The organism is Streptomyces sp. NPDC001843 (assembly GCF_042891955.1).
GTDB lineage: Bacteria > Actinomycetota > Actinomycetes > Streptomycetales > Streptomycetaceae > Streptomyces.
Window position 1 is genome coordinate 280240 of sequence record NZ_JBIATQ010000003.1, and the last position, 55528, is coordinate 335767.

Here is a 55528-nt window from a genome sequence, read left to right on the forward strand (position 1 = left end):
TCCGGCACGACACACGGCACGCTGCTCACGCTGGCGGGCGCCCGGGGCTGGAGCGCGTGGTACGCGACCCTCCCAACCGAACGGGTGAAGCGGGAGTTCGAGAAGTTGCGGGTGACGGTGTACGACGCGCGGGGCGTGGCGCTGGCGAGGAGCGGATGGAACGCGTGACCGACATGACGGACGTACCGGAACTGGCCGGGACCACGGGCCCCAGGACCACGGCCTCCGAGGACCCGGATCCGACCACAGCCCAGGAACCCGGTGCGGGTCCGAATCCGGATCCGGACCCGGACCTGGACCCGCCGAAGCCCGCACGCCGACGGCGGCGGCTGCCCCGGCGCGTCCGCAGCCGACGGCGCCGGGGCCGTTGGATCCGGCGGGCCCTGATCGCCCTGCTCACCCTCGTCCTGGCGCTGTGCGGTGCGGTCGTCGTCGCCTACCGCCTGACCGCCATCCCCGATCCGCATCCGGAGACGGTGGTCCAGAGCACCGTGTTCGTCGACGCGAGCGGCGAGTACCTGGGCCGGCGAGGCCCCGTGGACCGGCAGGACGTGAAGCTCTCCCAGGTTCCCCGGCAAGTGCAGGACGCGGTGATCGCCGCCGAGAACCGCTCGTTCCGCACGGACTCGGGTGTCTCACCGACCGCCGTCGTGCGGGCGGCGGTGTCCACGCTGAGCGGCGGTGAGCGGCAGGGCGGTTCGACGATCACGCAGCAGTACGTGAAGAACGCGCTGCTCAGCCCCGAGCAGTCGCTCACCCGGAAGGCCCGCGAGGCACTGATCGCCGTCAAGCTGGACCGCACCCGCTCCAAGGAGTCGATCCTCGAGGGTTACCTCAACACCGTGTACTTCGGCCGGGGCGCGGCCGGCATCCAGTCGGCGGCCCGCAACTACTTCGGCGTGGACGCGAAGGACCTGACGCTGTCGCAGGGCGCGGCCCTGGCGGCCATCATCAACCTGCCGTCGTACTACGAGCGGGCCGGCGCGGACGCCAAGGTGACGGCGACCCTGCACAAGCGGTGGGAGTGGGTCCTCGGCGGGATGCTCGGCGCGGGCACGATCACCGCGAAGGACCGTGCGCAGGCGGCCTTCCCGGCCTTCCGCTTCTACCCGCCGGGCGCCACGGACGGCCAGCGGCAGTACCTCATCGACGTGGCGGCGGCCGAAGCGGCGAAGCGACTGGGCATCTCCCAGGACGAGTTGGCCCGGGGCGGGTACACGGTGCGTACGACGTTCGACGTGGGGGCGCAGGACGCGACGGCGGACCGGGTGGGCGACGCGCCGCCGGCCGCCAAGGGGACACGTCTGCACACCGCCGTGGTGGCGATGGTCCCCGGGGACGGCGCGGTCCGGGTGCTGTACGGGGGTGCGGAGTACGCGAAGCAGCCGTTCAACGACGCGGTGTCCGGTGCGGTGGAGGCGGGCACGGCACTGACGGCGCTCAAGAAGTCGGGCCTCGACGCCCCGGCGGCATCCCTCATCCGTACGGCCACGCCGTCCCCGCTGCGGCTGGCGTCGGCGTACGCGGCGGTCGCGGCGGGGGCCACGTACGCGAAGCCGTACACGGTCGCGAAGATCACCCGTGCCGGCCACACCCTCTACACGGCCCGCCCCGACACCCGCCGGCTCCTGCCCGCGGGGGTGGCCGAACCCGTGGCGAAGGCCCCGGCCGGAACCTTCCTGCGCTCCTTCACCGGCGGCGCGGGCAGCGGCCCCGGCACCCGCACGGTCTGGCACACGGAGTCCGACGACCACCTCTCCGTCACGGTCGCCCTGTTCGCCGAACACCCGGCGAAGGGCAAACACCCGGCGACCCCCGCACGGCTCTCGGGCAGCCCGGAGGAGTTCGCGCAGGCGGTCGCGGGGACGGCCAGGACGGGCCGGGCGGGCGGCTGAGGGGTCGGGAGGGCGGGCCGGAGTGGACTGTGAGAGGGGCGAGTTGATCGTCAGAAGCCGCCCCGACCGGTCAGTCCGGCATGTACAGTTCCGGTCTGGTCCGTGCCGGCATGCAGGACACGCCCGCCGGATCTCGCAGGCATGTGGCAACGGGGAGGCAATGTCATGTTCGCGGTGATCTACCGGTGGCGGTTGCACGAAGGCAAGGAGCAGCAGTTCGCGGCTGGCTGGCACCGCGTGACACAGGCGATGCACAAGCACTGCGGCAGCTACGGATCACGCCTGCATCAGGCCGATGACGGTACCTGGGTGGCGTACGCACGGTGGCCGGATGCCGCTACTCGCGAGGGGTGCCCGGACGTCGACCCCGAAGGGGAAGCCATGATGAGTGAGGCCATCGCTGAGCACCTCCCGACAGTGCGCTGTCATGTGGTGGACGACCTTCTCGCAGAACCCCATGACTAGGGCCTGTCCGCAGGACGTCGCCCAACGGGCCAACGTTATGACCGGTACCAACTGGCCGCGGACCCCGCGAATTGGGGGAACCCGGTGGGGGAAACCACAGGGTGCAGAGGCCTGTTGGCCGGATGTCGGTGAAGGACGGGACGGACGAAGCTCGTCCGTATGACGAAGATCAAGCGAACCGCAGCCCTGTTCGCCGCCTCCGCCGCCGTCCTGAGCCTCGCCTCACCCCTCGCTACCGCGTCCGCGTCGACGGCCGACGACGCCAGGCCACCGCGTCTCCACTGGACGCAGTGCGAGGGAAGAGGCCTCGACCCGCGGCAGCGGTGCGCGACCATCGAGGTGCCGATGGACTACGCCGACCCGCACGGCGAGCAGATCACCCTCGCGTTCTCCCGCATCCCCGCCGAGAACCCGAAGACGCGCCGCGGAGCCCTGTTCATCATCCCCGGCGGGCCCGGCGGCGGCAGCCTCGACCAGCCCTCGAGCAAGGGGCAGAAGCTGCCGCAGGCGGTACGGAACGCCTACGACCTGATCGGGTTCGATCCCCGGGGGTACGGCCGCTCGACCCCGGTGAGCTGCGGCATGGACCGGGGTGACCTCGCCCGGACCAAGCTCCTTCCCTGGCCCGCCCCCGACGGCTCCATCAAGGCGAACATGGCCACCGCGCGCCGGATGTCGGAGGCCTGCGCACGCAACGGCGGCCGGTTGACACGGCACATCAGCAGCGCCGACGAGGCCCGCGACCTGGACCGCATCCGGGCGGCGCTCGGCGAGCGGAAGATCTCCGCCTGGGGTGTGTCGTACGGGACGTACATCGGCGCCGTCTACAACGAACTGTTCCCGGACCGCACCGACCGCCTCGTGCTGGACAGCAACGACAGCCCCGACGCGCGGGTGGAGCGGGCCTGGTTCGCCGCGTACGAGCTGGGCGCCGAGGACAACTTCGCCGAGTTCGCCGAGTGGGCGTCCCGGCCGGGCAACCCCGAGCGGGTGGCCGGGGCCCCGGCCGAGGTGCGCCGCCTCTTCCTCCGCCTCGCCGCACGCCTCGACCGTGACCCCCTCCCGTGGCCCGGTGCCAACCCGGAGGAGCTCAACGGCAACGTGCTCCGGCAGACGATGCTGGACAGCCTCTACGACCCCGACGACTATCCCGCCCTGGCCAAGCTGATCCTGGCCGCCCGGAAGGGCACCGTGCCGCCAGCGCCGCAGGCACCGCCCGAGCCGGTCGTGCAGAACGTCACCGCGGTCATTGCCGCCACCGTCTGCAACGACGTCGCCTGGCCCAGGTCCGCGGCCGCGTACGAGAAGGATGTCGCCGAGAGCCGCGCCAAGTTCCCGCTGACCGCGGGGATGCCGAGGAACGCGGCGATGTGCGCCGCCTGGCCGTACCCGCCGAAGGAGCCCGCGGTGCGGATCACCGACCGCGGCCCCTCCACCGTCCTCATGGTCCAGAACCGGCACGACGTGGCCACCCCCCTCAGCGGAGCCCTCGAACTCCGCCGGGCCCTCGGCCGGCGCGCCGTCATGGTGACCGTGGACTCCACCGGCCACGAGGCCTACCTCGCCAACGGCAACGCCTGCGGCGACCGGACGGTCTCCCGCTTCCTGGCGACGGGCGAGCGGCCGGGGCGGGACATCGTCTGCGACTAGGCGAGACCGCTCATCCCGACGCCCCCATGGCTCTCAGGACATGGGGGCGTCCCCGTTTCCCGTCGCTGCGGCCTACGCGCCCTTCGGGCCCGCGTGCTGCACCACCTCGAAGGACCAGAGGGTGGAGCCGGAGGCCGCCGGCTTGGGCCGCTCCCCGCCTTCCCCGCCGCCCTGGTGCGCGGACTTCATCGGGCCCTCCATCCACGCCTGGAAGGACTCCTCGTCCCGCCAGCGCGTGTACACGAGGTACTGGTCGGTGCCCTCGACGGGGCGCAGCAGCTCGAACCACTCGAAGCCGTCGGAGCTCTCCACGGCGTGCGCCCGCGAGGCGAACCGCTTCTCCAGGGTCTCCCGCTGCTCCGCCGGCACGGTCAGTACGTTGATCTTGACTACGCTCATGGGCCCATCCTGCCGCACGGCTGATCAGGAGGGCGTGAGCGACCGGGACCTGTCCGCGCGGCGAGGTCTGCGGCGGTCGCCCTCTCGCCGGTGCCGGTGGCGAGCAGGCGTTGCCCGGCACCGGCGTCATTTCCCCGGAGGTGACGAACGGCACGACCTTGGAGCACCAGTGCGACAAACGCCCACGCTCTTCACCCGTCCCCGTCGGGCCGCCGCACCGTATCGGCTCCCTCACCGCGCTCCCGGGCCCGCTCGTGCCGTCCGCGGCCGGGTTCGTCGTACCGGTGTCGCGACTCCGCCCGGGCGCGCTCGTCGCCGTGTCCGGTGGCCGGGCCGGTTCGGTCGCAGAAGTCGAGCAGCCGGCTCATGGCGGACAGCGGGTCCGGGTCGGCCGGGTGCTCCGCCGGGGTGGTGGGGTCACGCGGACCGGGCGGTCCGGACTGGGCGGCGGCCACCTGGCCGGGCGGCTCGGGCTCGCCGGACGGGCGGACCGCTCGCGCGTGCTCCTCCCAGCCCGTGCGGTACCACTGGAGGTTGGCCCGCTGCACCTCCTCGTCAGTGAGGATGCGGACCCCTTCCGGTCCCGCCTCCCGGACCTTCTCGCCCAGTGCGATCAGCAGGCCGCCCAGCAGCCCGGTAACCCGGTCCGCCTCGGCGGACGGCGCCTCGCCGCCAGTACCACCCGTGTCATCTTCCCGGCTTCCCCCGTCACCCATGTGCGCACTCCTTGCACTCCGGTACGCCCCCGTCCCGCGTCTCTTTCCCTAAGGTCCCTCCGTCAGAAACTGCCGGGCGACCTTCACGAACAGAGCGCGCAGTTCCTCCGGTACGCCCATGCGCCGCGCCGCTTCCTCCGGGCTCAGCCGCCGGCCCGCGCCCGGGTCCGTGCCGGGGCCGGGTTCGAGCGGCAGGTCGTCCTCGGACAGCCGCCCAGAGCGGATCAGCATGTCCCGCAGCGGCACACCGAGCACCACGGCCAGACGCCGCATGGTTTCGAGGTCCGGCATGCTCTGCCGTTGCAGCAGCCGGGTCACCGCGGCCCGGTGGACGCCGGAGTCGTCGGCCAGTCGCGACTTGCCACCGCCGCGCGGGCCGTCGATCACATAGCCTCGGTTCCGCATCAGGCCCTCGACCCAGGCGGCGAACTCCTCCAGCGCGTCGGTGCGTTCCGTTCGCTCTGTCCGTTCCGTGCTCGCGGCACGTTGGCTGGGCCCCATGTTCCCGCTCTCCCCTCGTGTCGGGAGCAGCGTACCGATCGCGCACGCACCGCAAGTGTGCGCGCACGCGCGTAAGGGAACGCACTCTTACCCACCTCGCTACGGACGACTTCTCAACGGTCTTCGAACTAATGTTCGCATGCGGAGTCGTCGATCGCATCCGACTCACACCACCCCACCGCCTCTCAAGTCGCTTGCGCTCGCGCTCGCACGATGTCACGCTGACTGTCGCCCGCATATATCGAACACATATTCAAATGCCTAGGGAGGAGTTCCCCTTGACCAGTGAAATCGACTGGCGCAGGGCCGCAGCCTGCATCAACCTTCCACAACGCTACGTGTTCACCCGTAAGCGTGCCGAGGCCAAGCATACGTTGCGTGCGTGCAACCAATGCCCGATCCGACGTCAGTGCGAGGCCGTCGTGGACCCTTCGCACACGTGGTTCGACGGCGTCAGCGGCGGCCGACTGTGGCGCAACGGACGCGAGGTCGCCGTATGAGCCCCGCCGTCTGGATCTCCTCCCTGCTGCGCCAGTACCCCGAACTCGTCGCCGAGCTGGCGCCCGCCGCCCACGGGGGGCTGCGGGAACGGCGCGGCGGCGGGCCCGTCGGAGGCACCGTCCTGCCCGTACGGCTGCACGTCTCCGACGCCCTGCGCGACATCACCGACGGCGTCGTCGAACTGGAGGAGGCCGTACGCGAACGGCTCGGCCTGCGCCCCGTACCCTCCGCCCCCGTACCGGTGCGGCTGCGCCGGATCGCCGGGCTGCTGGAGCGGACCGCCGCCGACCCGGTGCTGGCCGCGCACGTCGAGGACGAGACCCGGCGCATGGCCGCGCGCTGCGCCCGCGCGCTCGGCGACCCGGAGCAGATGGTCCGCCTGCCCGGCCGTTGCCCGGCCTGCGACTCGGTGTCGCTGCGGGCGTTCCCGGAGCGGGCCGAGGTGCGGTGCGTGAACCCGCCCTGCGGGCACGGGGTCGATCCGGCAGACGAGGAGGCCTCATGAACTCGGCGAACTCGCCCATGATCACGTCCGAGCTGGCCGCCACCGAGGCCGGCGTCACTCCCGCCACCATCCGCAAGTGGGTGCAGCGCGGACATCTGCGGCCCGCCGGCACGCAGGGCCGCCGGCAGCTGTACCGACTGGAGGACGTGTTCGCCGCCGAGCGCGCGACGAACCGCTTACGCGGCAACCGCTGATCCGCACCCGCACCACCGGGGCCCCTCGCTCACCGCGACGGGCCCCTTCGGGCTTTCCGCCCCCCCAACTCCCCTCGAAACAAGCTCAGTTGCGAGAAACCCGGGTCGGCGTCACACTCGAAGCAGCGGCAGAGCTGCGCCCAGATCCCGGGCGGCGGGCCTGCCGCTTTCTGCTGCCCGGAAACCGGGCCCCTTCTTCGCCTCCTCTCCCGAAGGGAGCGTCCATGTGGCGATCCTGAACTTCCCCGACGTGGAGCGGCTCGTCGTCGACTTCCTGAAGAACCGGACCGAGCTGGCCGGGACCACGGTCGACAACCGCCCGCCCGCCGGGTTCGACGGCACCCAGCAGGTCGTCCTCGTCTCCCGCGCCGGCGGCGCCTGGATCGACGACCTCAACCTCGACCGGCCGCTGGTCGACCTCGAGGTGTACGGCCCGGACAAGACCACCGCACTCGTCACCGCCAACGCGGCCCGCGCCTGCGCCCTGGAACTGCAAGGCACCCGGTACGGCACCGCGCTGGTCACCGACGTCGACGAGGCGGACGGGCCCCGCTGGCTGCCGGACTACAACCGCCCGGCCGGCAACCGCTACCTGGCCACCCTGCGGCTGTCGATCCGCCCGGCGTAGGCCACTTCATCACTCTCCTGAGGAGCACACATGGCAGGCTTCAAGAACACCGAGATCCGCATCGCCGGCGCCGGCAACGTCTGGTGGGCCCCGGCCGGTACCACCGCCAAGGACACCACCGCGCTGGCCGCCCCGTGGGTCAACCTCGGCTTCACCTCCTCCGACGGTGTCAAGTTCAACAAGAAGGACAAGAACGACCCGGTCGACACCTGGCAGTCGATGGCACCGGCGCGCTTCATGCTCTCCGACCGGGACCTGACCCTGAAGTTCCAGCTGTTGCAGACCAACAAGGACACGTTCCCGTTCTACCTGGGGCTGCCGTCAACCTCGATCGTCTCGGCCGGTTCCCAGGCCGAGACCACCGCGCAGAAGATCGACATCGGCGGCACGCCGGGCGGCCAGGACCAGCGGGCCCTCGCCATCGACTTCGCGGACAACAACGGCACCAAGGACCTGCGTTACCGGCTGGTGGTCCCGTACGGCGCCGTCTCCGAGGTGGAGGAGCTGTCGCTGTCCCGCACCGGTGCGGTCAAGCTCGGCGTCACGTTCACCGCGCTGTCCGGCGACGACCCGACCAAGCCGATGGCGACCTGGCTGGTCAACGACCCGGCCGCGCTGGCCTGATCCCTCTCCCTCCCCCATCGGGCCCGGCGTGCGCGCGCACGCCGGGCCCGGCACCGACTCACCGGAACCGGAGCCTCGTATGACCACCTTCGACGTCAACGCCGCCCGCGCCCAGCGCCTGGAGGCCCTCGGCCGCGACTGGACCTTCGCACTGGACGGCGACACCTTCGCCCTGCCGACCGAGCTGACCCGCAGCACCGCGCGCAAACTGCGCGACCTCGACGACAACGACGTGGACGGACTGCTCCGACTCCTCCTCGGCGAGCAGCAGTTCGCGCGCTTCGAGCAGCACGATGTCACCATGCAGGACATCGCCGCGATCCTGGAGGCCTACGGCAAGGAGACGGGGCTGGGCCTGGGGGAAGACTGAGCCTCGGCGAGCTCGTCGAAGAGCACGCCGAGGCCCTGGAGGCTGACCTGCTCCGCCACTACGGCGTCGACCTCCTGGACTGGCACCGCGGCCGGCTCTCCTCGCGCCGGCTCGCGGTGCTGGTCCGGCATCTGCCGCGGGACAGCGCGCTGCTGCGGGAAGTGCAGGGGGAGGCCGCGGAGTGGTCCGTGACCGATCACCTGCTCGCCGCCGTGGTAGATCAACTCGCCCAGGCCAACTGGATGTTCGCCACCGTCAACCGGGACGAGGACACGGAGCCCCTGGATCCTCCGGAGCCACTGCCGCGCCCTGGTTCGGCTCAGGAGGCGGACACCCTGCCGAGTCCGCAGGAGATGGCCCGGTTCTTCGCCTGACCTGCGACGGTTTGCCCCTGATCGACTCCATACGGTCGTCCGCGAGTGACGTCGTAGGCGTCAGAACAATGCCTTGATCATGCCAACTATCGCAAGAATCGTCGCGCCCGCGAAGAAGACGTACATCGCGGCGCGATATCCCCGACCGGCTCCGCACGGTCCTCCACCAGGACCGCATGGGTCGGCTGGTCCGGATCGTAGAGAACCTGCGCCACCTCCCCCACCTCGAACATCGGGGCACCAGGGCGTATTGAGGACCGCACCCTGATCCGTCTTCCGTCGTCGAGTTTGAAGTAGCAGAAGGACTCTGCTACTTCGCCCGTCCAGCTGACCCATTCGCGAACCGCCTCGCCCAGCACGCCGTGCTCATTGAGCCAGAAGACGCACCGGACCCTGCTCCAGGCCCGCAAAGCCCCCAGAGGCAAACCGCAAATGATGCCCAGATCCCCTCCACATCCGTCCCCGTCCGACACGCACCGCTCTTCGGCCCCTCACGGAGGGATCAGAACACCTGGAACAGCACCACGGTGGGCAGTTCCAGGATCGCCTGGGTGACGAGGCAGACGACCAGCACACCGATCTCGATGGCCCGGGCGTCGAGTTCACCCGTGATGCGGCCCCGCGCCGGCTTCTTCGGGTCGTAGGTCACCGACACGCTTTCTCCAGGAGCAGCGAACATCCAGCCGTAACCGCGGGTTTCTCTTGAGTAGGAGCCGTGCCCTGGGACCTCGTAGAGGTAACTGGTGAATACGGATTCCTCCGACCGCCGAATGCTCGTGCAATGGCCGTCGATGACCACTCCACGGCGTCGTAGCACCAGTTTCGAATAAAGATGTGCGCCGCTCCACACGGCAAAGACGAGCGGCAGGTGCAACAGACAGACGGTCAGCCAGACGCCCCAATGCATACCTCTCCCCCTTCAGCGCCGCGCACGGGGATCATCCAGGAAAGGCAGTCGATATGTCCAGTGCAAGTGACGTTCCGTACGGCCTCACCCGCTGGCTGCAGGAAAAATTCGATGCCAGCGACAAGAACACACACGAGTTGAAATCGGCCATAACCGGCATTTCTCGCGGCGTGACCGTGCTGAAAGGGGACCTGGAGGGTGCCAAAGCCGCCGCGACCGCTGTCGCCGTCGGGCTCACCCTCATCAAGGCGGACATCACAGCGTTCAAGATCGACGAAAAGGGAATCCACTTTTTCGGGAACCAGCTCAAGTCATGGCCCTGGGTCGACTGGAGCAAGCGATGGGAGCGTCGCTTCAACGAGCAGTCCCAAAGGGTCTCGAATCAACTCACCCGTCTGCAGGACGACGTTCGGGATCTCGACCGGCTGAAGTCGGAGCGCGACACGACCCAGCGCCGACGCACGAACGGTTCCCCGAACGATCCTGGCAATGCCTGGCTTCTGGAACGTGAACGGCAACTGAACCGAGAGATCCGTGATCTCGAACGCGGAATTCGCGAGAAGCAACGCTCGATCAAAGCTTCCGTCCGGGAGATCGAGCAGAGCAAGGCCAAGAAGAAGTTCGAGGAGCTCGCTGCGGCGGCAAAGACAGCCGAGCGGAACAAGACGGCAGTGGACCGCAACTACAGGGCACTGGCCCAAATTCTCGACCAGGCCGACAGCGAGGTGGGGTCCCTGGCCCGAAGTCTCTCCACCTCGGCCTGAAAGAGCCGACCGAGAACCGACAGGAGAAACACATGAGTCTGAAACGATCCGTGGACCAGGTGGCCGCGAGTCTCAACCGGTTCAGGACGTCGGTGAGCCAGGGCTCGAACGCCGTGCGGACGATGCGCTCCGCTGTCAACCAGACGGACGACGGCGTACGCCGGTCCAAGGGCTCCACCGACAAGTTCAAGACCTCCCTCGACCACCTCAAGACCTCCTCCGGCGGCGCCAGGAACGCCCTCCGCGACGTCAAGCGCCAGTCCGACGCCGTCGAGAAGTCCGTCGGCAACGCCGGCAAGAGGGCGACGGCGAGCGGGACCTCCATGAAGGGGTTCGGGTCGGGGCTGAAGGGGGCGACGCTCGCGCAGAAGGGGCTCAACACCGCCATGAAGGCCAACGCCTTCGGGCTGGTCATGGCCCTGCTCGCCCCGCTCATCTCGCAGTTCGTCAACATGGACAAGGTCTCCGCCGCCCTCGCCAAGGGCGTGAAGTGGGCCTGGAATGCCATCTACAGCGCGATCAAGAACCACGCGGAGCCCATCAAGTCGGTGCTGAAGGGCATCATCAACGCCTTCACCGCCCTGCCCCGCGCCTACATCGGCGGTCTCAACGCCATGATCGGCGCCCTGAACCGCATCCACGTCAAGATCCCCGACTGGGTGCCCCACTTCGGCGGCCGGGAGTTCGGCATCCACCTGCCGATGCTCCCCAACATCCCCACCCTCGCCCAGGGCGGTGTCGTGCCCGCCCGCCGCGGCGGCACCCTCGCGCTGCTCGCCGAGGCCGGCGAACCCGAGGCCGTGATCCCGCTGTCGAAGCTGGAACGGGTGCTCGGCTCGGGCGGCGGGATGCACCGGCTCGCCGCCGCCGTCGAGAAGCTCGCCGAGCGGCCCGTGCACGTCGAGGTGGACTCGCAAGTCATCGCCCGCGCCGTCCTCGTCGGACAGCGCCAGCTCGCCCGGAGGTGAGAGGAGCAACCATGGCCAGGAACCTGTGGATCGGACGGCCCGGATTCATGCGGGAGATCGCCCAGGCCGCGAAGAGCTGGGACCGCACCGCCGATCTGAACGTCACCGAGTTCAAGTCCCTCGAGGGGAACATCACCACTGTCTCGACGGCACGCACCGTGCGCCGGATCAAACTGTCCTGGGACGCCCTGCCCCCGGACGACGCCCAGCACCTCATCCGCCTGGCCCGCCGGGTCAACGAGCCCGGCTTCCAGGCCGGTCCGCAGCCGCCGTACGGGCCGATCGCGCTGCTCGACCCGGCGTCCGTGAACCTGCTCGACCCGTACCAGGCGACCGCCCAGAGCAGCCGGCCCAGCGGAACCGACCACTGGTTCACCGTGCAGGGCAGCGTTGTCATCAGCCCGTCCGTCTCGGACACCGTCCTCGCCGAATTCCAGGACGCGACCAGCCGCCTGGGCTGGCGGCACGGCGTGTGGACCGGGTGGCCGGTGATGCCCGGCATGCAGGTGTCGTGGCTGCTGCCGCCCGACTGGAATCCGGCGACCGCCACCGCCCAGCTGGACTGGAAGGCCGTGGACGGGTCGTACCTCGCCTCCGCCTCGGCGAACGACACCGGCGTCACCGGGACCGCCCCGGCCGACGCCGCCTTCGTCACCCCGCTCGGCGGACCGGGCGCCACCGGCCTCTTCGGGCTCGCCGGCGCCTGCCTCACCATCGGCGAGCCGACGACCGCGTTCTCGCTCGGCGACGGCTGCCCGGCGATGAGCGTCACCGCCTGCACCGACGTGCCCGCCGCCCCGCTGCCCTACCGGAACGTCAGCCTCGACCTGGTGGAGGTGCGCGGTGCTCAGCTCTGACCCGGCACTGGACGACGCACTCGCCGCCCCGGACCGCACCCCGGCGCACACCACCCGGTGCGGCGGCCGGGAGCTCGGCCCCCAGGTGCAGTCGTGGAAGGCCGAACGCGCCTACAGCACCGACCTGCCCGAGGCGATGCGGGCCTTCTCCGGCAGCGCCTCCGCCCAGCTTGAGATGCAGCTCGGTGGCGCGAGCGGGGTGCCCGCGCCCCAGCTGTACTCGGCGTGGGCCGGGCGGTACACGGGCGACGCCGTACGCCCCGGCCAGTCCGTCGTACATGAGACCGGCCTGCTCGGCGCCACCCTGCCCGCCTTCCGCGGCACGGTCCGCTCCCGCAGCGCGGTCTCCGGCACCGACACCGTCACGGTCCAGGCCCTGGACGGCGCCGAGCGGCTGCGCGGACCGGCCCTGCTGCCCCGGCCGTACCACGGCCTGCTGTACGCCCGGCCGGTGGCGAGCGCCACCTGGTGCGTCGACGAGCTGCTGCGCCAGGGCGGCATCCACACCTGCCCGCCGCCCCGCGCAGCCGCGGCGAGCACCGACGTCACCGCGCCCTTCACCGCGCTGTACGCCTCCCTGCACGGCGGGTTCAACGCCACCCACGGCCAGCCGGAGACGCTGCCCGACCCGGCGTCGTACTCCTGGATCCGGGACGGCGCGCCGCACGAGATGGCCCTGATGCCGGCCGCACCGGGGCTGGCGGTGTCCTGGATGCCACGGTCCCGGTTCGTCGTGGCCGGCAAGGTGTTCATGGCCGAGCTGCATGTGAACACGGCCCGTGCCGTGGGCAGCACGCTGGAGCTGAAGCTGGTCTTCGACCGCAGCGCGGGCGCCTACGGCAACTACATCCTGAACCTGGACTTCGCGGCAGGCACCGTGAAGATCACCTCCGCGACGGTCGGCGGCAGCGGCCAGGTCATCACCTGGACCGTGCCGAAGCTGGCGTCCCTCAAGGGCGCCTGGCACCTGGGCTTCACCGTGGACACCCGGGCCGGCACCACGTCCGCCGCCACACCGGCGACCGTGTACCCGCGACTGACCGCACCAGACGGCGAGTACGTCATCCCCTCCGCCGGGTACGGCACGTTCCTCGACACCTCCTCCATGCAGCCGCCGTCCGAGCTGTACCGCGTCGATTTGAAGACCGACGTGGCCGTGGAGTGCCTCCAGGTCACCGACCAGGCCTGGCCCGACCTCGACTCCTACACCGCCGACGAGTGGGAGCAGCGGGGCCGCTGGACCAAGGCCGCCGAACTGGACGACGTCACGGTCCCCCTGTTCGACGTGCCGAAGGTCTCCGGCTCCCAGTGGGAGGCCATCACCGAGATCGCCCGGGCCACGATGTCCACAGCCGAGTTCGACGAGCAGGGCGTCTTCCACTGGCGCGGCCCGGGGCGGTTCCAGAAGGTGCCCGCACAGCCGGACGTGACCGTCACGGCCCTGCGGGACATCGCCGCGCTCACCGTCTCCGAGGAGATCGACGCCTGCCGCAACCACTGCGAACAGCCCTACCTGGACTACACCGCGGTACGCATCACCTACGGTGACACGAGCACCGACACCGCCGTACGGGAGATCAAACCGGGTGCGGCGGTGGAGGTGGCGTACGCCATGGCCCAGGACGAACTGGACATCGGCCCCCTGAAGATCGAGGATGACGCCTCGACGATGACCGGGCACAAGGTTCGCTTCGGCAGCGCGGCCACGGGCGGCACCTCGGTCAAGGGAAGCGTCACGGTCAGCTCGCGGCGCGACGGGCCGAACTACGTCGTCCGCTTCGTCAACCAGGGGCCCGCGAGTGTGTGGACGGTCACCAAGGACGGCAAGCCGTCCGTGCAGATTCTGCCGCAGAGACGGACGGCGGATCCCACGCAGCGAACTTACGCCTTGAGCAACGCCGACAGCCAGTACTACTACGGCAGGCAGGTGTACCAGGCGCCCGCGACCGACTGGGTGCAGCAACGCCAGGTGGCCTCCGACCTCTCCCAAGCCATGCTCGACGCCGGCCGCTACCCGGTCCCCGTGCTGGGCGAGGTGGACGTCCTGCACGACCCGCGCATCCAACTCGGCGACGTCGTACGGGTGGTGGACACCACCGGTGCCGCACTGGACACTCTCGCCTGGGTCGTCGGCATCCGCACCACCTGCCAGGCGGGCTCGGTACCCCAGCAGACGTTGACCCTGCGCGGCACGTCCTACAACGGCGTCCCCCTGGACACCGGCCTCACGCCCGACCCGCCGGTGGACCCGAAGTACGGCACCCGGCGCAGTTACGCCCTGGTCGCCGCTCAGTTCCCGACCCTCGACGACCTCACGCAGAGCAGGCTCAGCTACCGCGAGCTGCTCCAGCCGCCGGGTGGTGCCGCATGAGCGACCAGCTCCCGGCAGATGTCTCCGCACAGGACGACCCCGCCGGGGACGACCACGCTCAGGACGGCAACGTCGCCACACCCGTGCCCGTGGACAGCGCCGCCGCACGCTCGGGCGACAACGGCAGCCCGTTCGACACGCTCCCGCCCGCCTTCGGCAGCTGACCACCCGCCCGCACCCCACAAGGAGGAAGCCGTCATGGCCCTGCTCACCCCGCTCGGCAGTCTCCCCTACCCGCAGCCGGCCGACGCCGCGAACGTCCCGCAGCACATCCAGTCCCTCGCCGAGGCAGTCGACGGCCGCACCGTGCTGCGGTTCGCCGACGCCGCCACGCGTGACACGAAGGTGACGTCCCCGGTGGCCGGCATGCTCGTCTGGCTCAGCACGCCCAAGCAGTTCTGGTACCACACGGGCACCACCTGGGCGCGTCTGGCCCCCGGCCCGGTCCACAAGGCCAACACCACCACCGGCACGACCACCTCCACGTCGTATGTGGAGACCCTCACGGGCTCCACCGGCGACCCGACCGCGGTCACGTTCACCGCCCCGGCCTCCGGTGCCGTCCTGGTCACGGTGGGCGCCCGGATCAACAGCAGTGCGGCGACGGCCTGTTACGTCTCCGCGGTCGTCCGCCTGGGCACGACCGTCACCTCCGCCGCCGCGGACGCCCGGGCGGCGGTCTCCTACGGCACCAACCTGTGCTCCGCCAGCACCCAGTTCCAGGTGACCGGCCTGACGGTGAACAGCTCGTACACCGCCACCCTCGCCTACAAGTCCGCCGCCACCAGCTCCACCGCGACCTTCACCAACCGTTTCGTGACCGTCACCCCCGTCACCTGAGGACGCCATGGCCACTCCCCTCACTCCGGACGCCTTCGTGCGCGCCCTGCGCGCCGAGGGCGTCGTCGTCCGCGAGCACGGTGACTGGCGGACGCACAACCGCAACCACAAGGGCCCCTGGGGCCCCGTCAACGGCGTGATGCTCCACCACACCGCCGGCTCCGACAGCCTCCGCCTGTGCCTCGACGGCACCCCGGCCCTTCCCGGCCCGCTCTGCATCGGCCTGGTCACCAAGGACGGCACCGTGCACCTGGTGGGCTACGGCCGTACCAACCACGCGGGTTCCGGCTCCACGGCCGTGCTGTCCGCCGTGGTCGCCGAGAAGACCCCGCCGCCCGCACCGGGCCCGGACGCCGTGGACGGCAACGCCCACTTCTACGGCTTCGAGATCGAGAACCTCGGCACCGGCCGCGACCCGTACCCGACGCCCCAACTCGACGCCGTGGAACGCCTGTCGGCCGCCCTGTGCCGCGCCCACGGCTGGCACGCGGCCAGCGTGATAGGCCACAAGGAATGGACGCGCCGCAAGATCGACCCGTCCTTCTCGATGCCGGGCATGCGCACCAGGATCGACGCCCGCCTCGGCCTGCGGCCGGTCCCCGGCCCGACGTCGTACGAACCCTTCCCCGGCGCCGCCTACTTCGTCACCGGCCGCCGCAGCTCCCTGATCACGGCAGTCGGCCGGCGCCTCGTGGCCGAGGGCTGCGGCCGGTACACCGTCGGCCCCGGCCCGGTGTGGGGCGAGGCGGACGTCCGTTCGTACGCCGCCTGGCAGCGCAGGCTCGGTTACAGCGGCCCGGCCGCCGACGGCATCCCCGGGCGCACCAGCTGGGACCTGCTGCGCGTGCCGCGCGGCAGCTGAGGAGGCCCGCCCGATGAGTGACACCGCGCGCCTGAGTGATGCCACGCGCCGCACCCTGCGGACGACCCTGCAGACCCTGGTCGCCCTCCTCCCGCTGCTCGCCGGGGAGCCCTCGGCCAGGAACGCACCCGCCGTCGCGGGTGTGGTGGCGGTCGCCGCCGCGCTCACCCGCGTCATGGCCCTGCCGGAGGTGGAACGCCTCCTGCCCTCCTGGCTGCGCAAGGAGGGCTCACCGTGACGACCCGCGAAGCGGAAGGAGTCGCCCTGGAACTGGAGCGCCTGCGCCGCTCGGTGGACGTCGGCTTCGCCACCACCCGGGGAGACCTGGCCCTTCTCCTCCAGCGCGCCGACCAGACCGACAAGACGCTCGGCGAGCACGAGGACCGCCTCGACGCCCTGGAACGCGGCCGCTGGCCGCTGCCGTCCCTGGCGGCGGTGACCTCCTGCACCGCACTCGCGGTGACCTTGTGGGAGGCGGCCCGCAGGTGACGGGCCGGACGGCGGGCGGATTGCTGTGGGGAGCGGGCGCTCCCCACAGCAACCTCGGTAGAACCAGCCCCAGAAATTAACCGAACTCACGTACAACCCTTACCCCCCGCCACAGGTCTCCTGATCGCCGACCGCTCCCGTGCGCAGCACGCATCGCCGCACCGCGGAACGGTCGCACCCCATCGACTGCGGATGCCCCGCCAGGCATCCCCCGCATGCAGCAGGAGACCCCGCATGCACAGACCCCTGCGACTCGCCCTCGCGACGGCCACCGCGGCCGCGCTGACGGGCGGTCTGCTCACCTTCGCGGCCACGACCGCCTCGGCCGCGGACTCCACCACGGTCGCCAAGGCCGACTTCAACGGCGACGGCATCGGCGACGTGGTGACCTCCGCCGCCACCGCCTACGTCAGCGGCCACAAGGGCGCCGGCCAGGTCGTCGCGCTGTACGGCTCCGCCTCCGGCGTGACCGCCGCCAAGCGCACCACTCTCAGCCAGAACACCGCCGGCGTCCCCGGCACCGCCGAGGCCGGCGACGGCTTCGGCGCGGAGCTGGCGTACGCCGACTTCAACGGCGACGGCTACGACGACCTCGCCGTCGGCTCCCCCTACGAGAAGGTAGGGACCGACACCGACGGCGGCGCCCTCGCCATCCTCTGGGGTTCCGCGAGCGGCCTCACCGGCAAGAGCATCGACGTGCCCGACCCGGCCACCGGCTCCCACGACTACTGGGGCAAGGACCTCGCCGCGGGCGACTTCGACGGCGACGGCAAGGCCGACTTGGCCGTCGGCAGCTCCTCCAGCACGCTCTACGTCTACAAGGGCGGCTTCAGCACCTCCGGCACACCGGGCGGCCGTACGACCGTCAAGCCGCCCATCGAGAACGGCAGCAACGACTCGCCCTACGGTCCGATGAGCCTGACCGCCGGTGACGTCAACGGCGACGGCCGCACCGACCTGATCGTCGACGGGTACGAGACCAGGACCTCGTCCCACTGGAACACCAACTACTGGCTGCCCGGCACCGCGAACGGCCTGAGCGTGTCCGGCGCCAAGGCCCTCAAGTCCGGCATCATCACGGCCGTCGGCGACATCAACGGCGACGGCTTCGGCGACATCGTCAGCGGCGCCTCCTGGGACACGAAGGCCAGCGACGGCACCACCATCCCGGACAGTGCCAAGGGCGGCCGGGTCGCCATCACCTACGGCACCGCGAACGGCCCGGGCACCGTCAAGTCCGTCAACCAGGACACCGGCAACGTGCCCGGCACCGCGGAGACCGGCGACGGCTTCGGCTGGGACCTCGACCTCGGTGACGTCAACGGCGACCACTACCAGGACCTGGTCGTCAGCTCCCCGAACGAGGACATCGACGGCGTCGGCAACACCGGCCAGGTCACCGTCCTGTACGGCTCCGCCACCGGCATCAACACCGCCACCGGCGCCCAGGCCTTCTCCCAGAACACCGCGGGCGTCCCCGACGGCGACGAGAAGAACGACCTCTTCGGCGCCGACGTCAAGCTCGACGACGTCACCGGCGACGGCAAGGCCGACCTGGTCGTGGGCTCGTACGAGAACGGCGGCGACGGCGCGCTGACCTACCTGCCGTCCAACGGCACGAAGATCACCGCGACCGGCTCCCGTGCCGTCTCGGCGAGCGCCGCGGGCGTCTCGACGACGGGCAGCCCGCAGTTCGGCGCCCTCTTCGCCGACTGAGCCGCCGTACCCCGGTTCTCCCCCCTCGGGAACGGGTCCGCGGCCACCCGCCCGGGCCCGTCCCCGCATGCCCCGCATCCCCGTACGAAAGTCCTCGCCTTGCGCAAGTCCACCCTCCTGCCGGCCGCAGCCCTCACCGCCGGCCTGCTCACCGCTCTCCCCGCCACCCCGGCCACCGCCGCCCCCTCCGGGCTGTCCGGCGACTTCAACGGCGACGGCTACCGGGACGTCGCCATCGGCGCGGCCGGCACCCAGGTCGGCTCGGAGCAGCTGGCCGGCGCCGTCGTCGTGCTCTACGGCTCGTCCTCCGGCGTCTCGGCCACCCGCCGAACCGTGATCACCCAGAACTCCACCGGCGTCCCCGGCACGGCCGAGGAACTCGACGGCTTCGGCACCAGCCTGGCCGCCGGCGACCTGGACCGCGACGGCTACTCCGACCTCGTCGTCGGCGCCCCCCGGGAGAGCATCGGCGACCGGGACGGAGTCGGCACCGTCACCGTCCTGTGGGGCGGCAAGTCCGGCCTGTCCGGGGGTGCCACGCTGCCCCAGCCGTCCACGCTCGCCGAGTGGGGCGGCTTCGGCTCCGGCCTAGCGGTCGGCGACTTCGACGGCGACGGCAGATACGACGTCACCGCCACCGGCCAGAGCCACACCCGCGTGTGGCGGGGCCCCTTCACCCGCACCGGCACCCCGGCGAGCCAGTCCTCGGTCCCCGAGGTCGGCTCCACCTACGAGGTCAACGCCGGCGACCTGAACGGGGACCGCACCGCCGAGCGCGTGTACCCGTACACCCTGGACAGCGACGAGGGCGGGGTCATCGGCTACCTCACCTGGACCGGCGCCAAGTACGCACTGAAGGACCTGCCGGACGCCGACGGCTTCGCGGGCTCGGTCGCGGACATCAACGGCGACGGCTACGGCGACCTCGTCCTCGGCGACCACCAGGACCCGTCCCAGTACAAGGCCTCCGGTCACAAGGGCGGACAGATCAGCGTCTGGTACGGCGGACCGAGCGGCCCCGACCCCGCGCAGAAACCCACGGTGATCAACCAGGACACCTCCGGCGTCCCCGGCTCCGGCGAGGCCGACGATCTCTTCGGCGCGGCCCTGAGCACCGGCGACGTCAACGGTGACGGCTACGCCGACGTCGTGGTCGGCGCCCCGGGTGAGGACACCGGCTCCGCGAGGGACGCCGGCTCCGTGACCATCCTGTTCGGTTCCGCGTCCGGCCTGAAGACGTCCGGCTCGACGTCCTACACCCAGAACACCGCGGGCGTCCCCGGCACCGCCGAGTACGGGGACGACTTCGGTCAGGCCGTCCGCCTCGTCGACCTCGACAAGAACGGCAAGGCCGACCTCGTCGCGGGCGCCGGCGGCGAGAACGGCCACGGCGCCGTCACCGTCCTGCGCGGCTCCGCCTCCGGCCTTACCACCAGCGGCGCCAAGTCCGTCACGGCCGCCGACGTCGCCCTCAAGGGCAACGGGGACTTCGGCTGGGCCATCGCCCAGTGACACACCGACCGCTCCGCTCCGGGAAAGGGAACCCCATGCGCCTGCGCGCCACCGCCGCCGTCCTCGCCGCGGCCCTGGCCCCGCTCGTCCTGACCGCACCGGCCGCGCACGCCGCCGGCACCGCCGCCCCGTACGACTTCAACGGCGACGGCCGCGTCGACCTCGCCGTCGGCGCGCCCGGCGCCACCGTCGGCGGCCACGCGCAGGCGGGCGCCGTCTCCGTCGTCTACGGCGGCTCCACCGGTCTGAAGACCTCCACCCGCACCCTGCTCACCCAGAACACGGCCGGCATACCCGGCACCGCCGAGGCGGGCGACGCCTTCGGCGCCGCCGTGGCCTCGGCCGACCTGGACAAGGACGGCTACGCCGACCTCCTGGTCGGCGCCCCCGGCGAGGACACCGACGGCGACACCAACGACGGCACGGTGGTCATCGTCTGGGGCTCCGCATCCGGCCTGTCCGGCGGCCGGACCCTCATGAACTACTGGCACCAGGACGTCGACCGCTACGGGCAGGCGCTGGCCGCGGGCGACCTCGACGGCGACGGCGACACGGACGTGGCGGCCGGTTCCACCGGCCCGGTCAACCTCTCCTTCGTCAACGGCCCGCTCACCAGGACCGGCGCTTTCGGCGGCGGCTCGGGCGCGCACCTCGACGCCTACTCGGACGCGTACGGCGTCACCTCCCTGTCCCTCGGACCCGGGTCGGCCTCGTGGCACGCCAGCATGGTGATGCACGGACGCGCGTCCGGTGGCGACAAGGCGATCACCCACCTGGCCGACCCGTCCATCGCCAACTACGCCGACTGGATGCAGAGCCTCCCCGCCGGCTACGTCTCCGCGATCGGCGACATCGACCACGACGGATACCCGGACATCGCCGTCGGTAACGACCGCGAGCCCTCCGCCGACCCGGCGGGCGCCAAGGGCGGCAAGGTCACGATCGTCTACGGCGGGCCCGACGGCCGCGACACCTCCCGCAGCCCGTTCGTCGTCACCCAGGACACCGTCGGCGTCCCCGGCGCCGCCGAGACCGGCGACGCCTTCGGCAGCAGCGTCTTCCTGGGCGACCTCAACGGCGACGGCTACGCCGACCTGGCCGTCGGCGCGTCCGGCGAGGACGCGGGTGCCGGCGCCGTCACCGTCTTGTACGGCTCGGCCTCCGGCCTGAAGACCTCGGGCGCCAGGAGCTTCACCCAGAACACCGCGGGCGTTCCGGGCACGGCCGAGAAGGGCGACCGCTTCGGCGCCCGCGTCGTGATCGCCGACCATTCCGGCGACCACCGGCCGGAACTCACCGTCGGCGGCCCGGGCGAGAACTCCGGCGACGGCACGGTCTGGTCCCTGCGCGGCACGGCCACCGGTCCGACCACGACCGGCGCGCTGAGCTTCGGCCCGGCCGCCACCGGCGTGTCCACGGCGGGCACACCGGCCTACGGCTCGGTACTGAACGGCTGACCCCCTCACCGGCCACGAGGCCACCCTGACGACTCCCCGAAACCGCCCTGACGACCCCTTAGGGGATGTCACAGCTCGGCAGCAAAGCCGGGCCCGGACGCCGGGTCCGGCACGTCACTCTGCGGGACCGGGTACGTTCGAAGACGTGGCTGGATTCAGGATCGGACGCGGGGGCCGGGACGGCCGTGCCCCGCAAGGACAGCAGGCCCCGCAGGGACCGTCGCACGGCCGGCAGGCCCCGCAGGGACCGTCGCACGGCCGGCAGGCGCCGCAGGGACCGTCGCACGGCCGGCAGGCGCCGCAGGGACCGTCGTACGGTTACCCGCCGGCGCCGCAGCCGTACCCGCAGCAGCGGCCGCAGTACGGCGGTGGCGCGGGCGGACGCGGCCAGTGGCCGCAGGCGGGCGGCGGTTACGGGGGCCAGGGCGGCGACGGGCCGGAGTACTTCGGCGACGGCGGCGGCTACCCCGGTCCGGGCGGCGCCCCGGACCCGTACGCGGCCGACAGGCCGGGCCACACCCAGGCCTTCTCGATCGACGAGGCCGCCTCCTACACGCAGGGTGAGACCTACCACGCGGGCGCGGCGGCCCCGTCCGGCCCGATAGGCCCGCCCCTGCACTGGAAGGAACTGCTGCGGGGAATCGTCCTCTCCCCCAACCAGACCTTCCTCCGGATGCGCGACTACACGATGTGGGGCCCGGCCCTCATCGTGACCTTCCTCTACGGTCTCCTCGCCGTCTTCGGCTTCGACGGCGCCCGTGCGGACGCGATCAACGCCACCCTCTCCAACGCGGTGCCGATCGTCCTGACGACGGCCGTGGCGATGGTGCTGTCGGCCTTCATCCTGGGCGTGGTCACCCACACCCTGGCCCGTCAGCTCGGCGGCGACGGCGCCTGGCAGCCCACGGTCGGCCTCTCCATGCTGATCATGTCCATCACGGACGCGCCCCGTCTGGCCCTCGCCATGTTCTTCGGCGGCGACGCGGGCTTCGTCCAGCTGCTGGGCTGGGCCACGTGGATCGCCGCGGGCGCCCTGCTGACCCTGATGGTCAGCCGCTCCCACGACCTGCCCTGGCCGAAGGCCCTCGGCGCGTCGGCGATCCAGCTGATCGCCCTGCTGTCGATCGTGAAGCTCGGCACGTTCTAGCCCACCCGTCGGCACCACACGAGAAGGGCCCCGGCTGGACGACAGCCGGAGCCCTTCTCCGCTGTTCGGGTCAGGTGCCGTGGAACGCGTCGTCCTCCTCGGACGGTTCCAGCGGGGCGTACTGCTGCAGCTCCCCGTCTCGGATCATCCACAGGCGAAAGAACCACTCCTCCTGATCCATGATCAGGAGCTGTACGGCACTGGGAACCCGCCAGGGCGTCCCGGCGAACCGTTTCCGGAGCGCGTCGAGGTCGGCATGGTTGAGAGCACCGGCCCAAACCTCACATTCAGGATTCTTTCCGCCACCCCATCCGGCATCCGGCCCCGTGATCAGCCGCAGGGAACCGACGCCGACAACGCCCGGTTGCCGCCGCCGCGGCGCCTCGTCCCGAAGCCAGTCGCTCAGCGCCTCGACGTTCTTCCAGTCCGCGGCGTCGGCGGAGACCATCACATTGGCCACCCAGCTCACCGACCAACCCCCCACCCAGCCGTCACGGGCAGCTCAAAGCGCTTCCCTGTTCTCCTTGGGAGCCTCCCCCGACTTGCTCACCGGAGGCAGGACACTCCACGGGAAGTTGATCCAGTCATCGGTCCGCTTCCACACGTACTCGCACTTCACGAGGGAGTGGGACTTCTCATAGATCACGGCGGACCGCACCTCGGCGACGGTGTCGACACAGAAGTCGCGCACCAGCCTCAGCGTCTTCCCCGTGTCGGCGACGTCGTCGGTGATGAGCACCTTCTTGTCGGAGAAGTCGATGGCGTTCGGAACGGGAGCGAGCATGACCGGCATGGGGAGCGTGGTCCCCACACCGGTGTAGAACTCGACGTTGACGAGGTGGATGTTCTTGCAGTCGAGGGCATAGGCGAGCCCGCCGGCGACGAAGACCCCGCCGCGCGCGATGCTCAGCACTATGTCGGGTTCGAAGCCGTCGTCGGCGATGGTCTGCGCGAGCTCGCGCACGGCCGTGCCGAACCGCTCGTAGCTCAGGTTCTCCCGCACCTCACTCATGGCGCGGCCCTCACACCTGCGTCCGGTGGAAGTTCTGCCAGGACCGCGAGGCCGTGGGCCCGCGCTGCCCCTGGTAGCGGGATCCGTACCGCTCGCTGCCGTAGGGGAACTCGGCCGGCGAGCTGAGCCGGAACATGCACAGCTGCCCGATCTTCATGCCCGGCCAGAGCTTGATGGGGAGCGTGGCGAGGTTGGACAGCTCCAGGGTCACGTGCCCGCTGAACCCGGGGTCGATGAACCCGGCGGTGGAGTGCGTGACGAGCCCGAGCCGCCCGAGGGAGCTCTTCCCCTCGAGCCGCGAGGCGAGATCGTCGGGCAGCGTGATGACCTCGTACGTCGAGGCGAGGACGAACTCCCCGGGGTGGAGGATGAACGGCTCGTCGCCCTCGGGCTCCACGAGCCGGGTGAGATCCGCCTGCTCGATGGAGGGGTCGATGTGCGGGTACCGGTGATTCTCGAACACCCGGAAGTACCGGTCCAGCCGCACGTCGATGCTCGACGGCTGCACCATGGATTCGTCGTAGGGATCGATCCGCACCCGTCCGGCGTCGATCTCGGCCCGGATGTCCTTGTCTGAGAGAAGCACGTCCCGAGGATACGCAAGGCGCGCGGAGCCGTGACAATCGTGACGGTTCCACGCGCCGAGGTACTGCTGTCCGCTGCCGCGGCTACCGCTTCTCGAGAGCCACCGGTACGGCACTGCGCAACCGGGCACACCGTGGACACCGGACGAGCCGACCGGGGCCGAGTCGCTCGGCCTGCTGCATCGGGAACGAAGCGGTGCTGAACACGTGCCCATCGGCACAGCGGAGGACGGTGCGTTCCATCAAGTCCAAGAGTCCCTTCCCCAAGAGCCTCGTCTGGCTGACTGCCCTGACGACAAAAGCCACATTAGGGCATCAAAGAGACGACCCTCCAGGCGGCACTCCGCCCCCGTCCGGCCCCTCGGCCGCGCCACCACGGTACGCCCCAACTCAGTTCCCCCGCAGCCGGATCCCATGCCGAGGGACATACCCGAAACACCTGCGGCTCCAGCACGCAGGTCTGCAATGAGGTACAGTGAGCGAGCGTTCGGACACGGCCCCGATCCGGGTCCGTCTGTCTTACGCGGGTGTAGTTTAATGGTAGAACATCAGCTTCCCAAGCTGAGAGCGCGAGTTCGATTCTCGTCACCCGCTCCAGTAGAAACCCCCAGGTCAGAGACCCGGGGGTTTTCTTGTTGTCTAGTCCAATTTGGGGACGGTGTGCCCTTCGCGTGCCCAAGCCGCGCATGACCGATCTGGTTGACCGGTTGGTGCCGGACGACTTGTGGGTGCTGTCCAGACGGGTGGTGCCGCCGACGGAGGTGATACGTCCGCAGGGCGGTGGCCGGCGTCGGACGGGTGACCGTGAGGCTCTGGCAGCGATCATCTTCGTGGCGACGTCGGGTTGCACCTGGCGGCAGCTGCCGCCGGTGTTCGGCCCTGCCTGGCCCACGGTCTACCGCCGATTCGCCCAGTGGAGCCGGGACCGGGTCTGGGCGAAGCTCTACCGTGTGATCCTTGACGAACTCGGAGCGCGGGGTGAGCTGGACTGGTCGCGGTGCGCGATCGACTCGGTCAGTCTGCGGGCGGCAAAAGGCGGCCACTGACCGGACCGAATCCGACCGACCGCGGCAAGCTGGGATCGAAGATCCACCTGATTACCGACCGGAACGGACTGCCTCTGTCCCTGGGCATCTCCGGTGCGAACATGCACGACAGTCAGGGCTTGGAGCCGCTCGTGTGCGGCATCCCACCCATCCGCTCCCGCCGCGGGCCTCGGCGCCGGAAGCCGGCGAAATTGCACGCGGACAAGGGCTACGACTACGGCCACCTGCGCCGATGGCTCCGCGCGCGGGGAATCCGCCAACGCATCGCCCGCAAGGGCATCGAGTCCGCGCAGCGGTTGGGCCGACATCGTTGGGTGGTCGAGAGAACCGTGTCCTGGCTGGCCGGCTGCCGTCGCCTCCATCGCCGCTACGAGCGCAAGGCCGAGCACTTCCTTGCCTTCGTCGGCATAGCCGAAAGCCCCATCGGCTACCGCCGGCTGGCGGCTCTCCTCATGGCCTGAGCCGGTTCTGCTGCACGTCGAAACAGACCAGCCCCATGGACTCCGCCACGGCTGCCGCGTAGGCCGATGCCTCCTCGGCCATGCTCCACCGCATGGGGAAGTAGATCAGCGGGCCACGGGCCTCGCCGATCAACGGCCCGGTTGACCAGGGCGAGGTGTCCTCCTCGTCCTCTGTGAGGTCACACCACCGCTCAAGCAGCGCGGCAACGTAGGCCGCTATGCGTTCGGACGGAGGCTCTTCCACCTCGCCGTCGATGCAGCGGTCGTACATGTCGTTGAAGACCCGGGCGGCGGTCTTGTCATCCGCCGGCCTCTCGCCCTCCCAGACAGCCAGGTCGTAACTCATGCCCGGAGATTCTCACACCGCACCGACACCCACCTGCCCGTCACCGGCACAACCCTCAGCCAAAGGAAACGAGCACTAAGTGCAGCTGGAGCGCCCACTCCGGTGCGACTCGGGCGCCGCTCCAGCAACCCGGTTCTCTACGACGCCCCGACGAACGCCTCTACTACGCGATCCGGACCGGTACCGCCGACCACTGGGACGACCTTCCGGTACGGCACCAGTGGGTTCTGCGCCAGGGTCTCGGCCAGCTCGGACAGCACCAGGGCCGGAGTGTCGGCGTTGAGCCCTTCCAGAACGCGTCGCAGGGCCGGGCTGACCTGTTCGGAACGCTGGAAGTGGGTGGGGGGCCATCCTGTCAGCGGGGTGCCAGTCGTATCACCAAGGCAGGGGGTCAGGACGGCGATTCCACCACCACCCACGTCCCGACGCGGTACCCTGCGCACCGGCCAACTGCTTGCACAGCAGGTCCGTGTCCTCAACCGTCATCTGAGCGAACAGGGTGTCCAGAGGTCCGAGGGCGTTCTGAAGCAATGCGACGACGGTCTCGGGGAGTTGTTCGCTCACCTGCTCGAGCTCGTCCCTTGCATCCAGGCGTTCGACGTACAGATCGGGCGGAAACCAGCCGGACGGCGCCCAGCCGGCTTCCATCTGCCGGACGAGCTTTTCCCAGGCTCCCAGACGGTTGCCCGCGTACCAGTGAGGCGTCCCTGGGGCCCTGCCCTCCTCTGGGTACATGCGCTGCACATGTGCGGAAAAGGCAGCGGCAAGAGGCGTCGCGATCTGCTGTTCGCGCACCACTTCGGCGATGCGAGCGACGGTGACGTGGGGCAGTTGAGCCACGGGCGCTTCGACCGCGTCGATCGTGTAGCGGGGCCGCTCGTCGTCGGAGGAGTTCAGTCGTACCCGCGTGACCAATCCGTCTTCCGCCGCCAGCCAATACGCGCTCGGCAGGGCCTCCTCCGCAGGGAAGAGAGCGACACCGTGCGTAGCCTTGGCGAAAGTGGACGCCAGCTCACGCTCGCTGGGTTGCGGTTGCACGGACTCCTGAACGTAGACGTCAAGGGAAGTGGACACGTCACCCAGGACCGTCACCTTCTCGCACAGCACCAGGGCATCCCAGTTACGCAGGTCCTGGTCGGTGTCCTCATCGGCGACGTCCACCTCCTGCACACGCACGTGCAGGCACTGTGCGAGTGCCGCTGCGACGGTATCGAGTGACAGAGGCTCCACGGTGAGGAGGTTGTACGTCATGGTGTATAGGTCCCGTTGTAGACGTCCAGGGCCTTCTGTACGACCTCTGGGTTGTTCGTGAATCGCGGGTTCCGGGTCAACTGCGGGGCTGCACTGATGTCACCCTTGGCTTTGGCGATCTGTTGGAGGGCGGCGTATTCGTTCCGATCGAGCTTGACGATGCCCTTTCCGCTGTCCGGGTACACCCTTCCGGTCTCCTCAACGCCGTAGGTGCGCCCATTGATCTCGTAGCGGTTGGTGAGTTTGTCGAACGTGCCCTTTCCCGCGGCGATGTCGGCGACGTCTTGGGTGATGTCCTGCTCATAGCCGCGAAGGACGACACTGTTCACCTCCTTGACCTCACCACTGCTCGCGCCAGAGATCGTGTGCCGGGGATGCGGAGGCTTGAGATCTTTGCCGGCCGCCGGTCCCTTGATGCCGCTCGCCGCAGGCCAGGGCCCCTTCCCCGGCCCCCCACCAGCACCACTGTCACCGACTCTCATCGCGTATGAATCGCCCGCCGCGAGGTCACCGGAGACTCCGGAAAGATCGCCCGAGACTCCGGCGAGCGCCATGCGTGGTCCAGCGAGGTCGATGTCGATCCCGTCGAAGAAGCTCGAAAGTCCCCCGTTTCTAGCCGCCCGGTAGGTTGCTCCGGCTCCGCCGAGGAGGCCGCCGGTGAGGGCGCCGTACATGCCGGCCTGGCGGGCCTCATCGAGGCTGAGCCCACCTTTCTGCTCACCCAGGACAATGGAGGCGGGCTGGGTGACGGCGAGATCCACGGTGATGGATTCGACACCGGCGAAGGCTGCCGTGGCCAGAGTGGTGCCCGCGATGGTGGCGATCTCCTCGGTCACGGCGACACCCAGGCCGGCGGCCAAGTCCGCGACCGTGGCCGCGGCCGCGGCTGCCGCGCCCTCTGAAATACCCGCAGTGAAGATGGCCAGAGCGGTGCCCGCGACCAGGGTGGCACCGACGATCTCCAGCTCGTGCTCGAGCTTCTTCTTCGCCCCGTGCACGGCGTCCGCATACGCGTCCAGGGCCTTGGCCATGTCGCGGGCGGCATCGGCCAGATCCTTCAGCCAGCCATGCCCGTCGTAGTAATAGCGACGCCAGAAGGGGTCGTCGAAGGCGGCGATGGCCTCGCCCTTGTTGTGCTCGATGATCGAGCGAGCCGCCTTGTTGGCACCGGAAGTGACATCGTCGACGTCGTCGGCGAAGTTCCTCCAGACCTTCGCGGCGTCCCGCAGCCCGTCCTCGTCGGCGTCCGGCCACCACATGCCCGTCAGGTCCTGGACGACCTTGCGGGCCTTGTCAGCGACGCTCACTTGCCGTCGCCCTCGGTGTCATGATCAACCTGGATCCGGCTAAACATGCCCCGGATCAGTTCCTCGTTGTCGATGTGGCCGTCCGCCATGTCGACCATGGCTTCATGAATGCTGGCCAAGCCGTCTACCAGGATCTGTGTGGAGTGCTCGATCTGCTGGACGTGCGGGCCGTACGCCTTGTGGAACTTCTCGCCCTGCTCGTCATCCCCCCACGGCGACCCCGCCGCGGCCAGCCCATGCTTCAGCTTCGTCAGGGCATGTGCAAGAGCAAGGCTCTGATGGTGAAAGTGAGGTGCTGTCGCCTTGAGATCGGCGATCTTGATGTCGAGTATCTCGCGGCTGTCACTCATGACTTGGCGCTTCCCCCTCCGTTGACTGCCCGGACGTCCGAGCCTAGTTAGCAGTCACCAGTTCGCGACTGCGGGCTGCGCAAAGGCCAAGTAAAGGCCTGCTGGATGGCCGTGACCCTTGCCACCTCTGGACGTACGAGACCCACTGGAGGGCGACTACGACCTTCGCGACTAGGGTCAGGGGCGAAGCGACCGTGTTGCGGCAGTTGACCGAGCGTTGCAGCGTGACGGCCTTCCGAGCCGGTCGTCTGCTCGCCTGCGCACGAGCAAAGAGCCGCCCGACCGGTCCTTGTGCTGACGCGATACCGAGATCGGCAGAGCATCTGCACGCAGTACCCCGCCGGTCTCCGCGCGACCGTGCCCTTGGCATGCCCTTCAGAGCGGACAACCGCGGTCAACAGTGGTGCACCGGCATCCCAGCACACCGACCGCCGGTCCATGAACCCGCAGGTCAGAGCCGTCGGCCTACGCAAGCGCCGACGCTTCCCAAGCTGAGAGCGCGAGTTCGATTCTCGTCACCCGCTCCATGCTGAAGGCCCAGGTCAGAGATTTGGGCCTTGTTGTTGTGCGCTGCGATCACCCGCCGCGTGCCAGATTCGTGCCAGAAGGCTCGCCGGGGGCCTTCCCGGCTGCCGCCGCCCGAGCCTTCCGGACCGTGGCGTCGAGGCCGGCGGCGACCTCTTCCTGTCGCTCTTCGTCGGAGTGCTGATAGATCAACGCGGCCTTGAGGAGTCGGTACGCCTTGGCAGTCATCGTCCTGGCACCCGTGACGCGGAGCCGTTCGGCTCGCGTCTTGTTCTCTTCCTTCGTGCAGTGATGGCCTTCGGCGTCCCCGCGCGACGGCGACGTTCAGATCGGCTGGGGCTGGGAAGGCGCGGTTGGCAAGGGTCGTGCGCCGCAGTCCCCTCAGGAAGTCCGCACCATGGCAGACAACGCACAAGCGACAGCCGTCCCCGGCTGGGTCCTGAAGTTCATGGACGCCATCGACACCCTGGAGTTCGGCAAGGGCTTCGCGCCACTGACCGACAACACCGACTGGCGGTTGACCCCGGCCAGGACACGACCCTGTCGGGTGCGGTGCAACGCGGCAGGGCCTGTCCCGGCCCCGTGGGCGGGTGATCAGGGGCGCACCCCGTCGTCGGGCCGCGGGGACGGTCAGGCTGCCGGCGCGAATGCGGTGATGGCGTCGACGAGGTCGGCCGGGGCTTCCAGCGGGATCAGGTGACCGGTGTGGGGGACCACCACGAAGTCGGGGTGGGAGAGGTAGGGCACCAGGTTGTCGCGGAGCACGCCGACGGGCTCCACCTGGTCGTGTTCTCCGGCGACGACGAGAGCGGGCACGCTGACCATACGCGTGTGCTCGGTGATGTCCTGCGCGATGCCGTGCAGCGGCCACTCGGTGCGGGCGGCGTCGGTGACGGTCCGCGAGTCGGTCACGATCTGCGCCTTGACCGACGCGGGCAGCTCGGTCGCGGTGAGGACGTGATCCCGTGCCCCGGCCACGGACTCGGCGGAGTCGTAGGCGTGCGACAGGGCTTCCTGGTACTCGGGAGTGACCTGTGCGGCGGGCTTCGCCGGGCCGGAGCCGACGAGAACCATGCCGCGCAGGCCGGCGGGCCGGGTGGCCGCGACCAGCTGTGCGACCTTGCCGCCCATCGAATGCCCCACCAGGACGTAGTCGGTGACCCCCGCATCCGCGAGCACGGCGAGCGTGTCGTCGGCGAGCTGACCGAGCGTGTAGGGACCGGGCAGAGCGCTCGACCGGCTCCACCCGCGGAAGTCGACCGTGAGCACGTCACGGCCCGCCAGGCGGTCGACGACGAGGTCCCAGGTGCGGGCGGAACCGCCCCAATAGTGCAGGAACACCAGAGTCGGTCCGGTCCCCGGCCGATGGTCGTAAGTGGGCAGTAGCGTCTGCTGCGTCGTGTCCATGATGGCTCTTCCGGTCGATGCTCTGGGCGATTGCCCTGTGCATTTATTGAAACTTCTGCACCCGGACGGGGCATCGGCGTGACTGGTCGCCCGATGGTGAAAACTGGACACGTGAGCGTGATCCGGCAAATGACCTACCAGCCCGCGGGACGCCGCGCCGCCTCGGTCGAGACGATGACGTTCGGCCGCCTTCGTGAGCTGAACGACGGCGGCACGCAGCGCGCCGACTTCCACGTCCTTGCCGTCATCGACGCCGGACCCGGCTCAGTCACCGTCGATTTCCGCCGCCACCCGCTCCAAGATCAGTCCGCGGTGTGGATTCCACCCGGCGCCGTGCACCGGTGGGACGACATCACCGACGTGGCAGGGCACCTCGTGCTGTTCGTGCCGACCGCGCCGGTCACCCACGCCACCCGAGAACTGGTCGCCTCCCCGGACCCGGCCGCGCACTGGAGCATCCCCGATGCCGACTGGCCCTTCACCGACACGGCGCGCAGCCATCTCCTCCTCGAAGCATCCGCCCCAGCCAGTGACTCCCGGACGGAGCTGCCCGAAATCCTGCTCTCCGCGCTCATCACCCGGCTGCACCCACCGCACGCCGGAGCACGGCTCACCCATCCGGTGTTCCGGTTGTTCCGCTCCAGCGTCGAAGCGCACTTCCGGCAACACCACGACGCCGGCTACTACGCCCGTGCGCTGGGATACGCGCCCCGCACCCTCTCACGAGCGGTGCAGCAGGCCACCGGCCGCACCGCGAAGGCGTACATCGTCGAACGGATCACCCTGGAAGCCAAACGGCTCCTCGCACACGACCGCCTCACCGCCGCCCGCTGCGCCGACATACTCGGCTTCCCCGACGCATCCAACTTCTCGGTGTTCTTCCACAAGGCCACAGGCAAACGCCCGGGCGCGTGGCGGGCGACGGTGGTCGCCGAGTGAGGAGGTGCCCACAAGAACACTCCCCTCTATGATCACGTGGCGTCACAACCCGTGATCACCGGAACCCCGTGCTCGCCTCTCTGTATCGGTGCCCCACCGCACACGGAGTCGGCGGCGGCGACGATGGCGCGGTCGACCGCTCCCGGGCTGGTCGAAGGAACGTCATGGCCCGAGCGGGGGTAGCTGATGTGGGCGCCCACTCGCTTGGCCTCGAACTTCTGGGCGGCCGTCGGCACGGCGTGGTCCTCGGTCGAGATGACCGCCCACTTCGGCGTCCTGGCCGGCGGATTCACCGTGGCCCTGTCGGTGAACGCCGAAAGGGGTGGATCACCTCGACCAGCACGGCGGCTGAGGTGATCACTGGTAGGTCCGCGTCGCGGGCCGCCGTCAGCCACTCGTGGATGTTCCGATCACGCTGTACGGCCTTCGCCAGGCCCTCGCTGTCCAGGACCAGGGCACCGCTCACGCGGCCGCCCCGGCATTCGAATCGCCGCCGGTCAGTCGGGCACGCTTGGCTGCCACGGCTTCGGGGTCGGCCGGGCCGTGCACATGTACCACCGTCACGAGCCGGCGGTGGACACGTGGCGAGCCAGCTCGGTGGCGAGGCGTCGCATGACCGTGCGGTTTGCGTGCCGCATAGTGATCCGCACAACAGGAGCCAGCAGCCGGTCGGCGAGAGGGGCGCGCACCCACGTGTACGTGAACGAGATGCGGGTCCCGCCGGTTCGTAGCGGTTCGATGACGTAGGTGCCGTGGGCCAGTCGCCGGCCCGCCGCGCTGACGTTGCGTTCGACGATGCGCCGCGGCGCATCGGCCTCGACGACCTTGATGGTGACATCGGTCTTCGCGCCGCCCAGCGCGGCGGTGACCGTGGCGCACGATCCGACGCCCCGGGCAGGGCCGCTGTAGCGCCAGCCGGTCAGGTAGTGGTCGGTGAACCGCTCGTGGTGAGCCATGACGTCGAGGAAGTCGTAGACCTGCTCGGCCGTCTGAGGTACATCGATCGACACGGTGACAGACTTCATGTACCACACGGTACATGCGGCATGTACCAATTGGTACAGTCGTGACGTGGAGACTACGGATGACCCGCATCCCGCGGGCGAAGGCGACAGCGAGGGCGAGCGAGGCGCGCACGGGGATCGGCGCGCACAGCTGGTGGACGCGGCTGTCGACCACGTCGCGGCACACGGCATCACGGACCTGAGCCTGCGCGGCCTGGGCGCCGCGATCGGCGTCAGTCACCGCATGCTGGTCCACTACTTCGGCTCCAAGGAACAGTTGCTCGTCGAGATCGTCCGGACGTCGGAGCGGCGCCAGCGCGATGTGCTGTCCCGGATCCGCCTGGAGCCCGGTCTCTCGCCCGCCGATGTCGCGCGGCTGCTGTGGCGGCAACTGACGGACCCTCGACTGGCCGGTCAGGAGCGGCTCTTCTTCGAGATCTGCGGGCACGCGCTGCGCGGCCGTCCCGAGGCCGTCCCGGTCCTCGAAGGGCTTGTGACGGACTGGCTGGAGCCGCTCGTGGCCGCTGAGGTCGGCGCGGGGGCGGAGCCTGCGGCGGCCCGGAACCGGGCCAGGCTGGGACTCGCCACCGTCCGGGGCCTGCTGCTCGACCTGCTCGCTACCGGTGACCGCGCCGGCGTCGACTCGGCAATGGAGGAGTTCCTCCGGCTGTACTACGGCTCGGAGTGACCGGTCACCGATCGGGCAGAGCGGCTGGGCCAGACGTCGTACCGGCGCGCGAACGAAGGTGAACTCCTAAAGCGGTGGCTTCCTGGCAACCAGCGGCAGCGGCCAGCCGGCACAGGCCACCAGTGCGCTGCCGTCCTCGGTGAGGAAGAGCAGGGTGGTCCAGGTCCGATCGGCAGAATCGATCAGCCCTGTGCGCACGGGCCGGCCATGTTCGCGGATGAGCTGCACCGCTCGTTCCAACCCAAGAGGTTCGAGTCCATGCGTCCGCATGCGCTGGAGTCGACGCTTGAACACTCCAGCATGCTGGCCTGCGGGTTGTGCCCGGTCTCCCACCCAGTAGGTGGCGCCGCCGCGGAGGGTGGCCAGAGCTCTTACGGACGCCTCGTCGTCACCGGTCAACAGCGATTCCAGCACATGCCGTTCCATGGTCACCCCCGTTCGATCTTGCGGTACGGCAACCAGTCACGGCTAGAGCCACGCATCAGAAGGGTGTGCCGATGGCCGCCACGGCCGGACGCCGCCCGCTCGGGCTCGCGGCGGGAGCGTTCGCAGCCCGGGGGGTCAGACCGCCGTGTTCAACAGGTCGGCCAGTACGTCGGGCCGTTCCAGGGCGATGAAGTGGCCTGCCCTGGGGACCTGGGTGAAGTCGGCGGCCGGAAGCAGCTGCTTGTCGGCTTGCCGGTCCGAGGGCCGGGACCAGTCCTTTTCCCCGTAGACGAGGTGGACGGGCGCTTTGACCTCGCGGTAGCGCGAGCGGGCGGCGACGAGGCCGGGCAGGCTCTGGTACACGGCCCGGGCGACGGCCGGGTAGCCGGGACGCCCGCCCACCTGGAGGAGCTCGTCCACGTAGTCCTCCCGCAGCGCGCTCTTGTCGCCGAGGCCGCCCTGGAGGATCTTCCGGAGGACCGGCCTGGGCTCCACTCCGGCGATCACCGGGCCGACTCCGGGCGCGAGGACACCGCTGACCACGGCACGGGCGAGGAGGCCGGACCGGGCGATTCCGCCGCGGAAGTCGTAGGTGTTCACCGCGACGACGCGCCGTACCCGCTCCGGGAGATCGGCCGCGGTGGTCAGGGCGAGCACCGCCCCCATGGACTCCCCGACCAACGTCACGTCGTTCAGGTCGAGTTCGGTCAGCAGCCGCTCGACGCCCGCGCGCATGGCCGGCTCGTCGTACGACGCCCCGGGCACGATCTCGGAGTAGCCCATCCCCGGCAGGTCGAGGGCGTACACGGTGTACCGGTCCGCGATCAGCGGGACGAGGTGGCGGAAGTGCTCGGCCTGGGTGCGCACGGTGTGCAGCAGGACCAGGGGGGCTCCGGTGCCCGCCTTCAGGTAGCGCAGGGTTCCCTCACGGCTGGCACGTCCTGCACGCGGGGGGATGGTGTGACTGGTGGTCCCCTGGATGTGGATCGTGGGGCGTGGCTCGTGGGCGGGCATCTCGCCGACTCCTCGTACGGGGGGGAGTTACTTGACCAACTGGGGATACAGCCCGGCCAGGTCGCCGGCCAGGCCCGCCTTGACCTGCCGCGAGATGTCGTCGGCGAGCACCTCGTACGCGCCCGTCTCGACCCCGTCGAGGGCGAGTGCGGCGACGGCACTCGGGTCGGACTTGGGTGCGTCGACGCCCGCCGTCAGGTCCGTGTCGACGTAGCCGACGTGGAGTCCGGTGACCGCGATGCCGCGCGGCTGCAGCTCCAGGCGCAGGGAGTTGGTCTGTGACCACAGGGCGGCCTTGGAGGCGCTGTAGGAGCCGCCGAGCGCGATCCAGGAGAGCACGGAGTGCACGTTGAGGAGGTGGCCGCCGCCGTTGCGCTCGATGACCGGAACGAAGGCGCGGGTGACCAGGAGCGGGCCGTAGAAATTGGTCTCGAACTCCCGGCGTACGTCGTCGACCGGGGAGTCGAGGAAGGACGCGCCGACCGAGGCACCGGCGTTGTTGATCAGCACGGTCACGTCCTGCGCCTGCGCGGCGGCGGCCGCCACGGAGGCCGGGTCGGTGACCTCCAGCGCCACGGGGACGGCGTCGGGGTGCGTCACGCCGCGCGGGTCGCGGGCCGTGGCGTAGACCTTGCCGGCGCCGCGCGCGTACAGCTCTTCCACCAGGGCCTTGCCGATGCCTCGGCTGCCGCCGGTGACGAAGACGTTCGCGCCCTTCAAAGCAGTCATGACTCTCTCCACAGAATGAGAAACCGATCGGTTTCCATCAAGGTAAACCGATCGGTTTTAAGGCGCAAGCCCGGCAGGGCCGGCCCGACGGAGACGCTCACCGCTTGAGCTTGCGTGCGGAAACCGATCGGTCTACGGTGGTGAAACCGATCGGTTTCATTGATCGGTTTCTCGCTGTGAGAGCGAGCCTCGAACCCGCGATCCCAGGAGTACGGATGACCGCCGCGCGCAACGCCGAGGGGCAACCGACGGTCTCGCCGCCCAGGCTTCCGGCGAAGCTGGCCGCCCACCCCTCCGTACAGGCCGTACTCGCCCGGCGCGAGGCCGGGGACGCGGTGAGCCCGCCGGCGGTGATCGACGCGGACTGGCTGCGCGAGTTGTGTCTGGCGGCCGGTGCTGACGACGCCGCCGCGGTCAGCCTGGACCACCCGGACCTGGCCGGCGAGCGCGAGCACGTACAGTCCGCGCTGCCCGGCACCCGCACCCTGATCGCGATGGCGGTCCGGATGAACCGCGACAACTGCCGCTCCCCGGCGCGCAGCGTGGCCAACCAGGAGTTCCACCAGACCGACGAACGGGCCAACCACGCCGCCCGCAGTGTCACCCGGGCCCTTCAGGACGCCGGATACCGTGCGCTCAATCCGTCCGTCGGCTTCCCGCAGGAGATGGACCGCTTCCCCGGGGAGCGGATCTGGGTGGTGGCGCACAAGACGGTCGCGGTGGCCGCCGGGCTCGGTGTGATGGGCCTGCACCGCAACGTCATCCACCCGAGGTTCGGCAGCTTCGTCCTGCTGGTCACCGTCCTGGTGGACGCGGAGGTGAGCGAGTACGGGCAGGAGCTGGACTACAACCCGTGCATCGACTGCAAGTTGTGCGTCGCCGCCTGCCCGGTCGGCGCCATCGCCAAGGACGGCGCCTTCGACGCCCTGGCCTGCACCACGCACAACTACCGCGAGTTCATGAGCGGGTTCACCGACTGGGCGCAGACCGTGGCCGACAGCGAGGACGCCGCCGACTACCGCTCCCGCGTCACCGACTCCGAGAGTGCCTCGATGTGGCAGAGCCTGTCCTCGCCGCCCGGCTACAAGTCCGGCTACTGCCTGGCGGTCTGCCCCGCCGGCGAGGACGTCCTCGGCCCGTACCTGGACGACCGCAAGACCTTCATGGACACCGTGCTGCGACCGCTCCAGGACAAGACGGAAACCCTGTACGTCCTGCCGGGCTCACACGCACAGGAGTACGCCCGGCGCCGCTTCCCCCACAAACCCGTCAAGGAAGTCACCGGCGGCTGGCAGCCCCCGGCGAAACGCTCCGCGTCCACCGAACGGAAGACACGTACGTCATGAACGGCATCCCCCCTTTCCGCGTCCTGCGCGCCAAGCGGCTGTGGATCACCAACGGCGTCATCACGGGCGTACTCGCGCTGCTGTTCGCCGTGTTCTACGTCGGCGCCAACATCGATCCGGCCGACCACCTGACCAAGCTGCCCGTCGGCCTGGTCGACGCCGACAAGGGGGCCTCGGTCGGCGGCAAGCGGGTCGACCTCGGGGCTCGGATCACCGAGTCGGTCAAGAAGTCGACCGCGGGTGGGCACAAGATCGACTGGAAGGTGATGGACGAGAAGGAGATGAGGGAGGAGCTCGGCAAGGGCAAGCTGTTCGGCGCGCTCGTCGTCCCCGCCGACTTCACCTCCTCCGCCACCGCGCTGACCGGCACCGCGCCCACCGGAACCCCGGCCCGCCCGGCGCTGACGGTGCTGACCAACCAGTCCGCCGGCAGCGTGGGCTCCGGCCTGGCCCGGACGGCGACGACCCAGGCGGCCGAGAAAGCCTCGCTCCAGGTGGGCAAGGAGCTCACCGCCCGGATCGGGACCACGCAGGCGAAACTGCCCGCGGCGGCACGCGTCCTGCTCACCGACCCGGCCGCCGTCACGGTCGAGGACGGCCACCCCCTCGACTCGCACAGCGGCCTGGGCCTCACGGCGTTCTACTACGCGCTCACCCTCGTGGTCGTCGGCATGCTCTCCGCCAACGTCCTCAGCGGCCAGGTCGACCACGCCCTCGGCTACACCCACAACGACATGGGCCCTCTGCGCCTGCACCGCCCGCTGATCCGGGCGACCCGGGTCCAGACCCTCGCCATCAGCAGCACCCTCATGGCCGGGCTGTCCCTGCTGCTGGGCACCCTGGTCACGGTCGGCGCGGTCGGCGTCATGGGCATGGACGCCGCCCACCTGCCCCTGCTCTGGCTGTACTCGGTGTGCGCCATCGCCGTCACCGGGATCGGCGCGCTCACCCTCCTCGCCGTCTTCGGCACGCCCGGCATGCTGGTGGTGACGCTGGTCTTCGTCGGGATGGCGGTGCCCACGGCCGGTGCCACCACCCCCATCGAGGCGCTGCCCGGCTTCTACCGCTTCCTCGCGGAGTTCGAGCCACTGCGGCAGATCGTCGGGGGCATCCGCTCGATCCTCTACTACGACGCCCAGGGCGACGCGGGTCTGACGCGGGGCTGGGCCATGATGGCGGCCGGACTCGTGGCTGCCGCGCTGTTCGGCTTCGGCGTACTGGGGTGGTACGACCGCAAGGGCCTGCACCGCATCCCGGCGGAGACGACGCCCGACAAGACCGCCGTCCCGGCATAGCGGCAGGTCACCAGGACGGGGCCATTACTCGGCCGCTCCCCGGGACCAGCTGAAAACCGATCGGTTTTCATTACGTCCGCTTGGGGTTAATCTCGCGGTATGACCACCGAAGTGAAGCTGAGCCCCAGGGAGCGGTTGCTGGAGGCGGCGGCCGCGCTCACCTACCGAGTCGGCGTCAACATCGGCGTTGAGGCACTGTGCAAGGCGGCGGGGGTGTCGAAGCGCTCCATGTACCAGCTCTTCGAGAGCAAGGACGAACTCCTGGCAGCAAGCCTGAAGGAGCGCGCCTCCGCCTACGCGGCGACTCTCCTGCCCGCGCCGGACGACGCCCGGTCACCCCGCGAGCGGATCCTGCACGTCTTCGCGCAGGTGGAAGCACAGGCCGGCGCCCCCGAGTTCCACGGCTGCCGGTATCTGGCCGTGCAGGTCGAACTCAAGGATCGGAATCACCCCGCGAGCCGGGTCGCCCATCAGGTCAAGGCGAACCTGACCGCCTTCTTCCGCACCGAGGCCGAGCGGGGCGGGGCGGGCGATCCCGATCTGCTGGCCCGGCAGCTCATCCTGGTCTTCGACGGCGCCAGCACCCGCGCGGGAATCCAGGCCGACAACCTGACCGGGCTCGTCGCACCCACGGTGACCACCCTGCTCGACGCCGCAGGCGTGCGCTGACGCATCACCCGCAGGCTGCTCTCGGCGGAGACCCGAGCCGGCATCACCGCCGAGGCTTTTTCCGGTCTTCAGGACTCGGGCAGCGTGGCCTTCCCCTACAGGGCGGACGCGGCGATGACCGCGACGAGAGCGGCCACTGCGCCCCGGACCGTCTCTCCGAGCGCTGCGGCCGGCCCCTGCCCCTCGGCGATCGCCGTGAACCGGCGTTCGGCCGCTGTCGCATCGGCGCCCACGGGCAGGACGGACTCGAGGCCCGCATGGTGCAGCACCGTGATCAGTGCGGCCGTCCGCTGGTCGGGGTCCTGGCCCCGAGTGAGTACGGCGGCCAACCGCTCGCGCAGAGCCGCGAGCACGGCGATCTCCGCGACCGGGTGCCTGACCGATCCGAACGCGCCCAGGACGCGTCGGCCTTGCTCACGTACCAGCCGCTTCGCCGACAGTCCGTCGTAGGCGGCGGCGAGTGACTGCTCGCGTACGGCCAACAGCCACTCCCGGGGCGTCTCCTCGGGATGGCTTCGCATCCGCTGGGCCACGGCCGCTGCCGCCGGCTCCTTCGGCGCGGGCGCTGGTGTCCGGGCCGGTACGAATGCGCCGTCACGCACCACCACGTGCCCGGCGAAGGTCAGCTCCAGCAAAGCAGCCACCGAAACGGCGAGAGACACCCGCAGTGGCGCCTCCCTCAGGGTGCCACTCTCTTCGTCCAGTGTGAGCAGTACGACCTGCTCGCCGATCGTCAGATCCTCGATCACTTGATCACCCTCCCGACAGGGAGACCAGCCCGGGGAGCTCTCGGTTCCCGAGGGACGCGCCTCCCCGGCAAGGACCGCTTCCGTCCCGGACCGGCATCCCAGGCTTCGTGGTTTGTGCAGGTCATCGGGGGTGGGACCGTTCCACCGTCGCAGGCTGGGCGGCCGCTGTTGTCCCAGGCCCACGAGGCGTCCAATGCTGTGGCTGTCGCACCGGCTGCAGCGGCCGGCCGTCTCGGCTCCCGTCACCGCGCACGGCAAGCCTCTTCATCCGCAGTGCCGGGCGCGGGCGGTCGCGACCTCGTACCGATCAGAAAAGGAACACGCGTATGAAGACGAAGTCCCTTGCGAGCCACCGTGTGGCCGTGGCCGCGGGTCTCGTGCTGGCTCTGGGGTGTGGCGCGTCGGCGCAGGCCTCCGCCACCGGGTCGCGTACGGTCGGCGACGCACGCACCATCGCCGCCTGCACCCAGGAGGTTCTCGGGGTGTCCGCCGTGAAGGAGCCCGCGGACAGCAAGGACGCCAGGCACCTGCTCCTGAGTGTCGAGAACGCCGGCGACAAGAAGTGCAACCTCTACCGCTACCCCTTGGTGCGGCTCGGCGCCGATGCCCAGGCCACGACCCCTGTGATCAAGGACAGCGACCCGAACCCGGGGGTGCCCGTCACCCTTGCTCCGGGTCAGGAGGCATACGCCGCTCTGCTGGTCAGCGGCGGCCACAGGGACGAGTACGAGGCGAAGAGCATCACCCTCAGCCTCCAGGGCAGCAGGCCCGGCACCAAGGCGGGCAAGCCGGTCGACGTTCCCATGCCCGTCCGCACGTTGTACGCGGACGACGGCCAGCTGGTCACCTACTGGACGACTGCTCCCGGTCTCGCCCTGGACTTCATCATGTCGAAGTGACGGACCTCGGTCGGGACGCCCTGGGGCCGGCCCGCGGGGGTGCCGCTCGCGTCATCAGGACATGCGTGCGCCCATCAGCCCTGCCCCCGGACTGGACGGCCACCTCGAGAGGCGACCGCGCACCGACTTCATGGTGCCAGTACGCTTCGGCGGCTGCCCTACGCCCAGCAGCCGTTGACTGTGGCGGCCAGGCCGTCCAGGGCGTCCTTGATGGCGTCCGGGGCGGCTGTGGAGCCGTTCTCGATGAAGGAGAAGACCTTCCAGCGGCCGTCCTTGGCCTTCGTCAGTCCGCTGAGCGCGAGGGCGCCGGTCAGGGTGCCCGTCTTGGCCTTGACCTTGCCGACGGCACACCGGGAGTGGGCGGTGTCGAAGCGGCCCCATTCGGGCCCGAGAGTGCTGCCCGCCTCGCCCGCCACCGGCAGTCCGTCGACGACGTACTTCAGGGTGCTGCTGTGGCGCGGGTCGGCCGCGACGGCGAGGAGGTCGGCGAGGGTCCGTGCCGGGATGCGGTTGGCGCGCGAGAGGCCGCTGCCGTCGTGGATGACGAAGTGGTCCAGGGACACGCCGTAGCGGGTGAGCACCGTTCGTACGGCCGCCGTGCCGCCCTCGAAGGTGGCCGGGCGGCCGGAGGCGAGCGCGGTCATCCTCAGCAGCGTCTCGGCGGCGTCGTTGTCACTCACCTTGAGCATGTGCTTCACGATGACGGACAGCCGGTCGGACTGATGCTGGGCCACGGGAACGTTCCCGGTGCCGGCGGCGCCGCGGGTGACCTGGCCGGTGACGGTGACGCCCTGCTGGGTGAGGAGTTGCGCGAAGGATCGTCCGGCGTCCAGGGCGGTGTCCGTGACCATGCGGCCGTCCACCACCAAGGCCCGTACCGGGGCGACGGTGTCCGGGTAGTAGCCGGTGTTCCAGCCGGTGGCGAGCGTGGGCTTGGGGAAGAGGCTGTCGTCGACCCGGACCTTCACCGAGGTGAGACGCGCGTTGCGCAGCCCCGCGGCCGCCGTCTTGGCGAGCGCCTTGAGATCGCCGGTGGTCAGCGTGCGGTCCCCTCCCCCGACCAGGGTGAGGGTCCCGCCACCGTAGACGACCTTGGTGGTGAACCGGTGGTCGGGGCCGAGGACCGTCAACGCGGCGGTGGCTGTGGCGAGTTTGGTGTTGGAGGCGGGCATCAGAGCGGTGGTCGCCTCGTGACCCCAGACGGTCTTGCGGGAGTCGGCGTCGATGACGACGCCGCCGAGCGTGTTGCCCAGCCGAGTGTCCTGAGCGCGTCCGTCGAGGTTCTTCGCGACCTTCCGCTCGGCGGAATCGAGTGCGGCGTTCTTGGCCACGGGCTTGTCCGCGGCGAACGCCGACGGACCGGCCAGGATCGACCCGGCGACGGGGGCGGTCAGTGCGAGCAGGGTCGCTCGGCGGAGCGACGGGCTGGGAGTTCTGGCCTTGCGGTGCCGTCCACGCGCGGGGGAGGCGGAGGGGGATCTGAGCATGGAGAACCTCGCTGCGCTGTGCGGGGACGGGATGCCTGCTGTGGATCTTGCGAGCGAAGCTAATGACGAGGTTTCAGGTTGTGATGGCTGTTCGGTAAAGAAATCACCGGGTGGCCTCGGCATCGACGACGTCCAGCGCCATCCGGGCCGGGAGCGCACCATCGGCCGGGCGCTCCAGTGGTGCCGGACGGTGTGCGCAAGGCGTCCAGCCGCTCCAGGCGGGCGGCGCGCAGAGTTCGGAGGCGCTGCGGGCGTGTCGCCGGCGCAGACGGTGGCGCGCGGAAAGGCACCTGCTCCTCGCCAACCAGCCCGACCGGGGTGCCCAGGGCTGCATCCGCGCAGCCGCGGGGCCCGGGCCCCGGTCGGCCTTCAGCGCGTCTCAGCGCCCACTTGCCGCTGAAAGCTCGGTGAGGCCTCGGTGAGGCCGTGGTGAAACCCGGGTGGCTCAAGCTCCATCCAGAACGAAGGCGACGCGAACCCCGCTCGGGGCCGCGGAAAACCAAAGGAGCACGCCACCATGGCCATCACCCTCACCGCCCAGGACAAGGACACCCTGCGGACCGCCGCCTACGGCGCCGTCTCCCTCATGGCAGCCGCCGACGCCGCCGGCTCGCCCCACAAGGTCGCGACCCACGGCAGCATCGCCCTGACGTCGGCGACCGGCCCGGTCGGGCACGTGCTCGCCGAGAAGTCGAAGATCAAGGACCTGAACGGCAAGTCCGCGGCCGAGCTCGCCGACCACGTACTGCCGGCCCTGACCACGGCGATGACCCTGCTCAGGAAGCAGGACCCGGCCGAGGCCGAGAACTTCCGCAGCACCGTCGGCGTCGCCCTCGACGCGGGCATGCGGGCCCACAAGGGCGAGCCCGGCCCCGCCCTGACCGAGATGTACCGCAAGATCGCCGGAGCCCTCGACGCCGCCTGACCGGCCGGCGGACCCTGATCGCCGAACCGGATACCCGCGCTGCCGGCGCCAGGGGACCTTCCCTCAGTCCGCCGGGCCCCGAGTGCCCGGCGGAGAGTGGTTACAGCCCGACCGGGTTGAGGTAGGTGGCCGGGTGGGTGGCGCCGTCCTGCTTGAGGATCTGGCCGCCGAACGGCCACTTCAGGGTGAAGTGCTCCGTCTCGTTCGGCGGGGTGACCACGAACTTCGACGGAACGAACTTCTCGTTCTGCGGCGTGGACGCGGCCACCGGGAGCAGGGTGATGCTGAAGTCGGTCGTGGCACCCGGCTCCAGGGTCAGCTTCTCGGGCTTCGCGGCGGAGCGCGCCAGCGACCAGGTGCCGTCGGTCGGCTGAGCGCCGATCATGTCGACACCGGCGAAGCCGTACAGGGTGCAGGTGTGCTTGCTCTGGTTGGTGAACCAGATGAACGCCTGCGTCTGCTTCGTGGTCTGCCCCATCTCCGGCTTCGCGTCGTCACCCGTCGCGAAGCCGGCCTTCAGGTCGGCGGTGTGGCAACGGGCCGGCGCGGCCTTGACGGTGGCGGCGGAGGCCGGGACGGCGGCAGCGGCGGTGCCGGCGACGACGACGGCCGCAAGGGCCACGGCGGTCAGCTTGCTCTTCATGGAGTTTCGGGTCCCCTCGTTTTTACGAATCGGCGCGCGAAGGTCACGGTGCGCGTACGCAGCTGAAGATGCGAAATCCCCGGAAGCGGTTCTGCCTGCCGGATGAGTTTTCTCCCGACGGCCACGACGGCCAGAGCGATCGGGTCATTGCCCTTTCCGCCGTCAGAGTTGCCCAAAAGGGCAGGCCCGGAAAACTCTGCCGCGGCGAAGCAACCTGGCCCACCGCCCACTCGTATCAACAGTCGACCGATTCGCTTTTGTCGACTTCGAAAGGTGGAGGATTTCCATGAAACAAACCGTCAAGCGGGCGGCCACGGCCGCGGCCACGACTGTGACGCTGACGGCGTCACTGACCGCCCTCACCGCGACGAGCGCGTCCGCGATCAATCAGGTCGACTGTGGCCGGGCCGACTTCGTGCAGGTCACATACCATTACGCCGGGTACGGCGACATGGACGTGTGCTTGGCCAACGCCGGGGACTTCCCCCTGCCCGGCAACTCGTGGATCACCCGGATCTCGACCGGCGACAACCGCGTCCAGTGGTTCGGGAACGGGGCGTGGCAGCCCGCCGCAGGAATCAACAAGTGGACCGTCATGACATGGCCGAACCACCCCGGCGGGGTGAGCGCGTCCTGGATCCAGATTCTCTGAACCTCGACGGTTGTCCCAAAGGGCACAACGGCTTTCTGGTAGGCAGAGAAACTCCATGAAACAAATCGCCAAGCGGGCGGCTCTGGCCGCGACGACGACCTTGGCGCTGACGGCTTCACTGACCGCCGTCTCGGCGACGCAGGCGTTCGCGATCAATACGGTGCCGTGCGGCCGTAGCGACTTCCTGCAGATCACGGTCCACTCGACCGACTCCGGCGGCCCCTACGACTGGTGCCTCGCCAACGCCGGGACGTGGGACATGACGGGGTCCAATATGTGGCTCCACCGGATCTCGACCGGCAACAACCGCTTCCAGTGGTACGGGGACGGAAGGTGGCAGCCCGCCACACCGATCGACAGGAACACCGTCTACACCTTCCCGAACAACCCGGGCGGGGTCCGTATGGACCAGATCAGGATCCTCTGAACCACCGGTGACAGTCCCACCGGTGACATCGGGGCGGCGGCCCCCCCCTGACCGTCGCCCCTTTCACTCCCCGGTGGCCCGACTGGCGATTGAAACGTTCAATATCCTCGCACTCGCCCGTGCGCGCCGACCCCGCCCGCCCGAAGTGATCACCTGTCACGTCCGCCACGAAGGAATGGCACGACGATTGACCCCCGCCCCCCTCGGCTCTACGTTACTAACGCCCCTCTAGATTGAATCGATTCATCCATTCCGTGCGGGTGAGGAGTCGTAGTGATCAGCAGGAGGAACTTCCTCGCGGGCGCAGGCGCCACGGTCGCGGCCGCGACCGTCGACGGCGTACCGGCGGTGGCCGCGCCGGCATCCGGACAGGTGCGGGACGGGACGCGGCGGGACGGGCTGCGCGTCACGGCGCCGTCAGTGGAGTACGTCCAGCAGCCCCTCGGGATCGACGTGCAACACCCCCGGCTGAGCTGGCCGTTGGCCTCCGACAAGGCTGGCATGCGCCAGAGCGCCTATCAGGTCCGCGTCGCCACCACCGCGTCGCGCCTGCCGCATCCGGACGTCTGGGACAGTGGGAAGGTCACGTCCGGCGAGTCCGTCCTCGTGCCCTACCGGGGCCCCGGGCTCAAGCCGCGGACGCGCTACCACTGGTCCGTACGCGTGTGGGACACCCACGGGCGGGTCTCCGACTGGAGCGCGCCCTCGTGGTGGGAGACCGGCCTCATGGACGCCGGGCAGTGGACCGCCGACTGGATCTCCGCGCCGGCGGTCCTCGCGGACGCGCCGTCCTTCGAAGGCGCCTCCTGGATCTGGTTCCCCGAGGGCGATCCGACGAGCAGCGTTCCGGCGGCCACCCGCTGGTTCCGCGGCACCACCGACCTGCCCGAACACATCACGGCGGCGACGCTCGCCATCACCGCGGACAACGTGTACACGGTCTCCGTGAACGGGGTCGAGGTGGCCCACACCGACCTCGACACGGACAACGAGGACTGGCGCCGCCCGGCCGTGATCGACGTACTGGACCGGGTGCGCGCCGGTGACAACGTTATCGCCGTCTCCGCCACCAACGCGACCGAGGGCCCGGCAGGGCTCGTCGCCGTCCTTGTGGTCCGTACGGCCTCCGGTGATCAGAGGGTGGTCACCGACGGCTCCTGGAAGTCCACGGACCAGGAACCTCCCGCGCACTGGCGCGAGGCCGGCTTCGACGACGGCGGCTGGCCGGCGGCCAAGGTGGCCGCCGCGTGGGGCGGCGGGCCGTGGGGAAGGGTCGTCCCCGTGTCGTACGCCGTCACCCAGGTCCGGCACGAGTTCCGGCTCCCGCACCGGAAGGTGGCACGCGCGCGCCTGTACGCCACGGCGCTCGGTCTGTACGAGGCCCATCTCAACGGCCGCCGCGTGGGCACCGACCAGCTCGCTCCCGGCTGGACGGACTACCGCACCCGCGTCCAGTACCAGACGTACGACGTCACCACGTTGCTGCGGCCCGGCGCCAACGCCATCGGCGCCTTTCTGGCACCCGGCTGGTACGCCGGCAACGTGGGCATGTTCGGGCCGGGCCAGTACGGCCGGCATCCGGCGCTGCTGGCGCAGCTGGAGGTGGGGTACACGGACGGGTCGAGCGAACGCATCACGTCGGGCGCCGACTGGCGGGCCGCCTCCGGGCCGATCGTCGCCGCCGACCTGCTGAACGGTGAGACGTACGACGCGCGCAAGGAGACCCCCGGCTGGACCTCACCCGGCTTCGACGACACCGGCTGGCTCGCCGTACGCGAGGCCGGCGACGCCGGCCCCCGCCTGATCGTCGCCCAGGTGGACGGTCCGGTACGGGTGGAGCGGGAGCTGACGCCGAAGAAGGTGACGCAGCCCAAGCCCGGCGTCTTCGTGTTCGACCTGGGGCAGAACATGGTCGGCTCGGTACGCCTGCGGGTGTCCGGCGCCGCGGGGGACACCGTCCGGCTCAGGCACGCCGAGGTGCTGGGCCCCGACGGCACCGTGTACACCGGGAACCTGCGCAGCGCGGCGGCGACCGACACGTACACCCTCAAGGGCCGGGGACAGGAGGTCTACGAGCCGCGTTTCACCTTCCACGGTTTCCGCTACGTCGAGGTGACCGGGTTCCCCGGTACTCCCTCGGCGAAGGCCGTCACCGGCCGCGTCATGCACACCTCCGCGCCCTTCACGCTCGACTTCGAGACCGACGTACCGATGCTCAACCAGCTGCACCACAACATCACATGGGGGCAGCGCGGCAACTTCCTCTCCGTTCCGACGGACACGCCCGCGCGTGACGAGCGCCTCGGCTGGACCGGAGACATCAACGTCTTCGCGCCCACGGCCGCGTACACGATGGAGTCGGCCCGTTTCCTGTCCAAGTGGCTCGTCGACCTCCGGGACTCGTGGACCGCTGAGGGAGCGTTCACGGACGTGGCGCCGGTGGTCGGCACCCTCGGCAACGGCACCGCCGGCTGGGGCGACGCGGGCGTCACCGTGCCCTGGGCCCTCTACCAGGCGTACGGGGACCGCCAGGTCCTGCGGGACGCCTGGCCGTCCGTCCGGACCTGGCTGACGTACCTGGAGCAGCACAGCGACCGGCTGCTGCGCCCGGCGGAGGGGTACGGCGACTGGCTGAACGTCGACGACGACACCCCCAAGGACGTCATCGCCACCGCGTACTTCGCGCACAGCGCCGACCTCGCGGCCCGCATGGCCGGGGAACTCGGCGAGGACGCCGCCCCCTACCGCGATCTCCTCGAACGGATACGAGCCGCCTTCCAGCAGGCGTACGTCACCTCCGACGGCAGGGTCAAGGGCGACACCCAGACGGCCTACGTCCTGGCGCTGTCGATGGACCTGCTGCCGGACGCGTCGCGGAAGGCCGCTGCCGACCGGCTCGTCGCCCTGGTCGAGGCCAGGGACTGGCATCTGTCGACGGGTTTCCTCGGTACTCCCCGGCTGCTGCCCGTCCTGACCGACACGGGCCACACCGACGTCGCCTACCGCCTGCTGCTGCAGCGCTCCTTCCCGAGCTGGGGCTACCAGATCGACCGGGGCGCCACCACGATGTGGGAACGCTGGGACTCCATCCGGCCCGACGGCAGCTTCCAGGACCCGGGCATGAACTCCTTCAACCACTACGCCTACGGTTCGGTGGGTGAGTGGATGTACGCGAACATCGCCGGCATCTCGGCGGGCCGGCCCGGCTACCGGGAGATCGTCATCCACCCCCGTCCGGGCGGCGACGTCACCACCGCCCGGGCCACGTTCACCTCGGTCTACGGTCCCGTCTCCACCCGTTGGCGGCTGCGGTCGGGCCGGTTCACGCTGACCTGTGCGGTGCCGCCCAACACGACCGCCGAGGTCTGGGTCCCCGCGCCCGCTCCGGACGCGGTGACCCGCGCAGAGGGGACGTTCCTGCGGCAGGAGGACGGCTGCGCGGTCTACCGGGTCGGCTCCGGCACCCATCGCTTCACCACCTGATCGAGGCGGCGCGGCCGCCCGGGGCGGTGAAGCGGGACTTCACCGCCGGGAACGTCGGGGACCTGCCGGTGGGACCGGTGGGCCCCGGCCTGCCGCTCCGCGGGCGGTCACCGACGCCGGAAACCGGATCGACCTGCCGTCGAGCGCCTGAGGGGAGCGCCGGCGGGTCGTCGGGCGGTGGCAGGCGCTCGACTTCCGGTCTGTGAAGTCGCGTTGGCGGATTCCGGGGTGCGCGAGTCCGACCGCCGCGGCGGCGGTACGGTATGCGGCAGTCGATCGCGAGTTCTACGATCGCTGAACAACAAGGGGGTTTCATGAGACAACGCCGCCCGCGCCACCGTCGCAGAGTGGTCGCCAGAGCGGTCGGATCGGCGGGTGTGCTGGCTCTCGCGCTCGGTGTGGGGATGACACCGGCGATGGCCACCGGGAAGTCGCCGGACAAGGCCGCGGCCACCGGGGCCTCGGTCGGCCAGGCCGACCCGAAGACGCCCTGGGCGCCGGAGAACGACGAGCTGCCGCTGCACCGCAAGGCCGTACAGCCGGAGGGGCTCGCGTCCCCCCGCACGGCCGGGGCCGCCCAGCAGCTCACCATGCCCGCGCCGAGCGGGCCGAACGAGGTGGGCATGGTCGGCCTGCACCTCGTCGACTCGTCCCGTACGGATCCGTACGTGGGCGGCAAGCGCGAGCTGATGGTGTCGCTCTTCTACCCGGCCACCGCCACGTCCGGGCACTACCAGGCGCCGTGGATGCCGTCGATCTCCGGTAACCACTTCCTCGGCACCCGCGGGCTGTCGCCGCAGCAGGTGACCCTGCCGAAGACCGCGGGCCACGTCCTCGCCCCGGTGAAGACCTCGCTCGGCAAGCTGCCCGTCCTGCTGTACTCGACCGGGCTGCACTCGGACCGTGCGATGGGCACCCAGTTCGCCCAGGACCTCGCCAGCCGCGGCTACCTCGTCGTCATCGTGGACCACACCCACGACGCCAACGAGGTGCAGTTCCCCGCCAACCGGCTCGAGCTCAACCGGATGCCGTCGGGCACCCACTCCTCCGACACGCTCAAGGTGCGCGCGGCCGACATCAAGTTCGTCATCAACGGGCTCGTCAAGATCGCCGGTGGCGGCAACCCGGACGCGGGCAAGGCGACGCTCCCCTCGGGGCTGACGAAGTCGGTGGACACCTCCCGTATCGGGATGTTCGGCTGGTCGCTGGGCGGCGCGGCGGTCGACACCGCCATGCAGCTCGACACGCGGATCAAGTCCGGTGCCAACCTGGACGGCCAGTTCTTCGGGACGGCGCCGACCAAGGACCTGGACCGCCCCTTCATGCTCTTCAGCTCAGGCAACCACAACCGCAACAACGACTCGTCGTGGCGGACGCTGTGGCCGCATCTGAAGGGTTACAAGGTCGACATCAAGCTCAAGGGCGCGGCGCACCTGTCGTTCAGCGACAACGAGTACCTGGTGCCGCAGTGGGCGCGCCTGGTCGGGATGTCCCAGACCCAGGTCCAGCAGCAGTACGGCACGATCGACCCGAACCGGGCGGTGAAGGTCCAGCGCGACTACCTCGCCGCGTTCTTCGACCAGACGCTGCGCAAGAAGCACAGCACCCTGCTCGACGGGCCCAGCAGCAAGTACCCGGAGATCTCTTTCGTCCCGTGACGGAAAGCCGACCGGACACCCGAAGGGCCGGGCCTGTTCACGGGCCCGCCCTTCGGCGCGTGAGGGCCCGTGTGTGTAGCCTCCGCGCAAAGTCTCGTTGTCACGTACGACACATGAGGCGAAAGTGTGATGGTTATATGGCTGCCGGGAGCTAGAATGTTCGCATTGTCGAACATTTGGGCGCTCGGCGCCAGTTGAGGAAGGATCCGCTCCCCTGTCCTCCGCACCCCGGTCGCCGCGCCGACACCGCACCCGCCGCCGCGCAGACATGCCGATGCTTGGCGGTGTGCGCCCGCCGATAGCCGCAGTCGTCGTACTCCTGCTGGTGGTCGCCGCCCTGACCGTGATCGGCCTCGACGGCGTCCACACCTCGGGCATCCCGCAGGCCGTACTGAACGGCGAGCAGCAGATCGCCGCGGACACCGCGGCGTCGACGCGCACCGCGATCGAAGCCGAAGCGGGCGCTGTGCGCCGCAAGGCCCACGCGTACCCGGCGACGAGCGCGTCGACCCCCACGACCGTACTCAAAGCGCTGACCGCCGGCCGGAAGGCGTACCTCGGCCGTGCGCTGCTCGACGCCCGCACCGGCAAACTGCTCGCGACCGGCGGCAAGACCGTGCCGCTGGCCGGCGTGGACGTCGCCAGGACGGCGGCCGGGCACGGGCAGATCCCGCCCCGGCTGGTGACGTCGGGCGGCACGCGGGAACTGCTGTACTTCGCCAAGATCACGCTGCCCGCGCAAGCGGACGACCCCGACCAGGACCAGTACCAGGCCCAGAACGGGACCGAGCGGCAGTGGCTCCTGGTGGTCACCGAGGCGCTCCCCGCCCTCGCGGCGTACGGCGACGGACGCACCGCACAGGTGCTGGACGCGAGCGGCACGGTGCTCGCCACCGCGGCCCACGGCACGGCGTCCGCGGCCTCCGCCCAGGGCGCCGCGCACAGCGGTCTGTCCGCGTTGGCGGCTCGCGCGGCGAAGGGGGCGGGGGCGGACACCGACGCCTCGGGAAGCCTGCTGGGCGCCGCCAGTGGCAGCCGGCGCACCGTGGCCGGCTGGGCCCAGGTCGCCTCGGCGACCGGTGCGGGCGAATCCGACGATCTCGGTCTGGTGGTCCTCACCTCCCGCGCGGTGCCCGCCACGACCACCGCCGCCGACTACTCGGGCTTCGCGCTCGAGGCCGCCGGAGCGCTGGCCGTGGTCGTGCTGCTGCTGTGGCTGGTGCTGCACTTCTGCGTGCAGCAGCCGCTGCTCCGGCTGTATCTGTCCGCCGGCCGCGTGGCCCGGGGCGCGACCGGGAGCGGGCCGACCGCGGCTGAGGAGCTGTCCCGGCCGGTTCCGGTGCACGGCTTCGGAGAGCTGGCCCGGATCGGGCGGGCACTGGACGCACTGCGCGGGCAACTGCTCGGCGAGAGCGGCCCGCAGGAGTTCCCGGCCCGGCGCGGACCGGGGTACCGGGCGCTGGCCGTGGGCTGCGTGGTGGTCGTGGCCTGCTGGGCCGTTCCGATGATCTTCATGCTGAACCGGGCGGACACCGCGACCGCGGTTCCGGCTACGGTCCTCGCCGACCAGCAGGCCCGCACCGAGATCGCGACGCACCGGATCCGGCAGTCCCTCGACCAGTCGTACACCGACCTGAGCGACGCGGCCGCGAGCCTGCCGGGCAGGAGCCGGGCCGCCCAGACCGAGGTCCTGCGGCAGTCCCTCGCCGACCACAAGCAGTACCGCTCGCTGTATCTCCTGGACCGCAAGGGCGGCATCACGCTGAGGGTGGGCGGCACCCCGCTGCGCACCCTCGTCCACGTGCCCCACGGCGGCGGGATCACCACCGTCAACACCTCGGGCCGGATCCCGGCGATCGCCGCCTACGCCCAGGTCCGGGCCGTCAAGGGCAAGGCCCCGGCGGCCGGGGTGGTCCTGTTCGGCGAGATCGACGTGAAGGCGCTCAACTCCATTCTGCCCAGGCCGAAGCTGGGCAGCGTCTGGGTGGCGGACGACCACGACAAGGTGCTGGCGTCGAGCGTGGGCTACCGTGCCTTCCAGTCGCTGCCCGAATCCGGTCTGACCCGTCTCGCCCGCGCCACCAAGGGCGCCCCGGGGACCACGGGCACCGCGACCTCGGCGGTGCACGACACGTCCTCCGGGCCATCGGTCGACGCCGCCGCGCCGCTGGCGCAGAGCGGCCCGACCGCCCGTCTCGGCTGGCACGTGGTGACCGCGGAGCCCGCGGCGGCCCTCCAGATCCCCGCGGTGCAGGCCGAGCAGCGCACCATGCTCGCCGGCATCCTGGGCATCGCCGTGGGCGCGGCCGGCCTGGGCTGGCTGCACGTCGTGGTGATCCGGCCGCTGCGCGCGGTCGCCGTGCTCGTCGAGCGGCTCGCAGGCGGAGACCGCCGCACCGTGCTGCATCCGGTCAACCACGACGAGATCGGCTCGGTCACCCGCAGCCTGGAGCTGGTGCGCCAGGCCCTGGCGGAACGCGACCGGGCGGCCAGGGCCGGCCACGCCGCCGGGCCCGCCCGGTCCCAGCGCGAGAACACCCTCCAGCGGTAGAAGGACGGAATCGGCGTGCTTTTCCTCTATGTCATCGTCCTGCTGTGCTGCTCCGGGCTGTGGATCGCCGGAATCCTGGAGCAGCGGCGGCACTTCGCCTCGCTGGAGCAGATACCCACGCGGGTGCTGGTCAACGGCATCCGCGGCAAGAGTTCGATCACCCGGCTGTGCGCGGGCGCGCTGCGCGGCGGCGGCCTGGTCACGGTGTCCAAGACCACCGGCACCGCGGCCCGGTTCATCCATCCGGACGCCACCGAGGAGCCGGTGTACCGCAAGTTCGGCATCTCCAACATCGTCGAGCAGATCGGCATCGTGCGGCGGGCGGCGACCTACCGGCCGGACGCGCTGGTGATCGAGTGCATGGCGGTGATGCCCGCACTGCAGGAGATCAACCAGGAGAAGCTGATCCGTTCCACGATCGGCGTGCTGTGCAACGTCCGCGAGGACCATCTGGAGGAGATGGGCCCGACGCTGGACGACGTCGCCCGCTCGCTCTCCCGCTCGATGCCGGTGGGCGGGGTGTGCGTGACGGCGGAGAAGGACCGGCTGCACATCCTCCAGGAGGAGGCCGACAAGCGGAACTGCCGGCTGATCGCGGTCGACCCGGAGACGGTGACCGACGCCGAACTGCGCGGCTTCAGCTGGTTCACCTTCAAGGAGAACGTGGCGATCGCGCTCGCCGTCGCCGAACTGCTCGGCATCGACCGGCAGACCGCGATGCAGGGCATGTGGGACGCGCCGCCCGACCCGGGCGTGCTCTCCGTGGAGCGCTACGTCACCCCCGAGGGCAAGCGCCTGCGGTTCGCCAACGTCTTCGCGGCCAACGACCCCGAGTCGACGCTGATGAACGTCAAGCAGCTCGAGGACCTCGGCGCGATCCGACGGCCGATCGGCGTGGTCATCAACTGCCGCCCGGACCGGGTGGAGCGCAACGGCCAGATGGGCACGATCGTCCCCGACCTCGCCGCCGAGACGGTGTTCCTGATCGGCCACCCGACCAAGAGCGCCCGCGACGCGATCCCGGACGGCTTCACCGGACGGGTGGTGGATCTCGGCGGCGACCGCCGGGACCCCGAGGAACTGACCGCGGCGATCCTCTCGGAACTCGGCCCGGACTCCTCGCTGGTGGCCATCGGCAACATCCACGGCCAGGGCGAGCTGTTCCTGGAGTGCCTGGCCGAGCTGCCGGTGGACGACTCCGAGGACCCGTTCGACCTCGTTCCCGACGGCGACGGCCTGGACCAGGAGACCATGCAGATCGCCCTGCCCCGCCAGCGGGTCTCGGTGGCCCGGCCGCCCGAGCCCGAGCCGTACAGCTGGGTGGCACCGCTGGATTCACCGACGCAAGCCATCCGCATCCCGGAGCAGCGCGACCTCGCCCGCCGGGCCGCCGAACGCCAGGGCTGGTCCGACGACCAGCGCCACGCGGACAAGCAGCGCCACGCGGACGAACCGCACCACTCCTACGACCCGTCCCAGTTCACGAGGAACCCGTGATCCCCGCCAATCTCAACGCACAGACCGCCGCGCTCGGGATCGCCCTCGGGCTGGTCTTCTCGCTCGTCTGCTACCTGACCACCAACCTCTCCCCCGGGGGCATGATCACCCCCGGCTGGATCGCCCTCACGCTCGTCACCGACGTGCGGATGGCCGGGCTGATGGTCGCCGTGGCAGCAGGCACGTACTTCCTGACGAAGCTGGTGCAGCGCACCGTGATTCTCTACGGCAAGCGGCTGTTCGCCACCGTCGTGCTGTGCGCGGTGCTGATGCAGACCACCGTGATGCTCGCCCTCAGCCACGAGTTCCCGTTGCTGTACACGTCACAGACCCTTGGCTTCATCGTTCCCGGCCTGGTCTCCTACCAGATGGCCCGGCAGCCGATGGCGGCCACGGTCATCTCGACCACCGCGGTGACGCTGGCCACGTACGTGGTGCTGGTCTCCGGTCTGCTGATCGGCGTCCTGCCCACCGGCTGACCCACTCACCCCCTCTCACCTCACAGTCCCAGGAGGATCGGTCATGCACTCCGAACATGCCGGCAGGCGAAGCGGTCAGCCGACTCGCCGCGCCGTGTTCCGGACGATCGCGGGCGTGGCGGCCGCCGGGGTGGCGGGCGGAATCGCCTGGGACCGCTTCGGGCACGGCGGCGACGACGACGGCACGTCCGCCGCCGCCGCGGGCTCCGACCCGAGCGCCCGGGCCACCGGGCCGCACACCTTCGAGCGGCTGTCCTCCCCCGACCGCACCGTGGTCCGGGCCGGCGACGGCGGCACGCTCGCCACGTTCACCGACGGCGCCCGTACTGCCGTACTCACCGGGCCGAGCCGGACCTTCAGCGAGCCGCGGACCACCGAGGCCAAGGTGACCACGGACGCCTGGGTCCGGGTGCTTCCGCACGCGTGGCAGCGGGGCATGGAGAAGTCCGCCTGGTTCAAGGGCTGGTTCCGCAAGACGCTCGTCGACAGCAGCCCGGACGTCTTCGCCGTGGCGTTCCAGTACAGCAGCGCGGGAGCGCCCGACAAGCACAACAAGGACGGCGTGCGCTACGCGGGCACCGCGCACTTCGGGCCGCGCAACTCCGCGGTCAAGAACCCGCTGGACTTCGCCTACTACGACGAGCAGTCCGACTTCTACGACTATCTGGGCATCGACTGGACCTTCCCGGACGGCACGCGCGTGCAGCCGGAGAAGGCCCGCTACGGCTGTGTCGACTGCTCCGGCTTCCAGCGTCTGGTGTGGGGCTACCGCATGGGCATCCCCATGCACGAGACGAACACCAAGGGCGTCGGCCTGCCGCGCCGCGCCTACGCCATCGCCGCCTACGGTCCCGGCCGCGTGGTGATCCCCCACACCGGCACGAAGCAGGCCACCGACCTGGACGCCCTGCAACCCGGCGACCTGGTCTTCTTCGCCATCATCAAGGACAAGCCGGACTTCATCGAC

At 70.3% G+C, this 55528-nt stretch carries 61 protein-coding genes, 1 tRNA gene and 1 pseudogene (2 of these 63 running past the window's edge); 41 read left to right on the forward strand and 22 right to left on the reverse strand.

The genetic code is table 11. The features are described from left to right. The 4 genes from ACFYZQ_RS09720 to ACFYZQ_RS09735 all read left to right on the forward strand — a co-directional run. Positions 1–168: the 3' portion of a hypothetical protein gene (locus tag ACFYZQ_RS09720; protein ID WP_389143895.1), read on the forward strand. The gene continues 516 nt to the left of window position 1, outside the view; 168 of the gene's 684 nt are visible here — the last part of the coding sequence; the start codon falls outside the window, past its left edge; the stop codon is at positions 166–168. 5 nt (positions 169–173) lie between these two features. Continuing rightward, complete coding sequence (locus ACFYZQ_RS09725; protein ID WP_389144727.1) at positions 174–1895, forward strand: transglycosylase domain-containing protein; 1722 nt, start codon at positions 174–176, stop codon at positions 1893–1895. 165 nt (positions 1896–2060) lie between these two features. Further along, positions 2061–2360 carry an antibiotic biosynthesis monooxygenase gene (locus ACFYZQ_RS09730; RefSeq protein ID WP_389143898.1) on the forward strand — a complete coding sequence of 100 codons (300 nt, stop codon included), beginning with the start codon at positions 2061–2063 and terminating at the stop codon, positions 2358–2360. Between the two features lie 159 nt (positions 2361–2519). After that, a complete protein-coding gene (locus ACFYZQ_RS09735; RefSeq protein ID WP_389143901.1) occupies positions 2520–4010 on the forward strand; it encodes an alpha/beta hydrolase in 1491 nt (496 codons plus the stop codon). A 72-nt stretch (positions 4011–4082) separates the two neighbouring features. On the opposite strand, the gene ACFYZQ_RS09740 is transcribed toward ACFYZQ_RS09735, so the two are convergent. The 3 genes from ACFYZQ_RS09740 to ACFYZQ_RS09750 form a co-directional block, all read right to left on the reverse strand. Next, positions 4083–4409, reverse strand: a complete 327-nt coding sequence (locus tag ACFYZQ_RS09740; RefSeq protein WP_389143904.1) for an antibiotic biosynthesis monooxygenase family protein — start codon at positions 4407–4409, stop codon at positions 4083–4085. A 191-nt stretch (positions 4410–4600) separates the two neighbouring features. Next, entirely contained in the window at positions 4601–5125 is a 525-nt protein-coding gene (locus ACFYZQ_RS09745) for a hypothetical protein (protein ID WP_389143907.1), read from the reverse strand. Positions 5126–5173: 48 nt separating this feature from the next. Next, complete coding sequence (locus tag ACFYZQ_RS09750; protein ID WP_389144730.1) at positions 5174–5530, reverse strand: helix-turn-helix domain-containing protein; 357 nt, start codon at positions 5528–5530, stop codon at positions 5174–5176. Between the two features lie 374 nt (positions 5531–5904). On the opposite strand from ACFYZQ_RS09750, the gene ACFYZQ_RS09755 reads away from it, so the two are divergent. The 7 genes from ACFYZQ_RS09755 (at position 5905) to ACFYZQ_RS09785 (ending at position 8822) form a co-directional block, all read left to right on the forward strand. Next, positions 5905–6126, forward strand: coding sequence for a WhiB family transcriptional regulator (locus ACFYZQ_RS09755; protein ID WP_389143910.1), 222 nt, complete (start codon positions 5905–5907; stop codon positions 6124–6126). Further along, positions 6123–6632: a hypothetical protein gene (locus ACFYZQ_RS09760; RefSeq protein ID WP_389143913.1), complete on the forward strand. Its 510-nt coding sequence runs from the start codon at positions 6123–6125 to the stop codon at positions 6630–6632. Before ACFYZQ_RS09755 ends, ACFYZQ_RS09760 begins: the two co-directional genes overlap by 4 nt. Next, entirely contained in the window at positions 6629–6826 is a 198-nt protein-coding gene (locus ACFYZQ_RS09765; protein WP_389143916.1) for a helix-turn-helix domain-containing protein, read from the forward strand. The genes ACFYZQ_RS09760 and ACFYZQ_RS09765 overlap by 4 nt, the downstream gene beginning before the upstream one ends. A gap of 226 nt (positions 6827–7052) precedes the next feature. Beyond that, a complete protein-coding gene (locus tag ACFYZQ_RS09770) occupies positions 7053–7454 on the forward strand; it encodes a hypothetical protein (RefSeq protein WP_132856854.1) in 402 nt (133 codons plus the stop codon). A gap of 30 nt (positions 7455–7484) precedes the next feature. Continuing rightward, the gene (locus tag ACFYZQ_RS09775; protein WP_389143919.1) at positions 7485–8078 is read left to right on the forward strand and encodes a phage tail protein; all 594 of its coding nucleotides are present in this window, start codon (positions 7485–7487) and stop codon (positions 8076–8078) included. 79 nt (positions 8079–8157) lie between these two features. Continuing rightward, positions 8158–8448 (forward strand): hypothetical protein, encoded by a 291-nt coding sequence (locus ACFYZQ_RS09780; protein WP_389143922.1) that lies wholly within the window; start codon positions 8158–8160, stop codon positions 8446–8448. Between the two features lie 47 nt (positions 8449–8495). After that, on the forward strand, positions 8496–8822 hold the full coding sequence (locus tag ACFYZQ_RS09785) for a hypothetical protein (RefSeq protein WP_389144733.1): 327 nt from the start codon (positions 8496–8498) through the stop codon (positions 8820–8822). Between the two features lie 502 nt (positions 8823–9324). Here ACFYZQ_RS09785 and ACFYZQ_RS09790 read toward each other — a convergent pair. Further along, positions 9325–9477, reverse strand: a complete 153-nt coding sequence (locus tag ACFYZQ_RS09790) for a hypothetical protein (RefSeq protein ID WP_389143925.1) — start codon at positions 9475–9477, stop codon at positions 9325–9327. Positions 9478–9782: 305 nt separating this feature from the next. Here ACFYZQ_RS09790 and ACFYZQ_RS09795 point away from each other — a divergent pair, with 305 nt between their 5' ends. The 13 genes from ACFYZQ_RS09795 (at position 9783) to ACFYZQ_RS09855 (ending at position 22712) form a co-directional block, all read left to right on the forward strand. Then, on the forward strand, positions 9783–10493 hold the full coding sequence (locus ACFYZQ_RS09795; protein WP_389143928.1) for a hypothetical protein: 711 nt from the start codon (positions 9783–9785) through the stop codon (positions 10491–10493). A 32-nt stretch (positions 10494–10525) separates the two neighbouring features. Beyond that, a complete protein-coding gene (locus tag ACFYZQ_RS09800) occupies positions 10526–11461 on the forward strand; it encodes a hypothetical protein (RefSeq protein ID WP_389143931.1) in 936 nt (311 codons plus the stop codon). 11 nt (positions 11462–11472) lie between these two features. Next, entirely contained in the window at positions 11473–12318 is an 846-nt protein-coding gene (locus ACFYZQ_RS09805) for a hypothetical protein (protein WP_389143933.1), read from the forward strand. Continuing rightward, a complete protein-coding gene (locus tag ACFYZQ_RS09810; protein ID WP_389143936.1) occupies positions 12305–14689 on the forward strand; it encodes a hypothetical protein in 2385 nt (794 codons plus the stop codon). Before ACFYZQ_RS09805 ends, ACFYZQ_RS09810 begins: the two co-directional genes overlap by 14 nt. Continuing rightward, positions 14686–14853 carry a hypothetical protein gene (locus ACFYZQ_RS09815; protein WP_389143939.1) on the forward strand — a complete coding sequence of 56 codons (168 nt, stop codon included), beginning with the start codon at positions 14686–14688 and terminating at the stop codon, positions 14851–14853. The genes ACFYZQ_RS09810 and ACFYZQ_RS09815 overlap by 4 nt, the downstream gene beginning before the upstream one ends. Before the next feature lie 34 nt (positions 14854–14887). Continuing rightward, entirely contained in the window at positions 14888–15529 is a 642-nt protein-coding gene (locus tag ACFYZQ_RS09820) for a hypothetical protein (protein WP_389143942.1), read from the forward strand. A gap of 7 nt (positions 15530–15536) precedes the next feature. Next, positions 15537–16391, forward strand: coding sequence for a peptidoglycan-binding protein (locus tag ACFYZQ_RS09825; protein ID WP_389143945.1), 855 nt, complete (start codon positions 15537–15539; stop codon positions 16389–16391). 13 nt (positions 16392–16404) lie between these two features. Continuing rightward, complete coding sequence (locus ACFYZQ_RS09830; protein WP_389143948.1) at positions 16405–16629, forward strand: hypothetical protein; 225 nt, start codon at positions 16405–16407, stop codon at positions 16627–16629. Then, complete coding sequence (locus ACFYZQ_RS09835; RefSeq protein ID WP_389143951.1) at positions 16626–16880, forward strand: hypothetical protein; 255 nt, start codon at positions 16626–16628, stop codon at positions 16878–16880. The genes ACFYZQ_RS09830 and ACFYZQ_RS09835 overlap by 4 nt, the downstream gene beginning before the upstream one ends. A 234-nt stretch (positions 16881–17114) precedes the next feature. Beyond that, positions 17115–18596 (forward strand): FG-GAP and VCBS repeat-containing protein, encoded by a 1482-nt coding sequence (locus tag ACFYZQ_RS09840; protein ID WP_389143954.1) that lies wholly within the window; start codon positions 17115–17117, stop codon positions 18594–18596. A gap of 99 nt (positions 18597–18695) precedes the next feature. Continuing rightward, positions 18696–20108, forward strand: coding sequence for an FG-GAP-like repeat-containing protein (locus ACFYZQ_RS09845; protein ID WP_389143957.1), 1413 nt, complete (start codon positions 18696–18698; stop codon positions 20106–20108). Between the two features lie 35 nt (positions 20109–20143). Then, positions 20144–21565 carry a hypothetical protein gene (locus tag ACFYZQ_RS09850; protein WP_389143960.1) on the forward strand — a complete coding sequence of 474 codons (1422 nt, stop codon included), beginning with the start codon at positions 20144–20146 and terminating at the stop codon, positions 21563–21565. A 145-nt stretch (positions 21566–21710) separates the two neighbouring features. Beyond that, positions 21711–22712, forward strand: coding sequence for a Yip1 family protein (locus tag ACFYZQ_RS09855; protein WP_389143963.1), 1002 nt, complete (start codon positions 21711–21713; stop codon positions 22710–22712). 70 nt (positions 22713–22782) lie between these two features. On the opposite strand, the gene ACFYZQ_RS09860 is transcribed toward ACFYZQ_RS09855, so the two are convergent. From ACFYZQ_RS09860 to dcd, 3 genes are read right to left on the reverse strand one after another with little or no spacing between them, the layout of a single operon-like run. Then, positions 22783–23181, reverse strand: a complete 399-nt coding sequence (locus tag ACFYZQ_RS09860; RefSeq protein ID WP_389143966.1) for a squamosa promoter-binding protein 15 — start codon at positions 23179–23181, stop codon at positions 22783–22785. A 33-nt stretch (positions 23182–23214) separates the two neighbouring features. After that, entirely contained in the window at positions 23215–23724 is a 510-nt protein-coding gene (locus ACFYZQ_RS09865; protein WP_389143968.1) for a phosphoribosyltransferase, read from the reverse strand. Between the two features lie 10 nt (positions 23725–23734). After that, positions 23735–24310 carry a dCTP deaminase gene (gene dcd / locus ACFYZQ_RS09870; protein WP_389143971.1) on the reverse strand — a complete coding sequence of 192 codons (576 nt, stop codon included), beginning with the start codon at positions 24308–24310 and terminating at the stop codon, positions 23735–23737. Positions 24311–24831: 521 nt separating this feature from the next. On the opposite strand from dcd, the gene ACFYZQ_RS09875 reads away from it, so the two are divergent. Further along, a tRNA-Gly gene (locus tag ACFYZQ_RS09875) sits at positions 24832–24905 on the forward strand. An 89-nt stretch (positions 24906–24994) separates the two neighbouring features. After that, a protein-coding gene (locus tag ACFYZQ_RS09880) for an IS5 family transposase (protein ID WP_389144736.1) occupies positions 24995–25815 on the forward strand; the annotation gives its coding sequence in 2 pieces (ribosomal slippage) (positions 24995–25345 and positions 25348–25815; 819 coding nt in all). Here the strand turns inward: ACFYZQ_RS09880 and ACFYZQ_RS09885 are convergent. The 6 genes from ACFYZQ_RS09885 to ACFYZQ_RS09910 form a co-directional block, all read right to left on the reverse strand. Further along, on the reverse strand, positions 25805–26161 hold the full coding sequence (locus ACFYZQ_RS09885; protein ID WP_389143973.1) for a hypothetical protein: 357 nt from the start codon (positions 26159–26161) through the stop codon (positions 25805–25807). The genes ACFYZQ_RS09880 and ACFYZQ_RS09885 overlap by 11 nt on opposite strands. 375 nt (positions 26162–26536) lie before the next feature. Further along, positions 26537–27412 (reverse strand): hypothetical protein, encoded by an 876-nt coding sequence (locus ACFYZQ_RS09890; protein WP_389143976.1) that lies wholly within the window; start codon positions 27410–27412, stop codon positions 26537–26539. Next, positions 27409–28719, reverse strand: a complete 1311-nt coding sequence (locus ACFYZQ_RS09895; RefSeq protein ID WP_389143979.1) for a hypothetical protein — start codon at positions 28717–28719, stop codon at positions 27409–27411. The genes ACFYZQ_RS09890 and ACFYZQ_RS09895 overlap by 4 nt, the downstream gene beginning before the upstream one ends. Continuing rightward, the gene (locus ACFYZQ_RS09900; RefSeq protein ID WP_389143981.1) at positions 28716–29069 is read right to left on the reverse strand and encodes a hypothetical protein; all 354 of its coding nucleotides are present in this window, start codon (positions 29067–29069) and stop codon (positions 28716–28718) included. The genes ACFYZQ_RS09895 and ACFYZQ_RS09900 overlap by 4 nt, the downstream gene beginning before the upstream one ends. Positions 29070–29645: 576 nt before the next feature. Continuing rightward, the gene (locus tag ACFYZQ_RS09905; RefSeq protein WP_389143984.1) at positions 29646–29822 is read right to left on the reverse strand and encodes a hypothetical protein; all 177 of its coding nucleotides are present in this window, start codon (positions 29820–29822) and stop codon (positions 29646–29648) included. 402 nt (positions 29823–30224) lie between these two features. Continuing rightward, positions 30225–31001: an alpha/beta fold hydrolase gene (locus ACFYZQ_RS09910; RefSeq protein WP_389143987.1), complete on the reverse strand. Its 777-nt coding sequence runs from the start codon at positions 30999–31001 to the stop codon at positions 30225–30227. A gap of 111 nt (positions 31002–31112) precedes the next feature. On the opposite strand from ACFYZQ_RS09910, the gene ACFYZQ_RS09915 reads away from it, so the two are divergent. Continuing rightward, on the forward strand, positions 31113–31940 hold the full coding sequence (locus ACFYZQ_RS09915) for a helix-turn-helix domain-containing protein (protein WP_389143990.1): 828 nt from the start codon (positions 31113–31115) through the stop codon (positions 31938–31940). Positions 31941–31972: 32 nt separating this feature from the next. On the opposite strand, the gene ACFYZQ_RS09920 is transcribed toward ACFYZQ_RS09915, so the two are convergent. From ACFYZQ_RS09920 to ACFYZQ_RS09930, 3 genes and pseudogenes are all read right to left on the reverse strand, one after another. Next, positions 31973–32233, reverse strand: coding sequence for a hypothetical protein (locus ACFYZQ_RS09920; protein WP_389143992.1), 261 nt, complete (start codon positions 32231–32233; stop codon positions 31973–31975). Positions 32234–32259: 26 nt separating this feature from the next. Further along, positions 32260–32406 (reverse strand): annotated as a pseudogene (locus ACFYZQ_RS09925) (DNA-binding protein); the annotation flags it as partial. Between the two features lie 94 nt (positions 32407–32500). Further along, positions 32501–32965 (reverse strand): SRPBCC family protein, encoded by a 465-nt coding sequence (locus ACFYZQ_RS09930; protein ID WP_389143995.1) that lies wholly within the window; start codon positions 32963–32965, stop codon positions 32501–32503. A 46-nt stretch (positions 32966–33011) separates the two neighbouring features. Between ACFYZQ_RS09930 and ACFYZQ_RS09935 the strand changes: the two genes are divergently transcribed. After that, on the forward strand, positions 33012–33632 hold the full coding sequence (locus ACFYZQ_RS09935) for a TetR/AcrR family transcriptional regulator (RefSeq protein ID WP_389143998.1): 621 nt from the start codon (positions 33012–33014) through the stop codon (positions 33630–33632). Between the two features lie 66 nt (positions 33633–33698). Here ACFYZQ_RS09935 and ACFYZQ_RS09940 read toward each other — a convergent pair whose 3' ends face one another. From ACFYZQ_RS09940 to ACFYZQ_RS09950, 3 genes are all read right to left on the reverse strand, one after another. Next, on the reverse strand, positions 33699–34058 hold the full coding sequence (locus ACFYZQ_RS09940) for a hypothetical protein (protein ID WP_389144000.1): 360 nt from the start codon (positions 34056–34058) through the stop codon (positions 33699–33701). 135 nt (positions 34059–34193) lie between these two features. After that, complete coding sequence (locus ACFYZQ_RS09945) at positions 34194–35072, reverse strand: alpha/beta fold hydrolase (RefSeq protein WP_389144003.1); 879 nt, start codon at positions 35070–35072, stop codon at positions 34194–34196. Between the two features lie 27 nt (positions 35073–35099). After that, on the reverse strand, positions 35100–35801 hold the full coding sequence (locus ACFYZQ_RS09950; protein WP_389144006.1) for an SDR family oxidoreductase: 702 nt from the start codon (positions 35799–35801) through the stop codon (positions 35100–35102). 215 nt (positions 35802–36016) lie between these two features. Between ACFYZQ_RS09950 and ACFYZQ_RS09955 the strand changes: the two genes are divergently transcribed. The 3 genes from ACFYZQ_RS09955 (at position 36017) to ACFYZQ_RS09965 (ending at position 39111) form a co-directional block, all read left to right on the forward strand. Beyond that, entirely contained in the window at positions 36017–37147 is a 1131-nt protein-coding gene (locus ACFYZQ_RS09955) for a 4Fe-4S binding protein (RefSeq protein WP_389144009.1), read from the forward strand. After that, a complete protein-coding gene (locus tag ACFYZQ_RS09960) occupies positions 37144–38442 on the forward strand; it encodes an SNG1 family protein (protein WP_389144011.1) in 1299 nt (432 codons plus the stop codon). Before ACFYZQ_RS09955 ends, ACFYZQ_RS09960 begins: the two co-directional genes overlap by 4 nt. A 99-nt stretch (positions 38443–38541) precedes the next feature. Continuing rightward, on the forward strand, positions 38542–39111 hold the full coding sequence (locus ACFYZQ_RS09965; RefSeq protein ID WP_389144014.1) for a TetR/AcrR family transcriptional regulator: 570 nt from the start codon (positions 38542–38544) through the stop codon (positions 39109–39111). 95 nt (positions 39112–39206) lie between these two features. Here the strand turns inward: ACFYZQ_RS09965 and ACFYZQ_RS09970 are convergent, their stop codons facing one another. Then, positions 39207–39860, reverse strand: coding sequence for a GPP34 family phosphoprotein (locus tag ACFYZQ_RS09970; protein ID WP_389144017.1), 654 nt, complete (start codon positions 39858–39860; stop codon positions 39207–39209). A gap of 326 nt (positions 39861–40186) precedes the next feature. Between ACFYZQ_RS09970 and ACFYZQ_RS09975 the strand changes: the two genes are divergently transcribed. Continuing rightward, positions 40187–40759, forward strand: coding sequence for a DUF4232 domain-containing protein (locus tag ACFYZQ_RS09975; RefSeq protein ID WP_389144020.1), 573 nt, complete (start codon positions 40187–40189; stop codon positions 40757–40759). A 158-nt stretch (positions 40760–40917) separates the two neighbouring features. Here the strand turns inward: ACFYZQ_RS09975 and dacB are convergent, their stop codons facing one another. Next, positions 40918–42246 carry a D-alanyl-D-alanine carboxypeptidase/D-alanyl-D-alanine-endopeptidase gene (gene dacB, locus ACFYZQ_RS09980; protein ID WP_389144022.1) on the reverse strand — a complete coding sequence of 443 codons (1329 nt, stop codon included), beginning with the start codon at positions 42244–42246 and terminating at the stop codon, positions 40918–40920. A gap of 517 nt (positions 42247–42763) precedes the next feature. Between dacB and ACFYZQ_RS09985 the strand changes: the two genes are divergently transcribed. Further along, positions 42764–43171, forward strand: coding sequence for a hypothetical protein (locus ACFYZQ_RS09985; protein WP_389144025.1), 408 nt, complete (start codon positions 42764–42766; stop codon positions 43169–43171). 100 nt (positions 43172–43271) lie between these two features. Here ACFYZQ_RS09985 and ACFYZQ_RS09990 read toward each other — a convergent pair whose 3' ends face one another. Continuing rightward, positions 43272–43814: a DUF4232 domain-containing protein gene (locus tag ACFYZQ_RS09990; RefSeq protein WP_389144028.1), complete on the reverse strand. Its 543-nt coding sequence runs from the start codon at positions 43812–43814 to the stop codon at positions 43272–43274. Positions 43815–44100: 286 nt separating this feature from the next. On the opposite strand from ACFYZQ_RS09990, the gene ACFYZQ_RS09995 reads away from it, so the two are divergent. From ACFYZQ_RS09995 to ACFYZQ_RS10030, 8 genes are all read left to right on the forward strand, one after another. Next, positions 44101–44466 carry a hypothetical protein gene (locus ACFYZQ_RS09995; protein WP_389144031.1) on the forward strand — a complete coding sequence of 122 codons (366 nt, stop codon included), beginning with the start codon at positions 44101–44103 and terminating at the stop codon, positions 44464–44466. Positions 44467–44521: 55 nt separating this feature from the next. Continuing rightward, a complete protein-coding gene (locus ACFYZQ_RS10000) occupies positions 44522–44893 on the forward strand; it encodes a beta/gamma crystallin domain-containing protein (protein ID WP_389144034.1) in 372 nt (123 codons plus the stop codon). A 273-nt stretch (positions 44894–45166) separates the two neighbouring features. Next, positions 45167–48376, forward strand: coding sequence for an alpha-L-rhamnosidase (locus ACFYZQ_RS10005; protein WP_389144037.1), 3210 nt, complete (start codon positions 45167–45169; stop codon positions 48374–48376). A gap of 347 nt (positions 48377–48723) precedes the next feature. Further along, the gene (locus ACFYZQ_RS10010; protein ID WP_389144040.1) at positions 48724–50034 is read left to right on the forward strand and encodes an alpha/beta hydrolase family protein; all 1311 of its coding nucleotides are present in this window, start codon (positions 48724–48726) and stop codon (positions 50032–50034) included. A gap of 286 nt (positions 50035–50320) precedes the next feature. Next, the gene (locus ACFYZQ_RS10015; RefSeq protein WP_389144042.1) at positions 50321–52585 is read left to right on the forward strand and encodes a HAMP domain-containing protein; all 2265 of its coding nucleotides are present in this window, start codon (positions 50321–50323) and stop codon (positions 52583–52585) included. Positions 52586–52600: 15 nt separating this feature from the next. Further along, on the forward strand, positions 52601–54082 hold the full coding sequence (gene pgsB, locus ACFYZQ_RS10020) for a poly-gamma-glutamate synthase PgsB (protein WP_389144045.1): 1482 nt from the start codon (positions 52601–52603) through the stop codon (positions 54080–54082). Further along, positions 54079–54561, forward strand: a complete 483-nt coding sequence (locus ACFYZQ_RS10025) for a poly-gamma-glutamate biosynthesis protein PgsC/CapC (RefSeq protein ID WP_389144048.1) — start codon at positions 54079–54081, stop codon at positions 54559–54561. The genes pgsB and ACFYZQ_RS10025 overlap by 4 nt, the downstream gene beginning before the upstream one ends. Before the next feature lie 43 nt (positions 54562–54604). Then, positions 54605–55528, forward strand: partial view of an NlpC/P60 family protein gene (locus ACFYZQ_RS10030; protein ID WP_389144051.1) — the 5' portion only. The gene runs 162 nt beyond the window's last position; 924 of the gene's 1086 nt are visible here — the first part of the coding sequence; the start codon lies at positions 54605–54607; the stop codon falls past the right edge of the window.

Bases quoted from the DNA above. Each gene is read 5' to 3' on its own strand.
- ACFYZQ_RS09725 (WP_389144727.1), top strand. From the start codon at position 174: ATGACGGACGTACCGGAACTGGCCGGGACCACGGGCCCCAGGACCACG.
- ACFYZQ_RS09730 (WP_389143898.1), top strand. From the start codon at position 2,061: ATGTTCGCGGTGATCTACCGGTGGCGGTTGCACGAAGGCAAGGAGCAG.
- ACFYZQ_RS09735 (WP_389143901.1), top strand. From the start codon at position 2,520: ATGACGAAGATCAAGCGAACCGCAGCCCTGTTCGCCGCCTCCGCCGCC.
- ACFYZQ_RS09740 (WP_389143904.1), bottom strand. From the start codon at position 4,409: ATGAGCGTAGTCAAGATCAACGTACTGACCGTGCCGGCGGAGCAGCGG.
- ACFYZQ_RS09745 (WP_389143907.1), bottom strand. From the start codon at position 5,125: ATGGGTGACGGGGGAAGCCGGGAAGATGACACGGGTGGTACTGGCGGC.
- ACFYZQ_RS09750 (WP_389144730.1), bottom strand. From the start codon at position 5,530: ATGCGGAACCGAGGCTATGTGATCGACGGCCCGCGCGGCGGTGGCAAG.
- ACFYZQ_RS09760 (WP_389143913.1), top strand. From the start codon at position 6,123: ATGAGCCCCGCCGTCTGGATCTCCTCCCTGCTGCGCCAGTACCCCGAA.
- ACFYZQ_RS09765 (WP_389143916.1), top strand. From the start codon at position 6,629: ATGAACTCGGCGAACTCGCCCATGATCACGTCCGAGCTGGCCGCCACC.
- ACFYZQ_RS09775 (WP_389143919.1), top strand. From the start codon at position 7,485: ATGGCAGGCTTCAAGAACACCGAGATCCGCATCGCCGGCGCCGGCAAC.
- ACFYZQ_RS09780 (WP_389143922.1), top strand. From the start codon at position 8,158: ATGACCACCTTCGACGTCAACGCCGCCCGCGCCCAGCGCCTGGAGGCC.
- ACFYZQ_RS09795 (WP_389143928.1), top strand. From the start codon at position 9,783: ATGTCCAGTGCAAGTGACGTTCCGTACGGCCTCACCCGCTGGCTGCAG.
- ACFYZQ_RS09800 (WP_389143931.1), top strand. From the start codon at position 10,526: ATGAGTCTGAAACGATCCGTGGACCAGGTGGCCGCGAGTCTCAACCGG.
- ACFYZQ_RS09805 (WP_389143933.1), top strand. From the start codon at position 11,473: ATGGCCAGGAACCTGTGGATCGGACGGCCCGGATTCATGCGGGAGATC.
- ACFYZQ_RS09815 (WP_389143939.1), top strand. From the start codon at position 14,686: ATGAGCGACCAGCTCCCGGCAGATGTCTCCGCACAGGACGACCCCGCC.
- ACFYZQ_RS09820 (WP_389143942.1), top strand. From the start codon at position 14,888: ATGGCCCTGCTCACCCCGCTCGGCAGTCTCCCCTACCCGCAGCCGGCC.
- ACFYZQ_RS09825 (WP_389143945.1), top strand. From the start codon at position 15,537: ATGGCCACTCCCCTCACTCCGGACGCCTTCGTGCGCGCCCTGCGCGCC.
- ACFYZQ_RS09830 (WP_389143948.1), top strand. From the start codon at position 16,405: ATGAGTGACACCGCGCGCCTGAGTGATGCCACGCGCCGCACCCTGCGG.
- ACFYZQ_RS09840 (WP_389143954.1), top strand. From the start codon at position 17,115: ATGCACAGACCCCTGCGACTCGCCCTCGCGACGGCCACCGCGGCCGCG.
- ACFYZQ_RS09850 (WP_389143960.1), top strand. From the start codon at position 20,144: ATGCGCCTGCGCGCCACCGCCGCCGTCCTCGCCGCGGCCCTGGCCCCG.
- ACFYZQ_RS09865 (WP_389143968.1), bottom strand. From the start codon at position 23,724: ATGAGTGAGGTGCGGGAGAACCTGAGCTACGAGCGGTTCGGCACGGCC.
- ACFYZQ_RS09885 (WP_389143973.1), bottom strand. From the start codon at position 26,161: ATGAGTTACGACCTGGCTGTCTGGGAGGGCGAGAGGCCGGCGGATGAC.
- ACFYZQ_RS09890 (WP_389143976.1), bottom strand. From the start codon at position 27,412: ATGACGTACAACCTCCTCACCGTGGAGCCTCTGTCACTCGATACCGTC.
- ACFYZQ_RS09900 (WP_389143981.1), bottom strand. From the start codon at position 29,069: ATGAGTGACAGCCGCGAGATACTCGACATCAAGATCGCCGATCTCAAG.
- ACFYZQ_RS09905 (WP_389143984.1), bottom strand. From the start codon at position 29,822: ATGACTGCCAAGGCGTACCGACTCCTCAAGGCCGCGTTGATCTATCAG.
- ACFYZQ_RS09910 (WP_389143987.1), bottom strand. From the start codon at position 31,001: ATGGACACGACGCAGCAGACGCTACTGCCCACTTACGACCATCGGCCG.
- ACFYZQ_RS09930 (WP_389143995.1), bottom strand. From the start codon at position 32,965: ATGAAGTCTGTCACCGTGTCGATCGATGTACCTCAGACGGCCGAGCAG.
- ACFYZQ_RS09940 (WP_389144000.1), bottom strand. From the start codon at position 34,058: ATGGAACGGCATGTGCTGGAATCGCTGTTGACCGGTGACGACGAGGCG.
- ACFYZQ_RS09945 (WP_389144003.1), bottom strand. From the start codon at position 35,072: ATGCCCGCCCACGAGCCACGCCCCACGATCCACATCCAGGGGACCACC.
- ACFYZQ_RS09950 (WP_389144006.1), bottom strand. From the start codon at position 35,801: ATGACTGCTTTGAAGGGCGCGAACGTCTTCGTCACCGGCGGCAGCCGA.
- ACFYZQ_RS09955 (WP_389144009.1), top strand. From the start codon at position 36,017: ATGACCGCCGCGCGCAACGCCGAGGGGCAACCGACGGTCTCGCCGCCC.
- ACFYZQ_RS09960 (WP_389144011.1), top strand. From the start codon at position 37,144: ATGAACGGCATCCCCCCTTTCCGCGTCCTGCGCGCCAAGCGGCTGTGG.
- ACFYZQ_RS09965 (WP_389144014.1), top strand. From the start codon at position 38,542: ATGACCACCGAAGTGAAGCTGAGCCCCAGGGAGCGGTTGCTGGAGGCG.
- ACFYZQ_RS09975 (WP_389144020.1), top strand. From the start codon at position 40,187: ATGAAGACGAAGTCCCTTGCGAGCCACCGTGTGGCCGTGGCCGCGGGT.
- dacB (WP_389144022.1), bottom strand. From the start codon at position 42,246: ATGCTCAGATCCCCCTCCGCCTCCCCCGCGCGTGGACGGCACCGCAAG.
- ACFYZQ_RS09985 (WP_389144025.1), top strand. From the start codon at position 42,764: ATGGCCATCACCCTCACCGCCCAGGACAAGGACACCCTGCGGACCGCC.
- ACFYZQ_RS09990 (WP_389144028.1), bottom strand. From the start codon at position 43,814: ATGAAGAGCAAGCTGACCGCCGTGGCCCTTGCGGCCGTCGTCGTCGCC.
- ACFYZQ_RS09995 (WP_389144031.1), top strand. From the start codon at position 44,101: ATGAAACAAACCGTCAAGCGGGCGGCCACGGCCGCGGCCACGACTGTG.
- ACFYZQ_RS10000 (WP_389144034.1), top strand. From the start codon at position 44,522: ATGAAACAAATCGCCAAGCGGGCGGCTCTGGCCGCGACGACGACCTTG.